At 34.1% G+C, this 57,671-nt stretch carries 57 protein-coding genes, 1 tRNA gene and 2 pseudogenes (1 of these 60 running past the window's edge); 25 read left to right on the plus strand and 35 right to left on the minus strand.

The window, feature by feature from the left end:
• The 3 genes from IGJ28_RS17300 to IGJ28_RS17310 form a co-directional block, all read left to right on the plus strand.
• A partial coding sequence (locus tag IGJ28_RS17300; RefSeq protein ID WP_438845553.1) for a dihydrodipicolinate synthase family protein occupies positions 1-465 on the plus strand: 465 nt, incomplete at its 5' end.
• A gap of 14 nt (positions 466-479) precedes the next feature.
• The gene (locus IGJ28_RS17305) at positions 480-1,385 is read left to right on the plus strand and encodes an ROK family protein (protein ID WP_252712467.1); all 906 of its coding nucleotides are present in this window, start codon (positions 480-482) and stop codon (positions 1,383-1,385) included.
• The gene (locus IGJ28_RS17310; protein ID WP_103301346.1) at positions 1,382-2,350 is read left to right on the plus strand and encodes an acetylxylan esterase; all 969 of its coding nucleotides are present in this window, start codon (positions 1,382-1,384) and stop codon (positions 2,348-2,350) included. The genes IGJ28_RS17305 and IGJ28_RS17310 overlap by 4 nt, the downstream gene beginning before the upstream one ends.
• A 382-nt stretch (positions 2,351-2,732) precedes the next feature.
• Here IGJ28_RS17310 and IGJ28_RS17315 read toward each other — a convergent pair whose 3' ends face one another.
• The 4 genes from IGJ28_RS17315 to IGJ28_RS17330 all read right to left on the minus strand — a co-directional run bounded on the left by IGJ28_RS17315 (position 2,733) and on the right by IGJ28_RS17330 (position 5,822).
• On the minus strand, positions 2,733-3,119 hold the full coding sequence (locus IGJ28_RS17315) for a type II toxin-antitoxin system death-on-curing family toxin (RefSeq protein WP_438845554.1): 387 nt from the start codon (positions 3,117-3,119) through the stop codon (positions 2,733-2,735).
• Entirely contained in the window at positions 3,116-3,352 is a 237-nt protein-coding gene (locus IGJ28_RS17320; protein WP_347083687.1) for an AbrB/MazE/SpoVT family DNA-binding domain-containing protein, read from the minus strand. Before IGJ28_RS17320 ends, IGJ28_RS17315 begins: the two co-directional genes overlap by 4 nt.
• A 231-nt stretch (positions 3,353-3,583) precedes the next feature.
• Positions 3,584-5,011 carry a HEPN domain-containing protein gene (locus tag IGJ28_RS17325; RefSeq protein ID WP_347083688.1) on the minus strand — a complete coding sequence of 476 codons (1,428 nt, stop codon included), beginning with the start codon at positions 5,009-5,011 and terminating at the stop codon, positions 3,584-3,586.
• 211 nt (positions 5,012-5,222) lie between these two features.
• On the minus strand, positions 5,223-5,822 hold the full coding sequence (locus IGJ28_RS17330) for a tyrosine-type recombinase/integrase (RefSeq protein ID WP_434223793.1): 600 nt from the start codon (positions 5,820-5,822) through the stop codon (positions 5,223-5,225).
• Positions 5,823-6,262: 440 nt separating this feature from the next.
• Here IGJ28_RS17330 and IGJ28_RS17335 point away from each other — a divergent pair, with 440 nt between their 5' ends.
• Complete coding sequence (locus IGJ28_RS17335; protein ID WP_350153665.1) at positions 6,263-6,400, plus strand: transposase; 138 nt, start codon at positions 6,263-6,265, stop codon at positions 6,398-6,400.
• 74 nt (positions 6,401-6,474) lie between these two features.
• Positions 6,475-6,627: pseudogene (locus IGJ28_RS17340) on the plus strand (transposase); the annotation flags it as partial.
• Between the two features lie 116 nt (positions 6,628-6,743).
• On the opposite strand, the gene IGJ28_RS17345 reads toward IGJ28_RS17340, so the two are convergent.
• Positions 6,744-7,019, minus strand: coding sequence for a hypothetical protein (locus IGJ28_RS17345; protein WP_103301352.1), 276 nt, complete (start codon positions 7,017-7,019; stop codon positions 6,744-6,746).
• Positions 7,020-7,532: 513 nt separating this feature from the next.
• On the opposite strand from IGJ28_RS17345, the pseudogene IGJ28_RS17350 reads away from it, so the two are divergent.
• The 3 genes and pseudogenes from IGJ28_RS17350 to IGJ28_RS17360 all read left to right on the plus strand — a co-directional run.
• A pseudogene (locus IGJ28_RS17350) lies at positions 7,533-8,214 on the plus strand (ISL3 family transposase); the annotation flags it as partial.
• A 742-nt stretch (positions 8,215-8,956) separates the two neighbouring features.
• A tRNA-Ile gene (locus tag IGJ28_RS17355) sits at positions 8,957-9,030 on the plus strand.
• A gap of 26 nt (positions 9,031-9,056) precedes the next feature.
• Positions 9,057-9,254 carry a CsbD family protein gene (locus IGJ28_RS17360; RefSeq protein WP_103301353.1) on the plus strand — a complete coding sequence of 66 codons (198 nt, stop codon included), beginning with the start codon at positions 9,057-9,059 and terminating at the stop codon, positions 9,252-9,254.
• 266 nt (positions 9,255-9,520) lie between these two features.
• Here IGJ28_RS17360 and IGJ28_RS17365 read toward each other — a convergent pair whose 3' ends face one another.
• From IGJ28_RS17365 to IGJ28_RS17410, 10 genes are all read right to left on the minus strand, one after another.
• Positions 9,521-9,793: a peptidoglycan amidohydrolase family protein gene (locus IGJ28_RS17365; RefSeq protein ID WP_252712464.1), complete on the minus strand. Its 273-nt coding sequence runs from the start codon at positions 9,791-9,793 to the stop codon at positions 9,521-9,523.
• Between the two features lie 62 nt (positions 9,794-9,855).
• Positions 9,856-10,056: a peptidoglycan amidohydrolase family protein gene (locus IGJ28_RS17370; protein ID WP_252712463.1), complete on the minus strand. Its 201-nt coding sequence runs from the start codon at positions 10,054-10,056 to the stop codon at positions 9,856-9,858.
• A gap of 7 nt (positions 10,057-10,063) precedes the next feature.
• Entirely contained in the window at positions 10,064-10,291 is a 228-nt protein-coding gene (locus IGJ28_RS17375; RefSeq protein ID WP_285604005.1) for a phage holin, read from the minus strand.
• 107 nt (positions 10,292-10,398) lie between these two features.
• Positions 10,399-11,118 (minus strand): class A sortase, encoded by a 720-nt coding sequence (locus tag IGJ28_RS17380; protein WP_170081492.1) that lies wholly within the window; start codon positions 11,116-11,118, stop codon positions 10,399-10,401.
• A 71-nt stretch (positions 11,119-11,189) separates the two neighbouring features.
• A complete protein-coding gene (locus IGJ28_RS17385) occupies positions 11,190-11,450 on the minus strand; it encodes a hypothetical protein (RefSeq protein ID WP_170081489.1) in 261 nt (86 codons plus the stop codon).
• Positions 11,451-12,109: 659 nt separating this feature from the next.
• The gene (locus tag IGJ28_RS17390) at positions 12,110-15,466 is read right to left on the minus strand and encodes a putative mucin/carbohydrate-binding domain-containing protein (RefSeq protein ID WP_438845555.1); all 3,357 of its coding nucleotides are present in this window, start codon (positions 15,464-15,466) and stop codon (positions 12,110-12,112) included.
• A 940-nt stretch (positions 15,467-16,406) separates the two neighbouring features.
• On the minus strand, positions 16,407-16,823 hold the full coding sequence (locus IGJ28_RS17395; RefSeq protein WP_438845556.1) for a group II intron maturase-specific domain-containing protein: 417 nt from the start codon (positions 16,821-16,823) through the stop codon (positions 16,407-16,409).
• 551 nt (positions 16,824-17,374) lie between these two features.
• Positions 17,375-18,541, minus strand: a complete 1,167-nt coding sequence (gene deoB / locus IGJ28_RS17400; RefSeq protein WP_438845557.1) for a phosphopentomutase — start codon at positions 18,539-18,541, stop codon at positions 17,375-17,377.
• 85 nt (positions 18,542-18,626) lie between these two features.
• Positions 18,627-19,364 (minus strand): nucleoside phosphorylase, encoded by a 738-nt coding sequence (locus tag IGJ28_RS17405; protein WP_438845558.1) that lies wholly within the window; start codon positions 19,362-19,364, stop codon positions 18,627-18,629.
• Positions 19,361-20,566 carry an MFS transporter gene (locus tag IGJ28_RS17410; protein ID WP_103301384.1) on the minus strand — a complete coding sequence of 402 codons (1,206 nt, stop codon included), beginning with the start codon at positions 20,564-20,566 and terminating at the stop codon, positions 19,361-19,363. The genes IGJ28_RS17405 and IGJ28_RS17410 overlap by 4 nt, the downstream gene beginning before the upstream one ends.
• Before the next feature lie 232 nt (positions 20,567-20,798).
• On the opposite strand from IGJ28_RS17410, the gene IGJ28_RS17415 reads away from it, so the two are divergent.
• The 5 genes from IGJ28_RS17415 (at position 20,799) to IGJ28_RS17435 (ending at position 25,764) form a co-directional block, all read left to right on the plus strand.
• Positions 20,799-22,001, plus strand: coding sequence for a PucR family transcriptional regulator (locus tag IGJ28_RS17415; protein ID WP_438845559.1), 1,203 nt, complete (start codon positions 20,799-20,801; stop codon positions 21,999-22,001).
• 481 nt (positions 22,002-22,482) lie between these two features.
• A complete protein-coding gene (locus IGJ28_RS17420) occupies positions 22,483-23,229 on the plus strand; it encodes an ABC transporter ATP-binding protein (protein WP_170081588.1) in 747 nt (248 codons plus the stop codon).
• A complete protein-coding gene (locus IGJ28_RS17425) occupies positions 23,226-23,999 on the plus strand; it encodes an ABC transporter permease (protein ID WP_228073920.1) in 774 nt (257 codons plus the stop codon). The genes IGJ28_RS17420 and IGJ28_RS17425 overlap by 4 nt, the downstream gene beginning before the upstream one ends.
• Positions 23,996-25,021 carry an ABC transporter substrate-binding protein gene (locus IGJ28_RS17430; RefSeq protein ID WP_438845560.1) on the plus strand — a complete coding sequence of 342 codons (1,026 nt, stop codon included), beginning with the start codon at positions 23,996-23,998 and terminating at the stop codon, positions 25,019-25,021. The genes IGJ28_RS17425 and IGJ28_RS17430 overlap by 4 nt, the downstream gene beginning before the upstream one ends.
• Positions 25,021-25,764 (plus strand): ABC transporter permease, encoded by a 744-nt coding sequence (locus IGJ28_RS17435; protein ID WP_438845561.1) that lies wholly within the window; start codon positions 25,021-25,023, stop codon positions 25,762-25,764. The genes IGJ28_RS17430 and IGJ28_RS17435 overlap by 1 nt, the downstream gene beginning before the upstream one ends.
• Positions 25,765-26,480: 716 nt before the next feature.
• On the opposite strand, the gene IGJ28_RS17440 is transcribed toward IGJ28_RS17435, so the two are convergent.
• The 3 genes from IGJ28_RS17440 to IGJ28_RS17450 form a co-directional block, all read right to left on the minus strand.
• Positions 26,481-27,872, minus strand: a complete 1,392-nt coding sequence (locus IGJ28_RS17440) for a Rib/alpha-like domain-containing protein (protein WP_438845562.1) — start codon at positions 27,870-27,872, stop codon at positions 26,481-26,483.
• A gap of 1,456 nt (positions 27,873-29,328) precedes the next feature.
• Positions 29,329-29,880, minus strand: a complete 552-nt coding sequence (locus IGJ28_RS17445; protein ID WP_438845563.1) for a phospholipase A2 family protein — start codon at positions 29,878-29,880, stop codon at positions 29,329-29,331.
• A 644-nt stretch (positions 29,881-30,524) separates the two neighbouring features.
• Positions 30,525-30,647, minus strand: coding sequence for a hypothetical protein (locus tag IGJ28_RS17450; protein ID WP_255200742.1), 123 nt, complete (start codon positions 30,645-30,647; stop codon positions 30,525-30,527).
• 516 nt (positions 30,648-31,163) lie between these two features.
• On the opposite strand from IGJ28_RS17450, the gene IGJ28_RS17455 reads away from it, so the two are divergent.
• Entirely contained in the window at positions 31,164-31,478 is a 315-nt protein-coding gene (locus IGJ28_RS17455; RefSeq protein WP_103301210.1) for a hypothetical protein, read from the plus strand.
• 125 nt (positions 31,479-31,603) lie between these two features.
• On the opposite strand, the gene IGJ28_RS17460 is transcribed toward IGJ28_RS17455, so the two are convergent.
• From IGJ28_RS17460 to IGJ28_RS17475, 4 genes are all read right to left on the minus strand, one after another.
• Positions 31,604-31,966 (minus strand): DUF805 domain-containing protein, encoded by a 363-nt coding sequence (locus IGJ28_RS17460; RefSeq protein ID WP_103301211.1) that lies wholly within the window; start codon positions 31,964-31,966, stop codon positions 31,604-31,606.
• Positions 31,967-32,436: 470 nt separating this feature from the next.
• Entirely contained in the window at positions 32,437-33,066 is a 630-nt protein-coding gene (locus IGJ28_RS17465; RefSeq protein ID WP_103301212.1) for a DUF2812 domain-containing protein, read from the minus strand.
• Between the two features lie 11 nt (positions 33,067-33,077).
• Positions 33,078-33,389 (minus strand): PadR family transcriptional regulator, encoded by a 312-nt coding sequence (locus IGJ28_RS17470; RefSeq protein WP_103301213.1) that lies wholly within the window; start codon positions 33,387-33,389, stop codon positions 33,078-33,080.
• 438 nt (positions 33,390-33,827) lie between these two features.
• Complete coding sequence (locus IGJ28_RS17475; RefSeq protein ID WP_438845564.1) at positions 33,828-34,466, minus strand: hypothetical protein; 639 nt, start codon at positions 34,464-34,466, stop codon at positions 33,828-33,830.
• Positions 34,467-35,386: 920 nt separating this feature from the next.
• Between IGJ28_RS17475 and IGJ28_RS17480 the strand changes: the two genes are divergently transcribed.
• The 11 genes from IGJ28_RS17480 (at position 35,387) to IGJ28_RS17530 (ending at position 42,016) form a co-directional block, all read left to right on the plus strand.
• Positions 35,387-35,758, plus strand: a complete 372-nt coding sequence (locus IGJ28_RS17480; RefSeq protein WP_438845565.1) for a hypothetical protein — start codon at positions 35,387-35,389, stop codon at positions 35,756-35,758.
• Between the two features lie 18 nt (positions 35,759-35,776).
• Positions 35,777-36,271, plus strand: a complete 495-nt coding sequence (locus IGJ28_RS17485) for a hypothetical protein (protein ID WP_103301217.1) — start codon at positions 35,777-35,779, stop codon at positions 36,269-36,271.
• Positions 36,272-36,287: 16 nt separating this feature from the next.
• The gene (locus IGJ28_RS17490) at positions 36,288-36,728 is read left to right on the plus strand and encodes a hypothetical protein (protein WP_103301268.1); all 441 of its coding nucleotides are present in this window, start codon (positions 36,288-36,290) and stop codon (positions 36,726-36,728) included.
• Positions 36,729-37,305: 577 nt separating this feature from the next.
• A complete protein-coding gene (locus IGJ28_RS17495) occupies positions 37,306-37,836 on the plus strand; it encodes a hypothetical protein (RefSeq protein WP_438845566.1) in 531 nt (176 codons plus the stop codon).
• A gap of 107 nt (positions 37,837-37,943) precedes the next feature.
• Positions 37,944-38,174, plus strand: a complete 231-nt coding sequence (gene mazE, locus IGJ28_RS17500; protein WP_438845567.1) for a type II toxin-antitoxin system PemI/MazE family antitoxin — start codon at positions 37,944-37,946, stop codon at positions 38,172-38,174.
• The gene (locus tag IGJ28_RS17505) at positions 38,164-38,529 is read left to right on the plus strand and encodes a type II toxin-antitoxin system PemK/MazF family toxin (RefSeq protein WP_138372245.1); all 366 of its coding nucleotides are present in this window, start codon (positions 38,164-38,166) and stop codon (positions 38,527-38,529) included. Before mazE ends, IGJ28_RS17505 begins: the two co-directional genes overlap by 11 nt.
• 569 nt (positions 38,530-39,098) lie before the next feature.
• Entirely contained in the window at positions 39,099-39,530 is a 432-nt protein-coding gene (locus IGJ28_RS17510) for a hypothetical protein (protein WP_217925392.1), read from the plus strand.
• Between the two features lie 35 nt (positions 39,531-39,565).
• A complete protein-coding gene (locus tag IGJ28_RS17515; RefSeq protein ID WP_438845568.1) occupies positions 39,566-39,871 on the plus strand; it encodes a hypothetical protein in 306 nt (101 codons plus the stop codon).
• 4 nt (positions 39,872-39,875) lie between these two features.
• Entirely contained in the window at positions 39,876-40,283 is a 408-nt protein-coding gene (locus IGJ28_RS17520) for a hypothetical protein (protein ID WP_438845569.1), read from the plus strand.
• Positions 40,284-40,853: 570 nt separating this feature from the next.
• Positions 40,854-41,510 (plus strand): N-6 DNA methylase, encoded by a 657-nt coding sequence (locus IGJ28_RS17525; protein ID WP_438845570.1) that lies wholly within the window; start codon positions 40,854-40,856, stop codon positions 41,508-41,510.
• Positions 41,511-41,569: 59 nt separating this feature from the next.
• Positions 41,570-42,016, plus strand: a complete 447-nt coding sequence (locus IGJ28_RS17530; RefSeq protein ID WP_438845571.1) for a hypothetical protein — start codon at positions 41,570-41,572, stop codon at positions 42,014-42,016.
• 411 nt (positions 42,017-42,427) lie between these two features.
• Here IGJ28_RS17530 and ssb read toward each other — a convergent pair whose 3' ends face one another.
• The 13 genes from ssb to IGJ28_RS17595 all read right to left on the minus strand — a co-directional run.
• Positions 42,428-42,895, minus strand: a complete 468-nt coding sequence (gene ssb / locus IGJ28_RS17535; protein WP_438845572.1) for a single-stranded DNA-binding protein — start codon at positions 42,893-42,895, stop codon at positions 42,428-42,430.
• 27 nt (positions 42,896-42,922) lie between these two features.
• Positions 42,923-45,061, minus strand: coding sequence for a DUF3991 domain-containing protein (locus IGJ28_RS17540; protein ID WP_438845573.1), 2,139 nt, complete (start codon positions 45,059-45,061; stop codon positions 42,923-42,925).
• Between the two features lie 29 nt (positions 45,062-45,090).
• Positions 45,091-46,338 carry a MobP2 family relaxase gene (mobP2, locus tag IGJ28_RS17545; protein ID WP_438845574.1) on the minus strand — a complete coding sequence of 416 codons (1,248 nt, stop codon included), beginning with the start codon at positions 46,336-46,338 and terminating at the stop codon, positions 45,091-45,093.
• Positions 46,335-46,805: a hypothetical protein gene (locus tag IGJ28_RS17550; RefSeq protein ID WP_438845575.1), complete on the minus strand. Its 471-nt coding sequence runs from the start codon at positions 46,803-46,805 to the stop codon at positions 46,335-46,337. Before IGJ28_RS17550 ends, mobP2 begins: the two co-directional genes overlap by 4 nt.
• A complete protein-coding gene (locus IGJ28_RS17555) occupies positions 46,792-47,082 on the minus strand; it encodes a hypothetical protein (protein WP_138372251.1) in 291 nt (96 codons plus the stop codon). Before IGJ28_RS17555 ends, IGJ28_RS17550 begins: the two co-directional genes overlap by 14 nt.
• A 256-nt stretch (positions 47,083-47,338) precedes the next feature.
• Entirely contained in the window at positions 47,339-48,214 is an 876-nt protein-coding gene (locus IGJ28_RS17560) for a hypothetical protein (protein WP_438845576.1), read from the minus strand.
• Between the two features lie 11 nt (positions 48,215-48,225).
• On the minus strand, positions 48,226-48,555 hold the full coding sequence (locus tag IGJ28_RS17565; RefSeq protein ID WP_438845599.1) for a thioredoxin family protein: 330 nt from the start codon (positions 48,553-48,555) through the stop codon (positions 48,226-48,228).
• 54 nt (positions 48,556-48,609) lie between these two features.
• The gene (locus IGJ28_RS17570) at positions 48,610-49,209 is read right to left on the minus strand and encodes a hypothetical protein (protein WP_438845577.1); all 600 of its coding nucleotides are present in this window, start codon (positions 49,207-49,209) and stop codon (positions 48,610-48,612) included.
• A 165-nt stretch (positions 49,210-49,374) separates the two neighbouring features.
• The gene (locus IGJ28_RS17575; RefSeq protein WP_438845578.1) at positions 49,375-50,670 is read right to left on the minus strand and encodes a CHAP domain-containing protein; all 1,296 of its coding nucleotides are present in this window, start codon (positions 50,668-50,670) and stop codon (positions 49,375-49,377) included.
• A complete protein-coding gene (locus IGJ28_RS17580; RefSeq protein WP_438845579.1) occupies positions 50,667-53,294 on the minus strand; it encodes a hypothetical protein in 2,628 nt (875 codons plus the stop codon). Before IGJ28_RS17580 ends, IGJ28_RS17575 begins: the two co-directional genes overlap by 4 nt.
• On the minus strand, positions 53,291-53,611 hold the full coding sequence (locus IGJ28_RS17585) for a DUF5592 family protein (RefSeq protein WP_103301233.1): 321 nt from the start codon (positions 53,609-53,611) through the stop codon (positions 53,291-53,293). The genes IGJ28_RS17580 and IGJ28_RS17585 overlap by 4 nt, the downstream gene beginning before the upstream one ends.
• A gap of 8 nt (positions 53,612-53,619) precedes the next feature.
• Entirely contained in the window at positions 53,620-56,079 is a 2,460-nt protein-coding gene (locus IGJ28_RS17590) for a pLS20_p028 family conjugation system transmembrane protein (RefSeq protein WP_438845580.1), read from the minus strand.
• Between the two features lie 9 nt (positions 56,080-56,088).
• A protein-coding gene (locus IGJ28_RS17595) for a VirD4-like conjugal transfer protein, CD1115 family (protein ID WP_103301235.1) crosses the window boundary here: on the minus strand, positions 56,089-57,671 show its 3' portion. It continues 964 nt past the right edge of the window; the window shows 1,583 of its 2,547 coding nt (coding positions 965-2,547); its start codon lies beyond the right edge, outside the window; its stop codon occupies positions 56,089-56,091.

A 57,671-nucleotide genomic window follows, 5' to 3' on the forward strand; every position in this document is an offset into this window, starting at 1 on the left:
CTTTATAGTGAAATGTTAAAAAATAAAAACATTATAGGAGTTAAAAACTCTTCAATGGCTGTACAAGATATTCAAATCTTTTCTGCTTTAGGTGGAAAAGACCATATTGTTTTTAATGGACCTGATGAACAATTTTTGGGTGGTCGTTTAATGGGAGCTAGAGCAGGAATCGGTGGAACTTATGCTGTTATGCCAGAATTATTTTTACAGTTAAATCAGTTTATCGAAGATAGAGAAATTGATTTAGCTAAGGAATTACAATATGTAATTAATGATATTATTGCTTTAATGGTGTCATGTTATGGAAATATGTATTCTGTAGCAAAAGAAATTTTACGAATTAATGAAGAAATGGATATTGGCTCAGTAAGAGCGCCTTTAACACCATTTATTGAAAGTGATTTCGAATCTATTCGGAGAGCTGCTTCATTAATTCAATTAACAAAAGAAAAATTTATTAAGTAATCGGAGATAAAACAATGAAAAAATATGTGGTGATTGATATAGGTGGCACCATGATAAAATATGGAATAGTTGACCACAATGGAAACCTGATAAGAAAAAATAAAATTCCTACAGAAGCAGAATTAGGTGGACCAGGTATTCTTTCAAAAGTAATTAAGATAATTGATGAATACCAAGATAAATACTTGCTTTCAGGCATTTGCTTATCTTCAGCAGGTATGGTTGATTCAGAGAAAGGAGAAATTTTTTATTCAGGACCTTCTATCCCTAATTATGCTGGAACAGAGTATAAAAAAATATTAGAAAAGCGTTATAGTATTCCATGTGAAATTGAAAATGATGTAAATTGTGCTGGGATGGCTGAAGTAATTTCAGGAAGTGCAAAAGGAAGTAGATCTACTCTCTGTTTAACTATCGGAACAGGAATTGGAGGGTGCTTCCTTATAGATTCTGAGGTTTTTCATGGTTATAGTAACAGTGCTTGTGAGATAGGGTATTTACCTATGGGACAAGCTAGTTTTCAGGAGTTAGCTTCTACAACAACACTAGTAAAAAATGTGGCTAAAGCTCATGGGGATAATTCAATAGAATGGGATGGATATCGTATTTTTGAGGAAGCAAAAGCAGGGAATCAAAAATGTATTGACGCTATTGATCAAATGTCAGATTATTTAGGTCAAGGGATAGCAACAATATGCTATGTAATAAACCCACAAACTGTTGTTTTAGGTGGAGGGATTATGGTTCAAGAAGTTTTTTTAAAGAATCGTATTGAAAGAGCTTTATATAAATATTTATTGCCAACTATAGCTGAAAAAATAAATTTAACTTTTGCTCATCATGGAAATGATGCAGGGATGTTAGGTGCGTTTTATCATTTCATGAATCGCCAGAGGTCATTAAAGGAGTGTAGAAGATGATTGAAACTATGTCTTTAGATGAAATGAGAAGGTATAAAGGTCGTCAAACGTTGCCTCCAGATATGGATGATTTTTGGAAAAATCAAATAAAGTCGGTTTCAGATATTCCGTCATATCAATTGAATTCGTGTGATTTCAATTTAGAATTTGTAGATTGTTATGAATTGATATTTAATGGAAATAATGGTTCTAGCATTTATTCTAAATGTTTATTTCCAAAAGGAGTAAGCAAAGCTCCAGTAGTATTCTATTTTCATGGTTATCAAGGACAAAGTCCTGATTGGACAGAAAATCTAAAATTTGTATGTGCTGGTTATGCAGTAGTGTGTATGGATGTAAGGGGACAAGCGGGTAAATCACAAGATTTAGGAAACTTCAATGGAATGACAGTAAAAGGGCAAGTTATTCGTGGGGCAATTGATGGACCAGAACATCTGTTTTATAAAGATATATATTTGGATACGTATCAATTAGTGGAGATAGTAGCTTCATTAGATTTTGTAGATGAAACCATGCTATTAACTTACGGTGCTTCACAAGGAGGTGCATTAGCTTTAGTATGTGCTGCTTTAAATAATCGAATTAGTAAAACAGTAGCAGTGTATCCTTTTCTTTCAGACTTTAAGCGTGTATTGGAATTGGGAAATAATTGCGAACCCTACGATGAATTGTTTCGATATTTTAAGTTTTCGGATCCATTGCATCAAACAGAAGAAAAATTTTTGAAACATCTTTCCTACATTGATGTGAAAAACTTAGCTCATATGATTCAATGCCCTATAATGATGATAACCGGATTAGAAGACAATGTCTGCCCACCATCTACTCAGTTTGCTATTTATAATCGTATTAATACAAAGAAAGAGATAATTATATTACCAGAATATAGTCACGAAGGAATGAATGTATTTATCAATGATTTAGTTTATGATTATCTATTTGGTTCAAAAATTTTAAAGAAATAGTAAATTGAAGATTAAGTTGCTAAAAAAGTTATTTAATATTTCTTTGTTAGTTTCCCCAAAATACTACTTGAAACTTTATTAACGAATAACACAAATTCTAATTTTTCAACCTTAGAAATACTACAGCAAATAGTTGAGACTTTTCTCTTATAGAAAAGTCTCTTAAAAGTGATAATAATTGATCCTTAATAATTAACAAAACCGATCGAATTTAGTTTACATAATTAAAAAACTATATGTGAAACCATTAATATAATAAATGTAAAAATAAATAACTTTGTATAATATATCTTATGTAAACTAAGATAAAAAGCAAACTAACTCTCCAGATTTAACTGAACTGCTAGTTTGCTTCTATTTTTTTGTATCAGTCTTTGTGGAATTATTTTTTTAGTATATCGGTTGTTGCCTCTTTTAAGTCATCAAACTCACCCTGATACGTAGCAATTCTAACTACAAATTCTACAACTTCCTGATTTTCCATTTTTAGTGAATAACCATTTAACTTGAGAAAAACATATGCAGCTAAAAATGCTGTACGTTTGTTAGCATTGTGAAATGGATGCTTTTTGATTAGATTTATTAAGAGAACTGCTGCTTTGCTGAACACATCAGGATAGAGATCTTTTCCAAAAATATGCTGTTTTGGTTGATTTACAGCCATACTCAAAGCATTTTTATCAATAACGCCAATTGTTTCCTTTGGTGAATATCTTTTTATTTGAATAACATTCAATTTTACAATGTCTTTTTCGCTCAAATAAATCATTGATCAACTAATTCCTTGAACGCCACATCATATTCAGATAGAGCTTGATTCACATACATATCAATTTCGAGATCTAAATTACTTTCTTCTTTCACGATTGCATCCATCATTTTGTCTTCATCAATAAAAATAGTATCTCCAGGTTTCAATCCTTTTTGTAATAAACTCTCTTTTGATAAAGTAACAACTATTGAGTTACCTACTTCCCTAATTTTCCTTTTTTTAATATTCATATAATCAGCCCCCTAAAGCAAGTATATACCGTATATCCTTATTAATCAATATCTTAACATTTGTATCACAATACTTAATATTTCTTTTACCGATATAGAACGAACTACTTAAAAAATTAATACTCTCAATGAGAATATTAATTTATGATTCTATAATATCTCCTAAACTTTTTTATTAAGAGAGTTAGTTCAAACTTTTGGAAAGAGTCAGTTGTATGAGAATTACATTTTTTAGTTCAATTTGTTCCCAGAAACTCCTTTGCGGTTCATATCTTCTAATATCTTTTCTTCAAGAATTTCCGGATCAATATTTATTTTTTCAAGTATAAAATATCTAATAATAATATTTAAAATTTTTGTTGCAATATATAGATTTTCTTTTTCAAATAAAGGTTGGTATTTACTTTTATCTTGACTGCCATGTGTTAAGAAATTTCTTGTATTCACGCACGCTCTCACAAATCTAGTTTTAGAATCGGATAATGACTTAGATCTGTATAAGATAGTTTCCTTTAGAATAGGGTTCGGAACAACTTTTAAGCTTTCTTTTATTCTTTTCGAGAGTGTTTCTTCTCCCGTATAATTTATTCTTTCAGAAAAGTATTTTCTGACGGGCTCTTCTGCCCCTGTTACAATTTCCATGAGTTTTTTTCTCATAAACACAATTTCAGGGGCTTCTATCTTTTCTTTCTCCAAATATATTCGATGAAAAATTTCTACATTTCTACAAGCATTGAGAAACTGTGTTTCTAAAAAGGATGTAAGTTGTAAGTCTCCTACATATGTCTGTATAATAGTCTCTAAATCTGCATAAAATGCGAACCAATTATTAATATATTTTGATAAATTATCGGCTATTGTGGCATAAGGAAATAGCTCATAAGGTCTAAGCTTTCTTGATTGAACTTTAGCATTCTGCCTGACATACATCCTATATTTTTTTCCAATAACTTTGTTACCTATATTTATCGATCCATATTCAAACTCTATAAATTTGACAGGGAGTTCAGAACCAAATAACACATAAAAAAATTGAACTACTTTATATATACATTCATATACTTCATCTAGATTCTTTCCATTATCAAAAATTAATGTATAAAAATTTTCAATACAAATACTGATATTGATATTTTCAATTGATTTTTGCTGGCTATATACATAATTTTCTTTTAGTGAGCCTTTTATTTCCTCAATTCTATATTCTCTCAACGGAAATTTTTTATGCCAAATCATATACACGTCTTTAGAATGGTCATAATCACTATTCCATATGGGAAGATTCATCCACTCATTTAATTTATAGAAACTAAATGAAACTTTTTTTATGCAACTCTCTTGGGGCTTCCCAAAAAAGTCAGGACCTATAACTATTTTTTCGCAAATTATGGTAGCGGAACCAAAAGCACCTATGTTTGAATTGATTACTCTATTATTTAATAATGTTATTCTTTCGGAATTACTAGCAATTCCATATATTACTGGGATTTCAGTTAATTTATATATTGATGTATCAGTTAACTTTAGATTAATTTCATAGTTATTAGAAGCAGAGTACGTTAATACACCAGCAGAATATTCTTCAAAGTTATCCGCTAAAGACCAAATACCAGATATATCAAAATTATCGAACATAGTTGAATTTGTTGTTTTTACCATATTTAAAATACCTTCCTAAAAAAATTCTATTAAACACCTTATTGGAAACACAAAAGATGAAAGCATGTGATAGTAATTTTCAAAACATAACTCTTTAAATCATCTAATCCAAATATTTTGAAAGTCCGATAGTAATGAACAAAAGACATATAATTACCTAATCATATTAAATTATGAATTTTTTCCTTCTATTATATAGGGACTTATTCTGTCATAAATCTAAACTTTTTACGGCGGTATCTTTGTCTTCCTGTGTGATCCCAATATAGCGTAGAGTCTCACGTTGTGAAGAATGGTTGAGCAGCGACTGAATGATCTCTGTTTTGGTCCCTTGTTTGTACAAAAAATAGCCGAAGGTCTTGCGCATCGAATGGGGACCAATTTCTTTCAGCCCAACCGCCATTCCTGCTTCATGAATGATTCGCCAAAGACTTTGTCGGGTCAAAGGCGTGTCTGCTCCTTTTCGACTTGGAAACAAATAATTACTGAAGTCATGTACTTGCAGCTGCTCAGGAAATTCCGATTGAACATAATCGAGAATCACTTTTCGCAATTTGTTCGAAATGAAGACCGAATTATGTTTGGCCGTTTTTTGTTCCTTCATGGCCAGACGTTCTTTGACAATCACCCGCCCACGGGAAATTTCTAACACATCACTTAATTTCAACTGTCTTAAATCGGAAATTCGATACGCTGTATTGATCCCGATCGAAAAAAGCACTAAATTTCGTTGCCCATATTTTCCGGAAGCCAAAATTGCTTTCATGGCATCGATCTTTTTTTTGTCGCGAATCGGTTCCACGCTCTTCATTTTTAGCCACCTCTCAAATGTTACTTAATACAATTATAACAGATAATAAGTCACATTTAAACAAGCTATAGAAAAAAGGCTCTAAAAGAAAAGTGATTTCCTCTTAGAGCCTCTAAGGATGGAGCAATTATAACGAATGTGACATAATCAGATTGTGTCTCATTCGTAAATAAGTGTTTGTTATAATATTTTTAAACCAATTAAATATATTATTAACAAAAAAATATTAATGTGAAATGAAAACTGAATACCAATTTAACACATATTTTAAACATCACATAATAATATATTGAAATTTTGTTAAAATAATTATAATAAAATAAAAATAGAATGTATGTTAAAAATATTATTTAATAATTAATTAAATAGTGTTAAATATGTTATGTAAGTTCTAATGGTAAAATGAATCTAGTTATAGAACCTTCCTGTCTAATGAAACCATTCAAGCCACTTTTCCAAAAACAGAAGTTCAAAAATGTATTATCCGTCAAAATAGAAACAACATGATATTTGTTGATTATAAGGGTTTAAAGACTACTACAGATAATTTAAAACCGATATATACAGTATCTACTTAAAAATAGGTGTTGGATTTTCAGAAAAAATGGGATATATTAAAAAAATATGTATAGATTATTAGCCCTTTTTCAAGTATCCTGAAGAATTACACTACATTATTACACAAGTGATTGAAAGATTTAACCGGCAGCTTTGCAGGCCAACAAAGTTAAAAAGTGTCTTTACATCGGATGAGTCACTGCTTAAATTACTGTATCTCATTACAATAGATGTTACAAAAAAATAGATCATGGCGGTTTAAAACTTGGGGCAGATTTTTTGAAAATCACGTGACTGATTATATTAAAGAAAAAATCTTACACAAAATTCTTTACATACCTATTTTTTAGTTCATAAAAAACGCTATCTTCTTTTGATAACACCATCTTGTAAAATTTTCCAAACCCTGCTTTGCTCTTCAGAAAAACGTACTACATCAAAAGCTAAAGCCAAATTAATCTTATTAGTAAACTCGGATAATATTATTGGTAAAGCAATCCCTTCTAGGTCATTACTTAGTATATCCTCTAGAATCAAATCTAATTCCTGAAGAACTTCCTGAATATTTTTTTGCTTTTTACTATTTTCTAAACTTGATCGAAACCTTTCTAATAATTGAACGGCTAACTCTTTATCCATTGTATTATCCTCTCACAACTTAAATTAGTATTTGTTTTCATACATGCTATTGAGCATAGTATCAGTCATATTACCTATAATACTATTTAGATACTATCCTAACTCCCCCAAACAAACTACATTATTAAAACTAAAGTTTTGGGAAATCTATATGTAAAATCTTTTTATATTCAATATTGGAATATCCCTATTACTATTAGGACTGAAGCTAATATTTAATTATATAAATTTCTTTATGCTAAAAATAAGCCAATTAATTAAAGATTATTATAATTTTTAATTAATTTTTATAAAAAACTGTTTTTATCTATATCCAGTAATGTTTGTAAGTCGTAAATTAAAAGCCTGCATATAATTAAAAAAATTATATACAGACCTTTTTTTATGGCTCTATAATATCTAGTGTTTGTGACGCCTTCTGTTGCCAATACTTTTTTTCTAATAAATGCAAACAGACACCTTGAAATCCTTTAGAATAAAGTCGACGAAAACCATTCAAAGGAATGTTTCAAGATGTCCTATTCAAAGTTTACCAAAGAGTTATTAGATATTCTAGATCTAAATCTTACCTTTCATGAAGATGCCTTTCGCAAAGAGCGAATCAATGACGAAACATGTTTTGTTTTTGATGGCACATTGACCTATCAACCAGAGGAATGCTTTCATTGTCACTATCAAAATAAGCAAACGATCATTAAATGGAGCTGGAAAAAAGTATCCATCTTATTGAATGCTGTCAGTAACTACAAGACCATTCTGCGAATTAACAAATAGCGCTTTAAATGTAAACACTGTGGAAAGACTTTTTTAGCAGAAGATTCAATTAGTGATCGTCTCTGCTCCATCGCTCGCAGAGACAAACAAGCCATTCTTGAACTATTAAGCGAACCTCTTTCTATGTCTTTGATCGCACATATGAAGCACATTTCTCCGACCACTGTCATTCGAATACTTCGCAGCATTCGGCCTAAAACCGTTTCTTTGAACCAGCCGTTACCAGAAGTGGTGTGTTTCGATGAATTCAAATCGATGAAAAACGTCTCGGAGCCATGAGCTTCTTCATGATGGACGGCAAGCCCCATCAACTGATTGATATTGTGGAAAATCGGCAACTCGATCCTTTACGCGACTATTTCGCTTGCGCTACCCTAGAAAAGTCCGTGAACAAGTGCGTCTAGTGGTTTCAGATTTCTATTATCTGTTATTCAAACCACCTACTAACTAAAAGAGTAATAGACCTTGCAAGCAATTATATATAAAATTTAGTTAGTATACGTTTAAAAAATCACGATTTAAAAGTAAATCACATAAAAGCACGAACACGTGTCAGAACATGTTTGAAATTTTTTTGGCACAAAATTTGGCACAATTTATCTATATAGCTTGTAGAGCTCAAATCTGCAACCAAACGATTATTAGTCATCTATTCTGAATAACTGCGCTAAAGACACCAAACAACCCACTCCGAAAAGTGGGTACTTTTGAAAGAAGAAAGTTAAATATAATCTATAAGCAAGTAGTACGATAAAACAGAATATTTTTCAATAGCTATTTTACATAAAAACACCCACCCTCGGGGGAGAGTGGATTCACAGAAATAAAATAAAAGGTTTTAGGTAAATAAAGTTTAACCGATTTTGGTTGATAATTCAATAGAGTATCTTGAATACCTATTGACGAAATTTCGTCACATACTTCTTTTTAATCACAAGTATGTTACAATAAAAAATAAAGTGAACCCCAAAAAGGATAAATTTGATTATTTTTTATAATATGTTATCTTAATTAATAGAAAAGAGTAGCGGATAGTAAATAAGAAGACTTCCCCAAAACTTCCCAGCTCCGTTACTCTTTCATTATAGAGATGATGTTAACATCTATCTATATTTTATAGTGCCTTTTTTTGTTTTTCAAGAATAACGTGTTCATTTTATGCAGGACCTTTAGCTCAGTTGGTTAGAGCAGACGGCTCATAACCGTCCGGTCGCAGGTTCGAGTCCTGCAAGGTCCATTATTCTTTTTGAGGAGGTGATTTAAATGACAGATAGAGGGAAAACAGATAAAATCAAAGGTAAAGCAAAAGAAGTTACCGGTGATGTGACAAATAGCAAAAAAACAAAAGCAGAAGGTCTTTTGGATCAAGCTGTCGGTAAAGTGAAAGAAGTTGCTTCTGATGTAAAAGAAAAAACAGAAGAAGTAGTCGAAGATGTAAAAGAAAAATTAGATAAAAAATAGTTTTTCAGCCCTATCTTTAATAGATAGTTTTTTAGTTAGATTTCTATCTATCAAACTCAATCCATCTAAAAAATAAAAAGCCGCCTTCGAAAAGACGACTTTCGCTAAAAGGTATTGCTTGACTTTATTTTAATAAAAACTTCCCCAGTAGTCAATCCATCTTCCATTTTTACTTCTACCGGTCGCCGTATAGCCATAACCATTCCCACGTTTCTGGCGAATCCATACATAACCATTTGTATATACTTTATAGGCATCATAGATAATCACAGATCCGACACCAATCGTCGCAATTTCTCCTGAATTTGTTGAAGGACTTTTTCGAAGCTTGATTGCTGTATTAATTTGAAATGACCATTTTCAGCCCTCCAGCTGCTGGATGTAGCCGGAGATGTATTCAATGAGTAAAAAGTACCTTTCAAACGGTAAACATACCAGTCCCTACTATAAGGACAAGTGGTTGCTTCATCATCAATCGTCACTCCATTTCTAGCATAATTACAATGAATGATTTGTGTACTGCTGATAAATAGTACCACATGCCCAGCGGCCCCACCTGAAGCCCCTTTTCATTATATCCCCTCTGTGGGCTTGCCACTCTCTATTCTGCGCAATTAATTGAAACCCATTCTGCCCCTAACCAGCTATGCATTGAATCTGTATTTAATACCCAACCAGCATTGCTGGCGCCAGCTTTTCTCAAACAAACATAGATAGCTCTTGAACAGTCCGCAGTCCCATCTGTTCCCGTACGCGAGCCAGACGTTGAATACCGCACACCCTGATTACGTAATTGCTCCATCTCAAGATTAATTCCTATCTGATTCACCTGATTTCTTTGGCTCTGTATATGTCATGGCTTGATCGCTATCACCGATCCCCGCAGTAGTTGGATCTGAAACAACTCCAAGAATAGCCAATAATGCAAAAACTGCATTAACAATTGCCGCAAACTGTTGATTTAAAACGATAAAATCCCATTTATATCCAAATGGCGCACCAATCGTTTGAATGAGTAAAATAGGGTGAGAAATCATTAGTATACGGATTTAAATTTCTATGAATAGAGATAAATTTCTACTATTTCGATAGTGAAATAGTATTTTCACCAGAGGATGGATAAACATCAACATTCTAACCAATATTAATAAGTTTTTTGTTCCATCTCAAACACTCCTAATACTTCTTGGCTTGCTTTATCCACTTCTATTTCATCAATTAATTCTCCTTGCACAATAATTCGGTTTGTTCCTGCTAATGTATCACAAGTAAGTAATGTAACTAATTTTTTATTAGGTACTTCATCTAAACATTGAACATCAGTCGGTGAAACTATCTCAATGTTAGTAATTCTATAGATATATATCTTATCTAAATTTGTTAAGTAAATTTTTTCATCAATCTTTACTTTAGTTAGTGGTGTAAATAATAAATCTTTTTTATCTGCGTGATGACTAGCTAATCCATAGTTTCCTTTCCCCATTACCTGTGTTTCGCTTACCGTTCCTGCCCCCCATAATAAGGCATCATTTGATAAACCTTTAAAAATAGGTAAATTTATTCCTACACTTGGAACAGCAACACCTCCAATAACAGGAAACCGCTTGTTGCTTAATTTAGCTTTCAAAACAGCTTCACTACTAATTGGAGCAACATCATCAAAATTAAAAGAAGCGTCCTTTTGCTGCTGATTTTTCTCAATCTCTTTCCTGTTAAAATTGTTAACAGTATATTTTTCAGTTGTTTGTTTTATTGTAAAATCCTTTATTTGCTTATTAAAGACTAAAGCAAATCCTACAAGGAATAAAAGTACTAGTAAAGAATTAATAAGAATTTTTTTCAAAAATTTCCATCTCCTTCTTATAGAGTTATAGTATCACAAATGAAAATATTTGAGATGGATTATAAGAAAAAGAGACTTTAGGTTAATTTATTTTATCCTAGTGCAAAATATAAGAAAGTAAAATAGGCCATAGGCAATAGATTAACTATTAATATAATGCAAGCAACTCTTCTATTCATTGTGTTTCTACTTTCAAAAAGTTCTAATATTGAAAGTATAATTCCACAAATACCTATAATAAGTACAGGAACAAGATTAGAAAATAACATCCAAAGCCAATCTGTGAAAATTACTATATTTACTAGTATTCCTATTAACATACCTATTATATTGATTAAATCAATTTTTTTCATTACCTATTTCTCCATTATTCAATTTGAATTACTTATACTATAACAATTCTAAACTATTTACCTCAAAAAGTGCAATAAATTATTTCTGAACAATAAAATGATAGTCAAAACAAAAAATTTATTGTTACTCGTTCAAAACCATCCACCATTTTTACAATTACATGTATTCATACAAACTATTTATGATACTATAAGAAAAGTACTCTAGTTATTTATAAATAATTAAAAAAACTAGTTGAAGAAATCCATCTATTATTTTTTATTTCCATTAAATACTATAAATATTTCCGCTAGATTAGCCAAAAAAATTTTTACTAGGAAGTATCTCTAAGATCTCTCTATCACTTTTTAACTAAATATACTATGTCATAGGCCTGACTTAAAATATATCGCAATGCTTTTCAAACAAGATAAACAATAAAACACTGTACAACCGCTAAAAGAAAGATTGTACAGCGCCTTATTCAAGATCAAAATACTGGTTTTTAAAATAAAGAAAACATTTTCCTCATATAATCTCATTCTAACAGCTTAAGAAATATGGTAAATAAAAGGACCACTAATAAAGATTTTTTACCTTGATTATATAATGTGAAATTAAAGAATATTGACATCAAATAAAATTTTTATAGATTATCATAATCTTTTCTTAACTATTTTTATTCTTTTGTATCAGTACTTGAGCCAATATCCTTAGATATAATTGGATAGTCTTTCAAAGATTCGTTCATACTTTTTATAGCCTCTTTATATTGATCACTATCCTTCGCTCCCGACAATAACGACAATTTATCATTCCACGCATGATAATTTAGTGGTTCTACCTTTAATGATTCATTCAAAAGTTTCAATTTATCAGAATTATTTGTCTTTATTGCTGATTCATATCTAAAATATTCAGATTTTCTATATTCATCTATATGAGAAGAGAAATAGTTATTGATCTGTATATAAGGAAGTGTAGAATTATAATTACCGCAACCCTTCCATCCACAAACATCGTATCCGAGTTGATAATTATGATCGCTGTTTAAATATATATATGCACAATGTCCTGGTTGCCCAACAGGAAAAGCTGGCACACCGTATGCTTGTGCTAAAACGCAACTAAGCTTGGACATAGCTCCACAAACTCCACCATATTTAATAACTTCTTTTATAGTTGGATTAGGGCCGTAAAAATTTCCACTCTGAACGCTTACTCCAGTTTCAGGATTTTTCATAACATATTTAATTAGAGTATAGCCTCTTGTAATTCCTGATCTAGTTAACATATCTGGTTTATTTTGCTTCATATAATTTCTTAACCAGTTCATATCATCATCAGTTATTTTAGCATTTACTACATTTCTTGTTTCCTGTACAGTTAAATTTGTAAAATCTTCAAAAAGAAATCCTTTTTGAAGAGCATCTTCATAATTCAAATATCTTTTGATTGGATCAATTTTCAAAGAAGAATTATACCAAGCACTTACTTCTTTGTTAAACTCCATAGCAACACTAATAGCAATTTTTAAATTAGTTCCCTGATGTGACTTATCAGATTTATTCCATATTTTAAACCATAATTCAAAAGCTTCTTTTTCATTTTCTAAATTATATGGATTTTTAAATTGGTATGAGGACATTCCCCCTTGATTAGATGTTGTTGCATAACCTGCATCTAAGTATAATTGCATAGCTTCAGAATTTCCATATAGCCAATTTAAAAATGCTTTGTGCCTATCATCTGCTTTTATAAAGCTATCCAAATATTCTTTCGTCAGTCTCGTTTCAATATTTTTTTGAAGTGTTCCATTCATTTTTTCATTGAATAAAAAAACTTTAGATAATCCTTGTTTCCCAATTCGGATCTCTACCATTTTCTCAGATAACTCAATTGGTTTTACTATATTATTATCGTCATAACTTTTTACTCTAGAACTATGCTCAGATCCAGTTAAGCGAATTTTATAGCCTATTTTAAAAGGAACTTTTTCTGTTTCAGCCTCTAATTGTTTATTCCCTATAAAATCCTTACTGTAAATTACTTTATCTTGCAAATCCAAAACTTCGATTTTCTCATAAGAGCTAGTAAAATACTGATGTGGCTTCACATTATTAGTAACCAGTGTCAAATTCATAGTATTGTAATCTACTTTTAGCGTCGCATACTCCGAGTTACCTAATCCTAAAAAATGTAAAATTCGATTTTTATCATCTATTCTTTCTAACTTCCCATTTCTCACCATATACATATATGGATTAGTTTCATTTTGCTTCAATTGATCGTTATGATTTGTTACAAATCGACTAGGTTCTGTTTTATTAATTACTAAATAATAACCTTCTTTTAGATCCAATGCCTCAGACTGTGCCTGCTGCAATTGATTTCCTATATATTTTTTACTATAAACTGTATTTTTCTTATTATCCATAACTGTAATTGTCGTATATTCTTTATCAATATAGGAATGCGGTTTCACTGCTTTAGTAATTAATTTACAGCTGTAGCTTTTATCAGCATAAAAATATAGTTGTGCAAACGTTGAATCCCCTAATCCTTTAAAAGTAAATTCCTGTAATAAATCCGTAGCTCGAGATAGCAATGTAAGTATTTCTTCTTTTTGAGAATCAGTTGAATTCCCTACTTTTTCTTTTAATTTATCAATCTTTTCTTGAGTCACATCTTCTGATAGTTTTGTACATTCAGAATCAGAAAATAAGGTCATTATCTCTGACTCTAAATCAGAACCATATTTTGATTTCATAACCTCAAGATTATCTGATTGGATTTTAAGTGTTGCTTGATCTTTGGGCAAATCCATAGCAACTTCATCATTATATTCATCGTAATTTTTCACTCTAGAGCTATGCTCAGATCCAGTTAAACGAATTTTATAGCCTATTTTAAAAGGAACTTTTTCTGTTTCAGCCTCTAATTGTTTATTCCCTATAAAATCCTTACTGTAAATTACTTTATCTTGCAAATCCAAAACTTCGATTTTCTCATAAGAGCTAGTAAAATACTGATGTGGCTTCACATTATTAGTAACCAGTGTCAAATTCATAGTATTGTAATCTACTTTTAGCGTCGCATACTCCGAGTTACCTAATCCTAAAAAATGTAAAATTCGATTTTTATCATCTATTCTTTCTAACTTCCCATTTCTCACCATATACATATATGGATTAGTTTCATTTTGCTTCAATTGATCGTTATGATTTGTTACAAATCGACTAGGTTCTGTTTTATTAATTACTAAATAATAACCTTCTTTTAGATCCAATGCCTCAGACTGTGCCTGCTGCAATTGATTTCCTATATATTTTTTACTATAAACTGTATTTTTCTTATTATCCATAACTGTAATTGTCGTATATTCTTTATCAATATAGGAATGCGGTTTCACTGCTTTAGTAATTAATTTACAGCTGTAGCTTTTATCGGCATAAAAATATAGTTGTGCAAACGTTGAATCCCCTAATCCTTTAAAAGTAAATTCCTGTAATAAATCCGTAGCTCGAGATAGCAATGTAAGTATTTCTTCTTTTTGAGAATCAGTTGAATTCCCTACTCTTTCTTTTAATTTATCAATCTTTTCTTGAGTCACATCTTCTGATAATTTTGTACATTGCTCATCTGAAAATAAAGATGTAACATCGATTTTTAATTGATCTAATTGAGAAATATTTAGAGAAACATCTGAATCATTATCAGACTTATATTCTTTTGAATTTTTAGAATTATTTTTTTCTTCACTATCACTTGATTCAAGTGTCGCTGAACTATCTATCTCTGTAGATGAGGAATTAGTGATAGATTCTTGAACAATATCTTTACTAAACATAGATTCACTGCTAGAAACTGATTTTTCCGAGGAATTCTCAGTAGATGATGAAGAATATACTATACTACTATTTTTTTCTGATACTTCTTTATTACTATCATCATCTGCATGGGAAATTGTAGAAATTGCACTAATTCCGAAGAATATTCCCATACATGTATATACAATAATTTTTTTTGATTTCATAAAAAATCCTTTCCTATCTTATAAGATATAATCAATATTAAATGGTGCTTATTATCGTTTTCAATCAAATTGATTGTCGTAATAAATAGATACCTGCTCAATTGAAAGAAAAAATAACTTTTAAGATAATTAAGTCATAATCAGAAGGCAAAAAACTAATTTAATAAGAAAAGAGAAGTACATTTGTACCATAGATATTCTTTAAAATTGTTTATTTATTCAAAACCCTCAAACTTAGACTGAAATTAAAAATGAAACGAATATAAATTATATTTGTTATTAAAAGCGATCGATATTCAACTTGTAACTAATTAATCAATTTTGTAATAATCTATCTATTTTGCTTAATATATCAATAAAATTCCTCCTTTATTTAATAATAAATAGTTATTATATTCCCTCCTTTTATTTTCTATAAAATAAGTAATGAAGCATAATATTAACACTATAGTTTTCTATATTTATACTTCGAAAAGAATTATAATACTAATAAAAACTCAAAATCAATACATTTTTGTCAAATAATTTATATATATTATGGTGCTTAAATTGAACACAATAATCACTAAAATAAACTAATTCATCTATGGAAAAATCATTTATTTAAAATGGACTGCTTAATACATTGTTTTTATCTGCATTTTTTAAATCAATAAAAAATAATAATTCGAAACAAATATAAAGAACACGTAATCTTTATATTTGTTTTTTAAACACCATTAAAAAACAAAATAATTGATTGGTTGTATTGGAAAGACTTAAATCATTCTAATTACTTTTAGAAAACGGATTGCTTTTTAGCCTCTCTAGATGGGCTTAATCACTTGATAGTACTTTAAAAGGGATTTTTTAGTATCAGCAACAGCTCATAACCTTATCTTTTTTTAATCATTTAATAAATAGCCCAAACTAGAAATACTAATTTTGTGTGATATTCTCACTAACAATTAAATATGGTCAAGTATGATGTAGCTTCAATGATTTTAACATCTTTCATCTCATACAATTTTTTAGTATCTGACTGATATTTACTCTTAACCATCTTATCGGTACCAGATTCATATAATTGATTTTCTTTCCTACTTGCTTCACTCTTATTAAATTTCATGAAATAGTTGACCCATCCTTGAATAATGGGATTCAGAATATTCAACAAACGAATGTGCGAAAATAAAGCCGATGAAATAAACACCCAATCGATTTCCAAAGGAATAACCCCAAAACTTAAAACTACTTTCTTCATTTGACTGATTATTCTACAATAAACAATTTTGCTTTTTTCTGGATAATTTTCAAGAAAATATTCTTTTATTCTCTTTGCCAATTCTTTCCTAAGATGAATCACTTGTTTCTTCATTGCACAATGAATCAAGTCATCATCTGCATATCTCATCCATAGATTTTTTGGAAATATCATTCTCATCTATAAATCAAATACATAGTGTATATACATTAGTTAAGATGGGACTTATCCCCCTCCTTGAGATGTTCCAGAATCCATTCTTCACTTTCATTCAGCTCTATAACACACACATCTAACACTTTTTCTTATTGCCTTTTCTATAATATACGCTCAATACTGCAATTTTTGATTATAACACTTATAAATGGGTTATAGCATATACTTACATACCGACTATAGAAACCTACTTTCATTCTTTGAAAAAATTATTTTTAAAATACCTTTTCCCTCTCAATTTCCTCGCATTTAGGACACCCTATGTGCTAAACTTTTATCTTTATTAAACAAAAAACTAGGCTAGAATGAGGTTCATTCTGACCTAGTTTTAATTTTACACATCCCAAAAGTAAAAAATCATTAAAATATGATAGTCTTGCTTCAATAGAAATATAGTCAAAATCCTATTTTTCTATCTAATAAACAAAAACATTTAAAAGTGTTAATTATCATTTTAAAAAATTTAAAAAACTTGTTCCATTTTCTGTTGCCGGTACCGCAAAGTTTTCTGCAATTGTTGCTGAAATATCGGCATAATGGCCTTGGGGTAGTTGGCCTTGTCCTTTAAATTGTTTGCTGTAAACCAATAATGGTACATATTCTCTTGTATGATCAGTCCCAGTAAAGGTTGGATCATTTCCGTGATCGGCTGTGATCATTAATAAATCATCGTCAGCCATGGCATCCAGAATCTCTGGGATTCTTAAATCGAAATCTTCAATGGCATGAGCATAACCGACAACATCCCGGCGATGGCCGTAAAGCGCATCGAAATCAACTAAATTAGTAAAACTTAGACCGGTAAAGTCTTGCTTCATCACATTCAATAGCTGATCCACACCATCCATATTGCTCTTTGTTCTTACTGAATCAGTGATTCCTTGACCATTGAAGATGTCATTGATCTTTCCGACAGCGATGACGTCTTTGCCAACATTTTTCAACGAATCCAACACTGTGTGTCCAAAAGGATCCAGTGCATAGTCATGCCGGTTGCTTGTCCGGGTGAAGTTTCCTGGTTCACCAACATAAGGGCGAGCAATGATGCGGCCGATCATATATGGTTCATCTTTGGTAATATCACGCACATATTGGCAAATGCGGTACAATTCTTCCAACGGAATGATTTCTTCATGAGCTGCAATTTGCAAGACTGGATCGGCAGACGTATAAACGATCAAATCGCCTGTTTTCATTTGGTGTTCACCGTAATCATCAATGACTGCTGTACCGGAATAAGGTTTGTTGCAGACGATTTTACGTCCAGAAAATTCTTCGATTTGTTGCAGCAATTCTTGAGGAAATCCGTCAGGAAACACACGAAACGGTTTTTGAATATTCAAACCCATGATTTCCCAGTGTCCAGTCATGGTATCTTTTCCGACAGAGATTTCTTCTAGTTTCGTTGCATAGCCGTCATGGTCTGCTACATTTTTGACACCATCCAGCGGTCGGATCGTACCAAGACCTAACTGTTCCAAATGAGGAATCGTCAATCCAGCTTCTTTGGCGATATGTCCTAATGTATCAGAACCAACGTCACCAAATTTTTCTGCATCGGGCGCTTCACCGATACCTACAGAATCCATTACGATCAAATGTACACGTTTAAACATCTCAATTTCTCCTAACTTACACACAAATATAAACTAATTTTATCTAGAAATAACTATCCGTTAAGATATCCTTCTTTAAAAAATATCATTCGACAAGACAGGATAATACAATCTCTGATGCAGCTTTATGAATACGTTGGTAATCTTCATCATTTGCCCATCTTTCATTTTTTCTACTCACATGAACAACAAGACAATTCGCAACAGGGATGTTATATAGACTTCCTAAAAGGAATAGTACTGCCGTTTCCATCTCACAATTTAGAATATTTCTATCTGTCCAGTAGTCCATATACTCTTTTTTTACACTTAAAGCAGTAGAAATATTAGGTGTTCTACCCTGCCCAAAGTAATAAGTTTCTGAAGTCAGTCCAATCCCGGTATGTGTCTTAAAACCTGCTTGTTCGGCTTTATTAATAATTGCAAAAGTTAAAAGAGGATTTGCTACAGCAGGATAGTTATCAGAAACATAGGCACCTAACATTCCTGTTGTTCTTGCCATACCATTATTAATAATTAGATCACCAGGTGCAATTCCATCTACCCAAGCACCACATCCTCCGCAACGAACAATTTTTTTTGCTCCATTTTCAATTAATTCAGTTACTGCAATTTCAGTGGATCCTGAACCAATTCCTGTGGAACAAATTGATACCAAATGGTTTTTCCACAAACCAGAAACAACAACAAATTCTCTGCTATCAACTAATTTCTTTTTGTCACGCCAATCTTGAGAAATTAACTCAACTCTTCCAGGATCCCCCACAATTATGGTTGCTTCTCCAAGGTCCCCATATTTAAGACCTTTCAAATGTATACTCATTGATTTTCTCCCTTCTTCATTTTTAATGATAATACAGACAGTAATGACACAATATATAGAACTGACAAAAATAGCATGGCAATAGTCAAAGAATAGTTATCTAAGAAGAAACCAATGAAAACTGATGAGAATCCACCCACCGCTCTTCCAATGTTAAAAATAATATTATTTGCGGTTGCTCTAATATGGGATGGATAAAGGTTTCCGACTATTGCACCATATCCTGCATTCATACCATTGCAGAAGAATCCCACTGCAGCTCCACCTATTAAAATTGCCGTACCTGAGTCAGCAAAAGAATAGATAAAGACAGCAATTGCTGAAGCAATCAAAAACAAAGAGTAAGCGAATTTTGCTCCAACTTTATCCATAATTTGACCAAAAAAAAGCATGCCAACAGACATTCCAACAATTGTAACAATCATCCAATAAGATGATCCCGATACAGTTAACCCTACTTTATTCTGTAAAATAGAAGGCAACCAGTTCATTAATCCAAAGTAACCCGCTACTTGTGCGATAGCCATAATTGTTAGACGGATGGTCACAGAGGCTCTTCCTTCTATAAACAGATCTTTAATTGAGGGCTTGACTTGTGTTTCCAGCACCTCTTTTTTCCATTCTTCTGGTTCTTCTAGTTTAAAATGCGCGTAGATTGCTAAAAAAATCGGTAAAGTACCAAAAACAAAGAGTGCACGCCAACCAAATGCTGGGATAATAATAGCTGCAGCAATTGCTGCTACAATACTTCCTATTTGACCAGAGATTGTTACATAAGAGTTGATACGACCTCGTTTATCACTTGAAAAGCTGTCAGCGATCATAGACATAATAACTCCATATTCTCCACCACCTCCAACGCCAACTAAAAATCGAAATAAGTAGACAAGATAAATATTATTAGCAAAAGCCATTGCTCCTGTAGCTATTGAAAAGATAGCTACAGTAATTACAAAAACTCTCACGCGCCCCCTTCTATCAGCTAAGGTGCCAAATATAATTCCTCCTACAAGCATTCCAATATTAGTGATTGTTGAAATAAATCCTCCGGCCGCTCCATTTATTCCAAAATCAGAAATCATAGTTGCTAGCACAAAAGACAACAACATTGTACTCATGCTTTGCAAACCTAAACCACTCATAGAACTAAAAAGAACTTTTTTCTGCTCTTTAGTTATTTTTGAATCATTTGAGAATTCCATAAAAAACCTCCATAATACTTAGTTTAGATGAAGCGCTATCAACGCTAACAGTGTATCATCTTTTTTTTATTAATTATATTGGACTTAATACTAAAAAAATAAGCACTTTTTTGTATAAAAGTCCAAAAAAAAATATCTTTTAAACGATACCATTGCATGTATCCACATATAGTATATAATGGGTCTTGATTTATTACTGAAGAACTCAATTATTTTGTATGAGGTGGATAAAGTGATTACATTAAATCAACTAATGAGCCAAGTAAAATTGCCTATCCAGATAATCAATGCTCCTGTGGAATTTAATAATGCAATCAAATCTATCACAATCATGGAATCACCTGAAGTGAAAAAATGGCTTCAAGGTGGTGAATTCATTCTAACTAGCTCTAAAACATTTACAACTGATTTTGAAACACAAGTACAGTTATTAAAAGATTTAGTTACACTAAAAGCAGTCGGATTAGCAGTAAAAATATCTAATAATCATTTCTATTTTTCTGAAACAGCTTTAGCCTATGCTAAAAAAGAAAACTTCCCTATATTTACAATTCCTGACAATGTAACATATCTAACAATCATGGATCAAGTCAATTACATTTTATTTACAGAAAGAGAAAACACTTTTTTAAAAGAAAATTTGGCAAAATACCTATTAACTACCCAAATCAAATCGGCTTCTTTAAAACAACTTGAACATTTAGCAAAATTGAGTGATCATACAAAAGTAACCGTTTTACATGTGGGTCCTAATATTGATTGGTTTCAGACATCACCAATGATTTCTCAGAAACCAAATTATTGGAAAAATATACAACAATTATTATTATTATTAATTCAACGACTAGATAATTTAGTCGAGAAAAATCAATTAACAGATTATCTTTATACAAATGATATTAATTCAATTAGCATTATTCTCATTTCTGAAAATAAGACAGATAAAAAAGAATTACTCTCTGCAGTAGAGAATGTAAATCAGAATTATCTTTCAGCAATAAAAGATGATTTAATTGTCTATTATGGATTAAGCGATAACGTTTCTGTATATAATATTGTTGAAGGATATAGACAAGCTATATTTGCCCATAAAATAAATCAATTTATTTGTGCAGATTCTCCTATCCTAATATACTCCACTGTGGAGTTTTATGATGTGATGAATAGCCTTTCAGATACAGAAATTGCAAACCATCTGATGAATCACCTGAAACCGATTGCTGATAACAAGCTGCTTATGGCAACACTGCAAACATTTTTTAGAAATAATGAACAGTTAATGAAAACAAGTGAAGAATTATTTATCCACATAAATACGTTGAGATATCGTTTGAAAAAAATTAAAGTATTGACAGGTTTAGATTATAATAACACAAGTGATAAATTGAAAATGTTTTTAGGAATCGTACATTTTGAATTAAATAAAATGAAATAAAAAGCCTTCCTATGTAGATCACCAAACTTGCATTATAATTCTTTAAATGCTTTCATATTAAGTCTTATTTATACCTGACATGGTTAAAATATTCATTTTAAAGCTACATACTACACACGCTCTGTTGTTTTAGGATTATAAAACTACTTCCAGTCTTCAGAAGAAAACTTTTGCCAATATCAATACCTAATTTTTATTACAAGCCATTTTCTTTTCAAATCGGAAAGACGCACCAGCTTATATTAGACACAAATTCGTTTAAAGAATTGCAACATACGACTTATAAATAATCAAATTCATCAGGAAAAACACTATTTCAAATACAATATAAACTTCAACAAGAAATAGTAAAGTTTACCGCTCTACTAAAAATGGTTATAGGAAAATGATTAATACCAAATAAAAATAACAATGATTTATAGAGTTAACTAATAAAAAACAGAAAATTATCATTTAACTCTATTAATAATAAGGAGAAAAAATGCAAAATCTATTAATAAACGTTAAAAACCTAGAAAAAACATTTATCACAAATGCTAATGAAAGGATAACAGCTTTAAAAAACATAAATTTAACAGTAAGTGAAGGGGAATTTATTTCCTTAATAGGGCCAAGTGGCTGTGGGAAATCAACACTTCTTCGTATTATTAGTGGATTAGAGACATATGATTCTGGAGAATTAACATTTACTTTGGAAAACAAAAATAATGGTTTCGTTTTTCAAGATTCTGTTTTATTTCCATGGAAAACAGTTTATCAAAACGTTATTTTCCCTTTGGAAATAAAAAAACAAAAAAATGCTAGAAGCTTAGCTCAGGTTGATGATTTAATCAAAATGGTTGGTTTAGAAAAGTTTCGTAATGCTTTACCAAAAGAACTTTCTGGGGGAATGAAACAAAGAGCTTCTATTGCGCGCTCTCTCTCATATGATCCAACAGTGCTAATGATGGATGAGCCTTTTGGTGCTTTAGATGCTATGACACGTGATACATTAAACCTCGAACTATCACGAATTTGGAGTGAATCTGGAAAAACTATACTATTTGTTACACATGATATAGATGAGGCAGTTTTTCTATCAACTAAGGTTGTTATAATGAGTGCTCGACCTGGAACAATTAAAGAAGTTATTCCAATCGACTTGGATAAGCAACGTGATTTAAAAATTCGAGGTTCAGATCAATTTATTAAATATAGCAATTATTTAAGAGGGGAGTTAGAACATTGAAGCCCAAAAAAAATACTCATATATCTGATCCTTTGATATCCATTTTATTGCTGATGATCGTTTGGCAGTTATATATTAGTAAAGAAGATGTTCCAGCGTTTATACTCCCATCTCCCCTAGATGTTTTGAAAGAGATTATGAATCAGGTAATCAGTGGAAATATTTGGTTTCATATATTTGTAACAGGATTCGAGACAATCATTGGGTTTCTAATGGCTTCATTATTTGGGCTAATTGTAGGATACTTTATTTATAAAAACGAAACCATTAGATTAATGCTGATGCCTTTCTTAATATTTTTCCAAGCAGCTCCTAAAATTGCTCTAGTCCCCATATTTATCATTTGGTTTGGCTTAGGATTATTTTCTAAGCTATTTGTTGTCTTTTCAATGGTGTTTTTCCCGATTGTTATTGGAATGATCGATGGTATGAATGCTATCCCAAAAGACATGTATAATTTGATGAAAATATTAAATGCTGATCGTTCGCAAGTGCTCAAAAGCCTAGAAATTCCATATGCTCTTCCTTCCATTTTTGCTGCTTTGAAAGTAGGAATCGTCCAAGCAATTATTGGTGCTACAGTTGCTGAATGGATGTCTGGTCAAAACGGATTAGGATACATCCAAACGTATGCATCTTCAACTTTTAATACTCCCTTATTAATTGCGGGAATTTTCTTTACAATAATTTTAGGTCTACTTTTCTATGCTATTATCGAACACTTTGAAGCTTATTTCTTATCCTGGAATAAATCGGGGGATCAAAAATGAAAAAAAATTTATTAATAATTTTTTGGGGGCTATGTTTATTATTTAGTTTAAGTAGCTGTAAAAATAAAGAAGTATCTATTGAACATACAAGCACTGGTTTGGCTAAAGTTTCCATTCAAATTGATGGTGCTGCAACCCCATATTATGCTCCATTGTACTTAGCTAAAGAAAAAGGTTGGTTTGAAGAAGAAGGTTTAGACGTAGAATTCTATTATGCCTCTGCTTCGGAAATTGTGAAAAATGTTGCTGCTAACAACGTAGAATTTGGTTTTCCAAACTCTGATCCCGTTGTCATTGGACGATCAAATGGAGTTCCAGTTAAAATTATTCATACTACTTATCAAGAAGGTCTCGGATCCATTATTTACAAAAAGAATTCTACTATTCGTAAGCCTGAAGATTTACAAGGGAAAACAATTGGTATTACCTCCTATGGAAGTCCTAACTTTATTCAGTTGCAAGTCATATTAGAGCAGGTAGGACTATCATTAGACGATGTTTCTATCAAAATAATTGGTACAGGAGCTATCGTAAATTCTCTTGTTTCCGACCAAGTAGATGCCATTAGTTTTTCAATGTTAAGAGCTTACGATTTACAAGAACAAGGCCTAACTGTTGGAGAGTTTCGCTCTGAAAACTACATGCCTACACAAGGAAATGTCGTAATCACAAGTGATAAATTCCTGAAAAAAAATTTAGATCTATGTCAAAAATTCGTGAAGGCATTGAATCGATCACTAGCTTTTCTCGTAGATGGGCACTTAAGTACTGGTATTGAAACCGCGATCGCTGACTACGCTCCTTCTGCGAAAGGGTCTGAAAAAAAAATAAAAAAAGTTATGGAGAATGAATTTGTCCCAAAACTCTGGCAAAGTAAAAATACATTCAGTTATGGTTTCGGGTATTCTGATATTTCTCGATATAACAACTATATCGACTTATTGTGCGAATATAATTTAATCTCAGATAAATATGACGCAAAGCAATTAGTCGTGAATCTTGATGAGGGAGAGAAAAAGTAATGAAATCAAAAAATATTATATACCCTTCTTTACTCTTTACTCTTATTATTATTATTTGGGAATTATCTGTGAGAATTAGCAATGTTCCGAACTACATTTTGCCATCACCCACAAAATTAACTAGTTTTTTTCTAACCTATATATCTGGTGAATTACTAATAAATGCATGGGTTACTCTACAAGAAATTTTTATTGGAACATTTTTTGGAATTATTTTAGGTGTTTTTTTAGGATACTTAATTGTTAAAATAAAGTTAATTGAACGGCTGCTGATGCCCTTAATTTTAATTATCCAAATAGCACCTAAAATTTCTTTAGCTCCTTTATTCATATTGTGGTTCGGACTAGGTATCCAATCTAAGATTGCTTTAGTTATTTTAGTTGTTTCATTTCCAATTATGGTCAACCAATACACAGCTTTTAAACAAATTGATATTCGTTATATCGAATTATTAAAAATATTAAAAGCAAGTAAGTTTCAAAAATTTATTAGTTTGGAATTACCATTTGCTTTTTCTGCAATTATATCGGGAATTAAAGTCTCCGTGACACAAGCCATTACTGCTGCGGTTATAGGCGAAATGATGGGGGCCAAGTCAGGCTTAGGTTACCTTTTAACATATGGAAATGAAATGTATGATATAAACATTATACTTTCATCAGTTATTACTTTATCAATTATAGGGTTGGTCCTTTACTATATGGCTACTTATATAGAGAAAAAAGTTTTATATTGGAGATAGATGATTAATACTATTATCAAAATAAAATATCAAATACACTTAATAAAAATTTTTAAGACAGCTTATCTTTATCTGAAACTCTATACTCCAAATAGTGAAAAAATAAGTGAATTATATGAACGATTTCAATTATAATAAATTCTATTTTTTATTTAAACTAATCCTTTAGACCAAAATCTTTTATTTCCATACCTATATTTAAAATCCGCACATTTTTCATGGATTAAAGTTGTGATTCAGCTTTTAAATAGTTCATAAAACTGGAAACACTTATTTTTGAATTCTCACTAAATATAGATGTAATCAAGCATAACGTGTGCTTCTATAATTTCGACATCTTTCATTTCGTACAATTTTCTTACTATCTAGCCAATACTTACTCTTGGATTTCCATAAATCACTTTTCACAGATGCTTTGAAACAAAAATTATGTGATACTTATAATCCTATTTAGTTAAACATAAAAAACTCCTATCGATCTAATATGCAGTTTGTAACTACTTATCAGTAATTAGTATATCGAAAGGAGTTTTTTTCGCTAAAGCTACTTCATCCTCTAGTAGAAACTCGCGTTTTTTCATACACTACGCGAACAAAACTGATTAAAATCATTAAACTAAAATTAATGTTGATGAAAAATTAAATTCCATTTTCCATCAACATTAATTAATTTGACTATATAAAAATATTATATATTTGTTATCAATGTAATCTACTTATAAATACTTATTTTTAAATATTAAACCTATAAAAGATAGCAATAGAAGAAAGCTACCACCTAACATTAAAACATATTGTTCAGATTCTCCTGTTTTTGGTAACTTTTTGTTCTCCTGTTTATCTTCAGATATTTTTTGAACTGCTTTAGTCACTCTAGGAGTAACATCAGTCTTTTGTTCTAGTTGTCTTTCATCTTTTTTATCCATTAGTTTTGAAGTATCCCCAATGTTTCCATTTAATGGCTCTTTATGAATTCCAGTACTATTAGAATTTTCAGGCTCTTTTTGTGGTATTACGGTTAATGCTGCTGAAACAATATCAGTTGAACCATCTGGATACGTAAAAGTAATACTAATTGGTGCTTTGTCGTATTCAACATCTGTCATTGGTTTTCCATAAGTCCACTTAACGGTTGTCCCTTGTGGTAATTGATCGATTGCTTCGGCATTCTGAATAAAATCTAAGGGCTGAATCGGATCACCAATTGATACTGTCACTTCTTTCCCTTTCGGATTATATTGTTGCGCTTGAGAAGTAGACTTCATTAATGTATTTTGTGCAATAATTAATTCTTTTTTCATTGCCTCTACTTCTTTAAACATTTCTAATAGATTATTGAATAATACATTTCCTAATGACATTTTTTTTGCCTTATCTAATAATGATTGAGCCCGATCTTTTACTTCTTCATAGGTTGAAATACTTGTTGGTGCTTTATCACTTGTTTTTACAGCTGTTTTAAGTGCAGTTTCTAGTTGTGATAAAAGAGTATTATATCTGTTTACTTCTTCAGCTGTAGCTTGTCGTTCAACAAACCCCTCCTTTGCAGAAATAATTGCAGTTTTTTGTGTTTCAACGTCAGCCAGTGCCTTTTTAATCTCCTCTAATGTAGCATTAGAACTATTTACAATCGCTTTTCCTTCTTTATATGGTTCATAAGCATTTGATACAGCATTCGCATACACTGTTTTTGATTCTTCTGTATAAGGAAAAGTATTTGGATTTTCTTGGATTAATATAAGCAAGTCATTTAAAGCAACTGTCAATTTTTGTTTTTCTGTGACTAGTTCAGATTCCTGCTCTTTTCCAGTAGTCGCATTATTAGGTGTTACCACAGAAACAGTGACTTCTGTAATACTACCATCCGGATACTGAACTTGAACAGGAAAATTATAGTCTCCATCATTTTTAATCATCAAAGGAAGTCTTTGTTCATATTCTTTAAGAACAGATTTAATAACAGGTACTTGACCAAATGCTGTTGTCTGAACAGCATTTAAGATCTCGAACTTATTAACTGATTCTCCCTTATTTTTTGTAATCTTTGTGGTAGTCACTTGATAAAGATCTTTTTGTTGTTGTGTCTCTTGTGCAAATACAATGTTCATGTGTGTAGTAGGCAATATAATTCCAGCAGATAAACATGTAACGCATAAAAGACATGTACTTACTCTTCTAAATACATTTTTCATAAACTATTTTCCTTTCCAAATAAAAAATAAAGATAAAAATTTTGCACTTTGTTTCTAGCTAAAGAACAGCGTTTTCATCTCGATAATAAGATACAAATTTATGTATTATTTGTAAATACTTTTATAAAAAATTTCTTACAATATTATTCTCATGAATATGCGCATAAAAAATAACTCGATTCCTGCAAAAACTGTTGAAAACATTGAACCTATCAAAATTATTTTGTCTACTTCAGACGTTAAATTGTGAATCATATCAGATATATTTGATCACCATTATTCGTACCTTGAAAAAGTTTAAAAGCTATTTACTAAAAAGGTCTCTATAAGGATTCTTCTAAAAATATTAATAGTTGACAAACTTCTTCCGTACACTTCCATAGTACGTGAAATGGGCTTTACTTGTGCAGATGACAAAACACGTGGATTAATTGAGAGCTTTCTAAAAATAAATTACCTCGATAAACTAAAGCATACGTTACATTCAATTCAATTTTTGAATATCTAGAAAATTAGAAGAATAAATTGTCTGCGATTCCCTCATTTACGATTAATCCCTTGATATAAATATATTTTACCGTGTTTCCATTTTTTGTAGGTGTGTTAGAAGAACATTCTTCCTGATTAATTTTAAGAATATTTTCTTTCGTTTTTTTCAATATTTTACAATCAAGTCTCTTTATTAATCTTGACAAACGAATGTAAAGAATCGTTACGAATATCCAAAAAGAAAATTTATCAGTAAATATCCACCCGTTTTCACGGGTGGATATTTACTGATTGCTTAAAATGATAATAAAACAACTTCTTTCACTACTTTTTTCTCGCTTGAAGTGTTAAGCCTGATAATTGCTTTTGCATTGTTGGTCTTAGCTATCAAAGATGACAAGCATAAAAAATAAACCATCTTTCGCTTTGACCAGCAAGATGGTTTAAGTAAAACTATTAATCTGCCACCGTCTTTTTAACGGTTCTACACTGGACGTGTTTACAACACGTCCTTTCTCTATGTCTATTATAACATATTTCATTTTTGTTGCCCGCCTAAACGGCGGTGGCGGTTGGAGTGTGGCGGGTAACAAAAACTTTTCATCTACTCTCTCATGGCTTACTTGCTAATTTCCATAATATAAACGGGTACAAAAAACTGATAGCTAATACAAAATTAACTAGAACAAAAACTAACCTTACATGCTTATTCTCTAAATAACAGCTGGCTAGAATGCCTACAATCCCTACAGGAAAACTAAATAATAGTATTGTAACATCAATATTTGCCATAGTAAAAAATAAAGTATTGAGAATAATATTGACAATAATAGTCCCTATAGCTGTATACTTCAATAGTTTCATATGCTTCACAACCTATTCATTAAGAGAAATACAAAATAGCAGCGTTAGCTACTGTTTTTGCCCAAGTTCCTTTTATTGTCCCATTACGTAAACCTGTTTTAAGATTTGCAACAAACTCTTTATCACATTGCTTATTTCCCCATCCTCTTGCCCCATAACACACATCATGATACATGCAATACTTATCTAGTTGATCTTTTGGATTTCCTGCATTGTTAAAATCTGTACCTGGACCACAATAATTCCCGTATATCGGAATACTGATAGCCCGTACAACTCTTTGTTTTCCTTGTGTAGTATTATCATCAAGTTTTGCTAATAAATTATAGGTGTTTCCTATTTCCAAAATAAATCCTGATTCTCCATATTGTTCAGCTTTGCTAACATCAAAATAAGTATTTTCATTTTCGTTATATAAATATTTTTGTAAGCTCTCAATATTGACTTCTGTTTCTACAAGATTTTCATCAGCATAGCCTTTTATAGCACTTCCCAAAAATATACTTAACATCACTATTAACCCTATTACTAAACAAAAACTCTTTGAACCCCTTGGTACTCGTACTTCCATACTATCGCCAACTTTCTATATTATATTTATTGTTATATTTTACTATCAACAAGAATAATTGATCCCATTTAAAAATAGTCTCAGACTATAGACAAAGTCCATTTTATGGATGATGTCTACATTCTGAAATCTAACTCTTTATTGGTTTAGTTTTTTCTTTATCTGTTCTGTCAGTAAATAACCGTTAGAACAAATAGCAAACAATATTATCCAATATACAATATTGGATAATTGGAATTGCGTAAGAACAATCAATATAAGTATTAAAAATATATTCGTTAATTGTGTAAAAAATAGGACTTTTTTCTCAAAAGAATTCATGACATTCACCTCGTATCATTCTGTTGCTAACATTGTAAAAATATTAGCTGAAACTTATCTATCATCTAGTAAAAGCATACTTTATACTATTTAAGATAATTGTTTGTTTACATAATACCATGGGCAATTTTAATGAATTTACTTATGATGGAATATTTTCCATTCTTATATCAGTTTTTGACATGAAAAAAAAGGAAAAATGCTATCGTTATGTAGCTTTTCCTACGAATTTAACTATTCTGTAAAATACGTGCCATTTATCTGTGAAAAATTATGACATTTAAATAGAAAAATGACACCTTGTCAATCGAAAAAAATACTCTTTAGTGTTTCTGATCGTTTTTCTTTTTTATTTGTTCCTTCATCCAATTACCTTCCACGACTGTTCCCCACGCTGCTAAACCTATCAAAATAAGCACAAATGAGATTACTAAGATATCTTTCATGGTTTTGCCTACTTTCTTATGTCTTCCGTTATTGTGATTTCTCTTTTGTTAACGACAAGCTTCATATTCCTTTTTTATTTCTACATTTAGTAATAACCAAATAAGTACTGGCGAACAACAATAAGATTCCACCTACGTAAAGCATAAAGGTACCCAAAGGGTAATTGATAGCAACATCAAGTTGTATTTTTTTATCTCTTCTTTAGTTAATGTATTAAAATCTTGAATGGGAATTAAAATAGTTTGTAAAAATATCCTATTACAACTATTGGAAAACTACTCAACAACAAACCTTTTGCGATTTTCTTTTTCATGCTAATCCTCATTTCAATTTAATTTATATATAATTTGATACTTTTATTATAAACTGTTGCTCAAACGGATGAGTCAAATGAAAATTTGTCAATTATTCAATAAAGAACCTCCTTATAATCTCTAAAAAGTTCATTTTGAACAATTTATTTAAATATTGTATAATTAAATTATTAAAATAAGCCTTTATAAGGAGTGTTTCATATGAAAAAAATTTTCAGCGTTGCTTTGTTGTGTTTTTCATTATCGGCTGTTGCTTTATCTTCAGTATCAACAAGTCTGCCATTAGGAACTGCTGTTGTATATGCTCAAGATGATGGACTAGGTACATGGGCAGAATTTGCTTTTAATCAAATACCAAACGCAAAAATTAGAAAGCAAGCCCGAACAAAATATTACTCTTTACAACGAACACACAATCAATGTGTAGCTAGAGCCTTTTTAAGTGGAGTAGCATTTCAAGGCCTTTCAATTCAAGCTGCTATACAAGGAGCTTACAATTCCTTATCTTGTAAGTAATTTTCATAATACATGTGTTATAAAAAACACTAGTGGGAGCGGTGAACGTTCTCACTGGTGTTTTAAATAAAATATTATATATAAATAACTATCCGTTCAGTCTATTTATCTATGAAATTATGGTTCTAATTAGACTTCCCTTTTTTTAACATCAGAAGAGTCATTATTGTCGGACCGACTATAGGGATTAAATTAATTAGAACAATCCATCTAGATAATTTTAAGTCATTTAATCTTCTGATTTGAAATACCCACAACATAAGGTTAAGTAAAGTAAATAATGAAAATAAAATCAAGTGTAGTAAACTTGTATATTTAAAATAGAAACTTTGTTGGATCAATGATATACCAGTCGTTAGCCTTGATATTACTTCTAGAGTAAAGCCAATAACAAATGCCACTAAAAATATTTGCCAATATTTCGCTCTAGAAGTTGTTCCTTTCCATTTTGTAATATTTGATATTATATAATTAAAAATAGATATCATATCCTCACTCCATATCAGATTTAATTGTATAATTATTGTAACATAGATATACTAATTTTTGGTGTTTGTTATTTTCTATTCATTTGTTATTACTTTTTAATTGGATTTCATAATCCACATTGGAGTAATTAATATATAGAAGAATAATATCCAAGAACTGTTCTACTACTTCATAAACCTGTTTTTTAATAAACAATGATTTATTTGTGAATTTATGGATATAAAGAGACAATAATACACTTCAATTATGATTATAAAAAGGGTGTTCAGAAAATGATCATTTTCTGAACACTTTTTTTAACAATTTCATTATGCACATTCTATTTTTTTGAAATCTAATTTGCTCAACATATCTGGCCGTCAAGAAACGTTTATATAATTAAATCGGCAAATAGACCAACAAGGTATACTCTGGTGTCCCACAATAAATAAAGGAAGTGCCCTTGTTCAAAAGGCTACTTCCTTTATTTTTATTTTGCTTTAAATTTCGAGTCATCATTTATAAGCGAACGTAAGAGATAATAGACACCTAGAAATAGAAAGAAAAATAAAGGTAATACACGGAGTAAAACAAATGGAGTTTCAAAAATAAATGCTTTCCAAAACCACATACCCTTCATTTCCCATAAACCTTGAGTGAAATACCATGATTTAATGTTTAAAATATTATTTAAACTCCATGAATTACTGCTAGAAAAAATATAAAAATACAATAAAAATATAGATCCATATGTGTAACCATATTTCACATATCTTTTCTTTACACTTTCTTGAGAATCAGTATCAGAAAATATCTCTCTTGTTACATCTGGATGTTCTTGCTGAAAGTACTGAGCGCCACCGGAACGACTGCCCTTTATTAATTTCCAACCACTATCAGAAAACAGTGTTACGTAATCTTCATAATTTGTTTTCCTCATACTTTTTTCTCTAAAATCAATGCGTACATACGGAATGAACATTTCTTTACTAGCCATTTTTTCAAAAGTATACATGGGCACCAGAGAATTAACAGAAACTAACCTATATCCCTCTTCCTGTATAGAATTGATCCATTCTTCTTCTTTTTTCAAGGATAAGAAAATTCTATATTTTTTCATGTTGTCCCCTCCTAATATCCAAATTCAGAAGATAGTTTAATCAGGCTTCTTAGACGTTCTATTTCTAGTTTTAAAACTTCTTCTCCTATATCAGTAATTTTGTAAACTCTTCTTCTTTTTTCTCTACTTGGAATTTCTTCTATCCAATTAAGCTTAAGTAAATTTTCAATCGCTCCGTACATAGTTCCAGCCGCTACCTTAACTGAGCCCTCACTTAACTTATCAATTTCTTGAATAATAGCATATCCATGAGCGGGTGTAGTTAAAACTAAAAGAATATAAAATGTTGTTTCGGTTAAAGGTAAATATGGATTTCGAGTCATATAAAGACACTCCTTATCTTACTATAGTCGAACTATATAAAGTTTTACTATATAAATCTTAACTGTATATAAAAAGAATGTCAAGAGTTAGAAAAAGGTCTTCAGGATATTTTCTGTTGTAGTCTATTTTTTATATTTAACAGATCCTAACTAGCTGAGCTGCTGAAGGAGCCATGAAACGAGCAAACAAAAAAGGATCAAAAACTTTTAAGTTTCTGACCACAATAAAATTGCTTCCGATTCTCCCTAATTTTATTGGGTAATTAGATACTAAAAAGAGGAATACCTAACAGCATTCCTCTTTCCCATAATAGAGATAATTATATATTAGTAATTCAATTTTACAATCTATTAATCGACAAAATAAGCCGTTGTTTACGATCAATTTTTTCCGAATTCTATTTAATTAAATAAAGCATATTTCTTCTTAACAATATATTACCACATTCTTTTTTCTTTCGTTACTCGTTTAACTAATTTAGTTCGAGCTTTATTTGAATAAAAGAAACTATCATATTTATAGAATTGATATCCTTTTGTATGATATTGGTTTACTTTAACGTAAAGTGTTGGGGCATTTAAATTGCGAGCAGTCTGTATGATACCAGCTATTGTTGCAACTGTTCCAACGTATGGCATTAAAGAAAACAGCCCTAACGCGATAGATTGTAAATTACCTTGTGTGGTCGTATCATAATATGTTGTCTGAAAGTAGATCCATTTGCTTGCTGCTCTTTTTTGAATACTAGGAACTGTAGAATCGACACTTTCAACTGGTGAGGGAATTTCTAATTTATTGTCTACATAAATATTGCCTGCCTCATCTCTAGATACTTCCTTAGTCTCTCCGTCATTCATCTTCAGCGAAGCGCTATCATCATTATTAATAATTAAAGTAACTTTTTCTCCTGTCACATTATCACTTAATAGTAAGTTCCCTTTGTCATCTTCTAATATTTTGATATTGTCAATCGCATATTCATTTAAAGTACTCGCTGTCTCTGCATTTACCAAAGTTATTGGAGCAATAATTCCCATAACTAAAACAGACAATATAAAAGCGACAATTTTTTTCATTATTTCTCCTCTTTCCTTTTTTTATTTATGAGTCTATAAAATAAAATCCAGTTGAAAATGACCCCAATAATTAACAAAATACCTGGTATCCAAATATTTTCACCAACATTTATCTTCAAATAATATAAATACAAAATGATAGCTAAAAGACAAATATTCAATATATGCAAAGCGTTTTTCATTTCTACTCCCCCCATTCGATACAATATTATAGTTTATACATTTTTTACTTATAACAATATTTTACCACACTTTAAATATAAATAAATGTTTATTTTATTTAATAAATTAAGCTGTGTCACTCTAGTTTTAATATTATAACTCATACTTTATCTTGCTTACTTCTCACAACCATTTCTTCAAATTAAAAAAATAAAAATTTACTTTTCAATCAATCCACTCTTGGATACAAATTGCTGAAGCAATTTGTTATGAATTTGTCAATATACAGTCGTTCGCTTCGTATCATCTTCGACTACGCTCTCTTCCTTTAACGCTACGCTATATGGACAAATTCAGTCAGCTGTACCACAGCTGACACTTTATCAAATGGAACGCGGGCCACGCCCGCTTTTCCCCCACCGATCGACGATCGCTGGGTCCCCCTGCGTGTGCTACGCACACTTCTCGGCCGTCTCCAACGGCCTCTTTCCTTTCGAATGAGTCGCCTCTTCCTGAAAACTTTTCCTTTGGTTGAAACGGCAACTCTGTTGCCTGCTATCGCAGGTATTTCGCTTAAACAAGGATAAATGGCACGAGAGCTGCATCGTACTGAAGTTCGTGCAGCTCTTCGTCCTTGTTTGCGCTCCCACCTGCGATTTCTCCAACTCATCAAAGGAAAAGACATCATTCAGATAGAGACATCCTCTTTCTAAAGGAAGCCATCCTTTGAAATCAACTATTTTACAGGAGGAATAGTTATGGGATTAGATATGTGGTTACTGAAGAAGAAAGGAAATGAGTTTGAAGCAATCGGTTACTGGCGAAAAGCAAATCAAGTGCGAGAATACTTTGCTAAATTCGTTCCTGAACAGTCACATGAAAATATTGCAGAGTTAACTGTCTCTTTAGAAATGTTGGACGTCTTAGAATTAAAGATAAAAAAATGTTTAAAAAATAGAGACATTACTGTATGCCAAAATTTATTGCCAACATCGTCTGGTTTCTTTTTTGGGAGTACCGAATACGACACTTTTTATTTTGAGGATTTAGAAAATACTTTATCCATCATTCAAGAAGCCCGAAAAGAAATCAATAAAGGAAACCATGTAATCTACCACGAGTGGTGGTAAATAAAGGAGGATACAGTTATGGGATACCACACAGACTTTATCGGAACTTTTCAAATTGATCGTCCCGTCACTAAAGAAGTCGCAGACCTAATGAAAGGCTTAGCAACCACTAGAAGAATGAAAAGAAACAACACCCTGCTAATTGAAGCAGGGTACGGTGATTGTGGCATAGACGGTGAGTTTTTCTGCATCGACGACGGTCACTACGGGCAAGAAATATTCCTGGAGTCAGTAATTGACTACAACCGACCACCCGCAACTCAACCGAGTCTTTGGTGTCAATGGCTCTTAGCTGACGACAATCAAACCATTGAATGGGATATGAACGAAAAGTTTTATAGTTACGTTGAGTGGATACAATATTTGATTGACAAAATTCTTGCGCCAAACGGTTACTATGTTAATGGACAAGTAGCTTATCGTGGCGAAGAATTCACCGATTTTGGTGTCATAGAAGTCAATAACAACAAAGTTACAGACCATTATCAAAGGTTTGGTGATTTCTTTGGCTAATGATTGCGACTTCCATATGAAAATCGAAGGAGACCAACAATCCATCAAAACATTTTTGTCTCTACTGCATGTTTCTGATACTGAACTGAATAATGGATCAGTTATCGAGATTGGAGAAAACTTTTATAGAACCTATGAAGCCTGGATATATTTTTCAGACAAAACAACGCTATGGATCGAAGGCTATTGTGCGTGGAGCGTTCAAACATGTCTCATCGACGAGCACTTCGACACGAATATAAACCTTGTTACAGTATCACAAGATTTGAACCTTCAAATTACTATCAAATCAAGAGAAATTGGTTTGTGCTTCTCAGAACACTATCTCATAAAAAATGGTGAGATCATTGTCGATCAGTGCGAAGCTTATGATTACTTTTACTTCTATGACGAAGAGGGAGAGTTCATAGAAGAAGAGCGAGAAATAGAATTTGAAGCCCTTCTAAACATTGATTAAGCGAGTAAGAAGTGAGTCACTCAGAGACTCACTTCTTACTCACTTTTTGGATACAAATTGCTAGCGCAATTTGTTGTGAATTTGTCCATACACAGTCGTTCGCTACGTAACGTCTTCGACTGCGCTCTCTTCCTTCGACGCTACGCTATATGGATAAATTCAGCCAGCTGTTGCCACAGCTGACCTTTATTAAAGAGGAACGCGGGCTATGCCCGCTTTTCCCCCACCGATCGACGATCGTCGGGTCCCCCTGGCGTGTGCTGCGCACACTTTCCGGCCGTTTCCAACGGCCTCTCAGGCTATCGCCTTCGCTTTAGCGCTCCTACGTCGCGCACCGACCTTCCAGGTCTCCACCTTTCATCGATTCAATTTTTCTTTGAGAAGAACGGCGGTTCCACCGCCTTATATCATACCTTCCATTCAACCGACAAGGGTAAATGCACAACGCCTGGATCCAGCTGAAGCTGGTCCATCTGTAAGCCCTTGTCGCTCATTACAGATATGATCCATCTTCTGCATCAAAGAAAAATAAATCAAATCATTGAAAGGCAAAAACCTTTCTGAAGAAGGCGTTCTCATGCGAGACAATAAAATTCAAGGATACTTAGAACTTTCCATGCAGGCAGACACTTACTTAAGAAGCTTATCCATCAATTATTATTTAGATTTACCACTGTATAAAATGTCTCTTGTCATATCTGGCGCTCAACTAATTGATTTACTAACAAAACGGGGCTTGATTATTTCTCCAAACTGGCTTTACCAAGTTCCCTTCCACTCTTCATTTGAAGAAATTATTGAAGAAAGAATGGCTCATGACAACTACAATTCTAGCACGCATTGGTTAGACTATCTGCTTACAAAATATCTACAAGACAAAGAATCTTTTGACTCTCCCTTTACAATCGATTCCCATGAAACGTGCTTAAATTCCTTGTTGAAATTCTATACTATCGGAAAGCCAAATAGTAAGAACCTTGACGAAACCCCGTTAATCGTACTTTTTACAGCACTAAGAGCGATTATTGCCAAACGATTAATCAAAGAGAATATCAACGATATTCGACACTCTAGAAGTCCACTAAATGATATTGAAGCCTACTTTTAGAAGGGATACATGCCCTCAACGCCTATTTCAAGTGAAACACGATAACCTTTCAGATTGTATTACCATGTAATTACATGGTATACTTTCTGTATAAGGAGGAATGCTTTATGGCTTCTACAAAAACCAGAAAACAAGGAAATTCCCTTGTCATCACGATTCCTGCTAAGCTAGGACTCAAAGAAGGCGAAGAATTTCTAATCGTCAAAAAGGAAAATGGAACGGTCGCTCTCATTCCCAAAATTGAAGATTTTTTTGAATCTGCCAAAGAAGGCGAGTTTTCTCTTCCTGAATTAGTAATCGAGTATACGCCCCAGGGAGGCGAACTGAATGAACTATAAACCACGACAGCGAGACATTGTCATTCTTGATTTTGAGCCCTCAAAAGGCTATGAAGTTAGGAAACGACGTCCTGCCTTAGTTTTGAGTAAAGATACCTATAATTCTGCAACGAATCTAATCATTGTTTGCCCAATCACTACAAGTGACAAAGAACGTCCATTTCTTGTCCCTATTCACAGTGACAAGCTCAAATCAAACGATTCGAAGCCTAGCAAGGTAAACACACTTCAAGTATTCTCACTTGATTACACCCAGGCAGCCAACCGAAACGTCAAGTATGTGGATACCCTTGACGAAGAAGTATTTTTTGACATTGCACAGAGATTTCTAAAAAACTTTTCCTTTCCTATTTAACCTTTCCATTGATTGGAAAGGTTATTTTTTTGCCCGCTTTTTGGATACAAATTGCTAGCGCAATTTGTTGTGAATTTGTCCATATACAGTCGTTCGCTTCGTACCGTCTTCGACTGCGCTCTCTTCCTTTGACGCTACGCTATATGGACAAATTCAGCCAGCTGTTGCCACAGCTGACCTTTATTAAATGGAACGCAGGCTACGCCTGCTTTTCCCCCACCGATCGACGATCGCCGGGTCCCCCTGGCGTGTGCTGTGCACACTTTCCGGCCGTTTCCAACGGCCTCTCAGGCTAACGCCTTCACTTTAGCGCTCCTCCGTCGCGCCTAACCAACAGAACAGGATCTCTGCCTTCCATTTATTTTTTTCTTTTGAAAAGAACGGCGGCTCCACCGCCTTCTATCACACCTTCCATTCAACCAACAAGGATAAATGCACAACAGCTGGATCCAGCTGAAGCTGGTCCATCTGTAAGCCCTTGTTGCTCACTCCAGGTATGATCCATCTTTTCTATCAAAAGAAAAAAAAGAAAAAAAGAAAGGCAAACCCTTTCTGTAGGAGGTAAAGCTATGCCACAAATCTATTATGACGAATTTTCTCGATTGCCTAAAGACAAAATGGCACAAAAAATGGAGGATATGACATTTGCGTATAACGAAACTCGAGTGCCAAAAAAACACTATAAAAAGCTGTTGGATATGGCACAGGAAGAAATCATTGAAAGCAGTGTCGAATTAAATTTAATTGATACCTATTATCGAACAATAGAACAACTCCAAAAGGCTAACCCAAAATGGCTGTTTCAAGCTCTACTTTGTATCGATCAAGGAATCAAGCCTAATACAATAAAACCTGCCGAATATCAAGCCTTAGAGTTAACGTGGCACAAATTCAACGACGATAAAAAAGCAAAATCTCTTGATAAACAATGGTTGGACTACTTCGAATCAATAAAAGTAAACGGCGCTTTCTATTCATTCACCGAAAGAGAGGACGACTAAAAATGAACTTGAATGACTGTTTCATCCTAGAAATCATGGATAATGAACTACTTTATTCCTTAACAGATTCTCCCAATCTTGAAAAATACGAAACCGGTCATGACATTCTTGAGGTCGAAAATGAAGAATTTGCTCTCCAAGTTTGGGTAAACAAAATGTACGGTCAGGCTGAAGTCGAATGCAACTTCGGTAAAAAAGTGAATGTTAACACTCAAACCGGCGAGTATGAATTTGATATTTTGGATAGTGCAGATTTTACAAATGCTTGTAAAGAAGCCCCACCTATACCAGTTGCTTTAGGGTTCTTTCTTGCATTTTTAACACAATACGAAGGAGCATGAGGTTATGAATACAGAACAAAAACAACACTACAAAAAAGAAGCTATCAAGCGCATGAAAGAACTCGGAATTATTGACGATACGATTCAACAATTTAAACAAGGCGACTTAGTTTCCTATTCTTTACGAGGTGGAAACTACTGGTTAGACAGCGCCTTTAAGCAATTAGTGACAGAGTTTGAAGAAAAGCACGACTACCTCGTTTACTACGCTATTTTAAGCTACACAAGCATGGGCAGAATGCTTTCTCTACTCTATATTTCTAACCGAGAGGAAGAATGGTCCGGGGATTGGAAAGAACTCAAACAAGGCTTTCAAATGTCTTATGTTTTTAATTTGGATATTCCGGAATACTCAGAATTTGGGCTCATTGGTTTCCGCCCACTTTTTGGTGAACTGGTACGAACAGCATAAAAGCAAACAAGAATAGGTTTCCCTATTCTTGCCCGCTTTTTGGATACAAATTGCTGGCGCAATTTGTTGTGAATTTGTCCATATACAGTCGTTCGCTTCGTATCGTCTTCGACTGCGCTCTCTTCCTTTGACGCTGCGCTATATGGACAAATTCAGCCAGCTGTTGCCACAGCTGACCTTTATTAAATGGAACGCAGGCTACGCCTGCTTTTCCCCCCAGCGATCGACGATCGCCGGGTCCCCCTGGCGTGTGCTGCGCACACTTTCCGGCCGTTTCCAACGGCCTCTCAGGCTGACGCCTTCACTTTAGCGCTCCTACGTCGCGCACCGACCTTCCAGGTCTCCGCCTTTCATTGATTTCATTTTTCTTTGAGAAGAACGGCGGTTCCACCGCCTTTTATCATACCTTCCATTCAACAAACAAGGGTAAATGCACAACAGCTGGATCCAGCTGAAGCTGGTCCATCTATAAGCCCTTGTTGCTCACTCCAGGTATGAATCATCTTCTACGTCAAAGAAAAATAAATCAAATCTATGAAAGGCAAAAACCTTTCTGAAGGAGGTCATTTTATGAACACAAAGAGAGAAATCATGAAAAAGCTGCAATCGATCACAGGAAAGTATTCTATAAATACGGTATTCATCGATTGGATCCATCTTATGGCCTACACTTGTTCTAACACACTGGATCAGCTTCATTTTGAAGAACGTGAGGCACTATATCTGACTATCATCAAGAAATACTCAAAGGACCAGGTAACGACTTTTTGTGAGTGTTTTGCGCTGCTTACAATCGCATTTGAGGAAAATTCTATTGACTGGTTAGGTGAAATTTACATGGAACTGAATTTGGCTAATAGTTCTTTGGGTCAATGCTTCACACCAAATCATGTCGCAAAACTCATGGCTGAGCTAACCTTTGTATCCGGACAAACCGAAGTGTTAGAGAGTGGTCGAATGAATTACTATGAACCCTGTTGTGGATCCGGAAACATGATCATTGGTCTAATTTCAGTCATGCAAAAAAAAGGTTATAATGCCCAAACACAACTTATCGTTCATTGCGAAGATCTTGACGAGAACTGTTTGTTAATGACTTATGTACAGCTATCCCTATTGGGGATTAGCGCCATCTGTCAGGTGAAAAATTCACTTACAAATGAAGTTTTTTCAACCTGGTACACACCTTTTCTTCTCAAAAATAGCTTTAATCCTAACAAACACTAAGTTATACTAAAAAAAACGATTGCACTGAAAACAGACATCGATAACGAGGGAGAAAAACTATGGATACAAACTACACATGCAAATACTGCGGGACGACCCTTACCGAACATCTATCTTGTGATTTTTGTCAGATTGGTTTTTCTCTTTCAGACGTCTGTCAAAACCATCATCGCCAGACACAAATTCCCGAAGAAATTCCAATGCTAGAAGACGAAAATGAAGTCCTGGGAAAAACCACGATTGATTTTCTTCAGGAAAAAACGTTAACTCTTTACTACCTTTTAAAAATTGCTCGCAAGGCAAAAGACAAAGCTTTTCGCGCAAATGAAGACGAGAAATATCAGGTATTGATTAAAAAAATTTATGTACTTGAAAACTTAATTTATGAACGGGAAGGCGTTTTTCCAAAATCTATGCAAGACTCTATCCTAAAGAAAAAGCGAAACGAAATCATAGAGTTTGAAAAGTATTTAAACGAAAAAGGAAAATTTACCATGAATGGCTGATCAAAAGCTTATTCCTTATCTAAAAAAAGAGAAGACCAATTCCTTAATTTCAAGGGATTTGGTCTTCTTTCTGTGATACAATACTAGCTGGTAGTAAAGTTTATGCGGTGGCTAATCCCTAAAGAAATGGGGTGACGCCTATGTTGTTTTTCGGCCTTATCCCTGGAAAGGAATAAGCTTGTCTGTATATGAAGCACTAATGTTTGCGTTAGCTTTCGCGACTTTAGTACTTGCAATCAGCAATAACAAAAACGACAAAAAATAACCGTAACATAAACTTTGGCGAGTTTGACGGTTATTCTTTGTAACTGATTCAACTAAGCCACCGACTTAAACGGTGCTATCCCTAAGAGGAGTTGTTAGCGCAACTCCTCTTTTCGTGTTTAGTATACCATACTCGTTTAAGATAAGCTAGAAGGGCAAATCATCATCAAAAGGTGGGTAATTTGTGTCTAGATCCTCGTTTCTATCTGAGGATCCCGGCAAATCATTTGTAGGCATTTGTCTAAAATCTCTTGAAGGAGTATCTGAGTCACCCGACTCTCTTTGTTCTGTTTGACGACGAGACTCTAACAGTTGGAAATTGTCCGATACAACTTCAGTCACATAAACCTTTTGACCTTGTGTGTTATCATAAGTCCTTGTCTGAATACGACCGGTTACACCTAATAAAGTTCCTTTTTTTGCGTATTGAGCGACTGTTTCAGCTGGTTTTCTCCAGATCACACAATTTATAAAGTCGGCCTCACGTTGACCACTTTGACTAGTATAATTACGATTGACTGCTAAAGTAAATTTTGCAATTGCTGTACCATTTGCAGTATATCGTAGTTCGGGATCTTTGGTTAATCGACCCACTAACGCTACAGTATTAATCATGAATTCTCTCTCCTTTATTGCTTATATTTATCGACTGATACTCAGTTGTTGCTCTACCTGCTGCTGTACCGTTGGACCGCCTTGAAAGCGACTAAGCTCCTTCACCCGTTCTTTCTTTAATTGAACTTCGTCTTGCCAATTAATCCCTAAGATTGGCCGAACAGATTTAATGGGGATCTGTTTTCCTTTATCCGTCGTCAATGTCCGTTCTTTTCGATCAAAGGCTTCTAATTTCGTGATTTCATCGATCAAAGCCAGTCCTGCTTTATCCTTGTTGATACAAATGTTTACCTGCTTGAAAGAAACGCCCTGCTCCAGTTTTTCATTCAATAGATTGATCATGGATCTTGGAGAATCATCGGATAAAGCAAACAAAATCGAATGATCAATTGTGTTTTTGTGCAACGTCCAGTAACTTAGTAGATCTTCGGGACTCTGAAAAAAATAAATTTCGTCAGGTGTACCAAGTGTCACATTAAATCCATATCCTGGACGAGAAGCATCAAGAATCTTTTGTTCAATTTTACTGCGTCCATACGATTTATCTTCAATCGTTCCGGTTACTTGCCCCCCAGATACATTTTCGCCATCTTTCCACAAATAAACGATTCGCTGATTATCATCTTCTCGAATCAGTCTTTTCTTGATCAAAGCATCAACGATCATAGGATCTGCTTGATACTTATTTATCAAAGTTGTTCTTACAACATCATTTGTTTTAGAATCCTGAAGATAGTAGGTAAATGATTCGGGAATCGACGAACGTATACGATCCGTTGATAGAAAGTTCGAGTTTAACGGCTGCTTTTCTGTTATTAATCCTTCGGAGCGTTGCTCCTTCAGGTAATCATTCCAGTCCTTGCTTACGCCATAAACAACGTCAATATTTTCTTGATCGTACATCATGTAAAGTTCACTGGCACGATCCTTAAGCAATTTTTCCTCCAGAAGAGTGAGATCATTTTGCCGGTACAAGTCGGCAATTGTGTCTATTGTGACTTGTTTTTCTTTGATTGCTTGACAAACCTTTTCTAACGACTCATCTAACTGAATTTCTTGTGCTTTGGCATGCTCATTAGGTGAGTCTGCAAAAAATCCATACGCCTTCCAACCGTTTGAAATTTTATTTGTCATCGTTAGATTGTTCTCTATTTTTTGGATCGTCAACAACAGATTCTTGTCGACTCCATGTGTAGTTGCTGCTTGTAGTGCCTGATCGTAGATTTCTTTTTGAATTTGGTTATTGTAGGGGATCAATGATTGATTAGTAATAAGTTCTTCTTTTCCAGCCTCTTTTCGAAAGTTGTAGTTCTTATCACATGAGTCAAAGAAGTGGTGCCCCGCAGGATCATTATCAACACCATAATAGATTCCTTCGCTTGGAAGCATACCAAATTTCTGATACGTTTCTTGAATCGTTTTGATAATTGTTTTATCCTTTAGCCCTTCCAAACAAATAAGCCGGCAATCATTTAAATCTTTGTTCAGCGACCAATAACTCAACAAATCAATGCTGGCTTCAAAAAAATAGACAGCCTTTGGCTGCCCTAAAGTAATATTAAATCCGTAGTGCTTCTCAGAATTTTTTGCGATATATTTGCTTGGAGAATCCGAGATAGATTTTTTAGTGACTATGCTTGTCGCACCGATAATCTCTTCTTCAGGAAGGCCAAATTTTTTCCAATTCAACACGGCATTCTTATATCTTTTATCCTGGATCAGGTAGTCATTCTCTACCAGATATGAAACAATCTCTTGATCGATTCCTCGTACTTGAATTAAGTAATTAGCCGCTTGAGTCGTTGTCTCATCTTTGATATACGAATACGTAAATTCAAGATCTTCTTCCGTTTCAATGTATGGCGTATGCTGTTCAAGTTCCTCACCAAGTAACAAGGCTACAGCTTGCGGAAAAGAGTATCCTTCATAATCAGTCAATAAGCGAATAACGTTATCACCCTTATGCTGGCCGTTATGATAGAAGTAATTATGCTTTCGATCGATCACTAGTGACCCATGTCCATTAATATAATATTTAGGATATCGGCCACCTCCTCTCAAGGTTCCTTTTCCATGGCTATTGATAAAATCAATAATATCGGTTTGCGCTGCTTTTTTAATTTCTGCTTTCGTAAACGTCCGGATTCTTTTTCTTTCTTTTTCCATTCAATTCCCTCCAAAAAATAAAAAAGAGACTAATAAAAGTCTCTTTCCTGCTCGATTTTCTGTTTCCATTCCTTTTCTCGTTGGCCCCGCTCATAACTGACCCGGTTCAAAAAATCTTGATAGCTTTCTCCAACAAAACTCTTGATATTTGATAAAGCTTTCTTCTCAATCTTCCACTGCACACTATTTCTTTTCCTCTGCTGCATCCTGACTCTTTTTCTTTCCATTACTTTAAGTCGCGCTGAGTTTTCTCTCAACTCATCTTCTCTCATCGCATTGAGCAACGCATTACCAACAGTTTCTCTCAGCTCCTTTCGCTTATTGTCTTGATACGTCTTACCTAAATTTCCTTCCTTTGCATTTTCTCCATAGACTCGGACGTAAAAATCGGATTGTTCCTTCAGCAATCTTTCAAATTCCTTTAGTGATTCTCCGTGGTACTCCGATAAAATTTTTTGCGTCAAATGATCAATTTTCGGTCGGAGTTCTGCCATTTCAGATCGCTTATATCGCCACGTCCTGGTGTCTTCAGGTAAATCATTCCTCAGTTGATTCAGCTGATACAACATTGCTGCATCCTTTGCCCATTCCTTATCGTAGATTCCAGCTTTCAATTCCTTTCGTAACAACTGACTGATACGAATCAAGGCAGGTTCTCGATTTTCAATAGCATTGGCAAACGTCGACTTCATCCCGCGCTGTGTGACGGGTGGTATCTTTCCTCTGTATACGGATTGGTTTTTATAAACCATTTTTTCAAGCACATCCTCTGGCTCTTTCACTACCATCATCGTATGAATATGGATATTATCTGTATTGAAATGAATTGCTCCTGCCCACTCTACGGTATCGCCAAGCTTCATATCATCGATCATTTTGTTCATCGCGACTCGAGCAGCATTTCGCAAGGCATCCTCATTCAAAAATCCATTTTCTCCTTCAGAATAAAGTCCCACTTCTTTCAGATATTCATTGTCAAAAGAGAATATTGTCTGCCACATCGGAGATTCATTTTGTTTGGCTACTTCAAAGCCACGCTTCAGCTGATTCTTTTCTTTGGAGTTAAGATAAGATTTGTTTCTCGTGAACAAAGGTGTCAAACGTCCTTCATCGTTTTTTATGTTTAACGCTCCATCGTCAGCAAACGCGTGATAACTTTCTACAACGTGATTTCGTTGTGCTGCGTCTCTTGAAATATAATCAATGGCTTTATTGTATCGTTTATCTGAAGGAGAAATGAATTTTGACTTGGTCACTATTCCAGCTTTATAGGTCATTTACTTTCAGCTCCAGAAGTTGGTGCTTGCCGCTGTTCTCTTTTTGTTGCCGCCTGTTGAGCAAAATGATCTAGCTGCTCTTTGATCCGTTTTTCTGCAGCACTCAACGTATTTGTCTTTGCTTTATTCGTTAATACCACTTGTTCTTCGATCCGATCGATCTGCAACGTATTGATCATGTGATTCAACATTTCTGTGATTACTTTTGTTTGTCGATCTGAGTAGCCCGTACGTCGTCGGAGAATATCGATAGGCTCCTTCAACTCTTTTATGACTCGGTCGGCTATCTCTTCCGAAAGGATCTCACCAAGGAGTTTATTTGCATCTGCTGTTTCTAGTTGGTATAAAATCTTTTCAATCACTGCGCCATAGCTTCGCGTTCCCGGATCCCGCATTTGATGCAATTTATCTTTAGCCTCCTGGGAAATATAAGTTTCTAACCTAGCCAATTTTTTATTGTCGTTCATCAAGTTCTCCTCCCGTAATTACTTGAATGATTTGATTCATTTCATTCATCGTTTGCGTATTTTTTTCAATAACCCTTGCCATCATTTCCACAAGCTCAGAGTATTTAGTCTCTGCTTCCACTATCTCATGGCGCTCGGCAAGACGATTAACGTATTCAAGTAAGAATTGATTCAACGATTTATGTTGCACATCAGCTAGCTGCATCAAACGAGCTTTTTTGTCTATATCAACACCACGGATTTTGATCTCATCAAAATCAGAAATCTGTTTCCCCATCCGTTCAACCTCCTTTCGAATTTGAGAAGTGGCGTTTTCTAAATCGCCTCTCGACAGACGCGAAGCGTCGAAGAGAGGGGTTTTAGAAAAGAGCATAAGGGAAATCTGTACCCAGACTTTGTCTGGTCCCCGCAGTGCGGGGGATTTCAATGGGTACACAAAGGGCGCAAATACCGTTGGATTTCCGTTATCATACCGTTACGTTAACGTTGGTCTACCGTTGGATTTCCGTTACGTACCGTTACTTTTCCGTTAATCATTCCACCACCTTTTTTAATCCATTTTTTTGGTCTTTCATTTTTTCATCTAGCATTTTGATTTGTTCCTGTAGTTCTTCATTTTGTTTTTCTGTCGAATAGTTTGTGGCTTCTAATTGTCGATTTTGTTCGTCTAATTGGTTGATCGAACTTTGGGTTTCTGTCTTTTGCGCTTCTGTTTGATACACCATGTCTGCCTCAAGCAGCTGCACTTTTTCCTTATTCTTTTCGATCTGTTCTTCATTATTCTTGATTACTTTTTCATTAGTTGTGATCGCATCTTTTCTTTGATCAATCGCATAATCAATCGACAGAATCTGTACGTCAGTTTCCCCTTTAAAAGCAACATTCTTCGTCTGAACATCACTACTTCCAACCACAATATAGTCCTGTTGTTCTTCTTGCTGCACATCTGATTTTGTCGTAAGTTCGACACGTAGCGCCGCCCATTCAGAAGCTAACCCTTCCACTTGAATATACGTGAAGCCGTTCTCACCTTGATAAATTTTAGTTTCAATATTTCCATCACCGGAACCATCTTGATACTCAACAGCAACTTTCCAGGTACGGTCTTCATAAACAGAATCTAATTCTTTTTTCCCTAGCAAGAAGGTTGCACTTCGTTGTTGCTGGCTCACTTCTCGATCAACTAAAACGTAGGTCGTGTTCCCAAAAGTCAGTTCCGATTGCAATTTTGTAGAAACAATGTTGATATCGTCTGAGATAAAAATATTGAGTCCAATCATCAGACTGTAAGCAAGTACAACAAAAGAAAACCAAGCGAAATACAACAATGACTGGTATCTTCTTGAAGCGATAGATAGATCCTCTACTCGATCACGCAGAAGATCCAAACGACTTTTTTTATTTTCCATAGCTCCTCCTTTTAATCTTTTTGTTGAAGCAGTGAGTGTATTTTTTCTAGACTAACTCCACTATAGAAATCACCTTTACTAACAAACGTAGGTACCGATTCAAGTGAATACTGATCAATATATTTTCGGTTTGACTCGGTGTTCATATTCACAAATAGCAAGTCGTTAAACACGAGCTTTCTAGCATATAAGAAAGGGAATACCTTCTGACAGTCTGGACAATCGTCTCGATAAAATACAATCACTCTTGATTCTTTTTCAGAAATCTCGACAGGTTGTTTCTGATCCTCAAAGTTCTTCATGCTAATGAAAAAAATTGATCCAAATAATACTAGGAACATAGCAAAAGAGAGTAGGAATTTCTTTTTCACATACGATCTCCTTTCTCATTTCCATTAATTAAACTCACCTATATTTTCAATAGAATTGATTTTTTTTAGTTCATTGTTATAGGTAACTTTATACATATAATGACCAGTTAAATTATTGCTCCCGGCGATAGACACTTCGTAATCAACAACAACAAGTGCTTGAAGTTGACGACTGTCTGAAGACATAAGATAGACTTCAGGATCCTTTGTCTGGCGTGATACGGAGTCTACCGTAGTCGTCGTTTTTGAAGAGTCTTCTGGAAACAAATACTCAACGACTTTATCTGTTGCTCCTTCTTTTGCTTTGTCTTTTCGAACAATGATATCGCCATCTGCTTTGGACGTATCATAGTCATAAATTGAAGCAAATAATATTTTTACGGCCATAATCAACTCTTTATTTGCTGTCCCGTTTTTTTCTTTATACAACTCGTCATACTTATTGGAGAGCGTTTCAATATCTTGTTTTAAATTGGCTTCGCTCTGCTGCAAAAGCTGTGTGTCTGCTTGATATTCTTTAACTTGTCCTCGCAAACTGACATTTTGAAACAATAGAAAAAGGCACGTCCCCAATAATAAAATGAGTGTCGTACCTCCAATAGCTCGTATTCGATTGGCTTTCAATTTGACTCCGACCTCCTTGATTCATTTTTAATTCTAGACTGCTTTTTATTTATGAAAGACCGATCTTTGTTGTCAAAAAAACATTCGATTAATCTTCCTCCTTGAGTCACAGTCTTCAATTCCAATAGATTATATTCGCCCATAGAGATTCGTTTCTTCTCCATTCTAATGCTTTCCTCCTTGAATAAATTCAACTTGATCAACTGTTCCTTTACTGATCACTCGCCAAGAACGAGTTCCTGAACCAGGATTGATTACATTCGTTTCACTGATCAGAATACTGCCGTCTTCATTCACGTATTCTACGACTGCAATATGGCCGTATGGCGGTGTTGATCCTGCGACTCCTCCAGGAAAACTAACTGCCCAACCAACTTGTGGTTTACCTTTTACGACAGTGTATCCTCTGGCTTCTGCAGACGCTGCCCACGATCCGCCATTACCACCGTCACCTGAAAACCATTCAATTGGTTTTCCGATTTGCGCCATTCGATTATAGGCACCCCAGGTACATTGTCCGTAAGGATAATTGTTTCCTGAATAATTGTGATTGTCTGGATCCGGTAAAGTTAACTTTCCTTGATACTCAGCCGGAACTTCTAAAATAGGGGCTGAGTTTTGACCTACGATCTGATCGCTTGTATCTGCGGAAGATACCGGACAGCCATCTTCTGAAGTCGTCGATTCATCTTTCGAGAAATCAATATCTAAACCTGGAGAAAGATTTTTCTTTTCATACGGTGCTGGTCCATATTTACTAATAGCTTCTTGATCTAACCATTGAAACTTAGTCCCTAAATTTTTATAGGCACTCTGCAATTTCATTAAATACGTAGGATCAGTCGCCCAACCGCCATTATAAATTGCAGTAAGCGTACTAATTCCATCGGTATTATTGATCGCACTAGTATATAGGGTTTGGTGTGCCATGAACTCTGCCTTGCCAACAATACCCGCATCATAATTTTTAAACCAGGTATATGCCCCTCCTGTATTATCTCCAACATTTGTTCCAGGTTTCGTGCCAGTAATATCCACCGAATCTTTTCCAAAGGTAGCCAATGTAATTGGAAAGTCACTCAGTTTAGACGTTTTCACACCACCCATATTGTGTGCTTGCCAAAACGAAGTTCCTGCAGGATTTGTAAAGTTAAACCCATTTTCGACCATAGTTTGAGCAATACTAGCCGAAGGCAAAAAGCCTCCGGCTTTCCATGAAAGCATATACGCTTCCGCATGACCTCTTACAAACTCTTCAATAGAGCTTGGAACTGCTGAATCATTCCCTTCAGATACATCGATCGTGTTCGAAATACAATTTGACTGACTATCATTAACGGTAGAAACAACACCAACAATAAGTGCTGTGACAATAACTAAAGAGCCGATTAGGAAAATGTTCGAAGCAACAAATACAAGTACCCACTTGATTAATCGCTTCTTGATTTTTTTAGTAATCATATGTCTCCGCCTTTGCGTCCACCTCCATCGTAAAGATCCAATTCTTCCTCTGAAGCGTAGACAAATAACTCATAAGCATCTGATTTTCCAATTCGAAGCAACGCCTGTCCTGGAATAAATTTATTTAATCTTGTTGCTTGCTCAGCTGTTAAGACACCACCATTTTCTTCACTCAGATTCTCGCTTTCTCCGTCACCAGGTTGGAAGAAAAAGCGATAGTTCATAAAATCGTAGATGTCTTTTGCTTCATCATCGTTAGTGCTAGTGCTATCTTTGGTAGTGGATACAAGTGAGCGTACACTTTGCGTATCTAGACATAATCCAGCATATCGCTTTCTCGCTTCTCTAGCATAGGTGTTAAAGAATGAAACCATTCGAGGATTGTTTTGATTAATCAGATTGTGGGACTCAGCCATAAAGAACATTCCCCTGCGAATCTCTTCAAAAGAAATCTCACCTCTTTGATATCTTCTGTGTTCCCTTCGGCCATTATTAAAGAGTGTTGCACTAAATAGATTAAACGCGTTAAATAATTGAGCATTAACAAAGCGCTGCTCAAAGTTTGACAGACCGTCAATATTAAAAAAGAGGACCTGTTGATCGGAAATGTCCGGAATCGTCGTTGGTCCATCAAAAAGCGTATTTGTTTTTTGCAATAGCGTTGTCAGTGTAGATTGAATATTATAAAGGTGATTTCTTTCCTGTTCATATTTCGAATTTTTGTATCGATCATCAATCACACTGATCACATCGGAAAGAATAGGGTAGCGCTCAGAAGGTAACCCTGTAATCTTGGTTACATGACCATCCTTATCTGATAATCCGGCTTTTCTATATAGCTCAATAATAATCGAGTCAAACATATCTAGTTCTTCGATTGGCGCACTCGGTTTCAAAATTGAATACCAGGTACCTAATTTAGACAGGTGCATCATAAATGAGGATTGTTCGCTTACTTCTAGCGTCTCATCATTCACTGCTAATGCAATCACTTCTAAAATGTTGATACGGCCATCTTGACCATCAAGACGGATAATTTCACCCTTTCTCTTCCTGATCAAGCGAGTAAATTCACCAGATTTATCAAATCCCCGAACCAGATAACCTCGACCGATATTGTCGTCCATTATTTTCTTCATTAGGGTTGTTTTCCCATTCCCCATAAGACCAGTAATTAAAATATTGTAGAAGGTACGGTTCTGATCCATTAAGTACTCCCATACATCAAGAAAGATATGACCACCGGTATTTGAAACACCAATGTATTGACCACGAGCATCCGATAAATAAACTTGATTGGCTGGATAACTCGCACCAAACTCGTTTGTTGCTATATCTAATCCAGAACGTTGATTAGGCAGCATTGTTTGAGAGAAATAATCCAGAAAAAGAGACTGCCATTCGTATTCTTGTTCTAAAGTAAAACAAGCAAATCCGAATTCTTCTTTCTCAAGCTTTTTCTGCGTTTCTTTCACACGTTTTTCCAGCTCTTTTTGTGTATCCGCGTAAAGATACAAACGGATTGACACATATTTCATGATTTCCCTCTTTTTCCGAATGTCTTTGGAAAGGCTGATCAAACGTGTATATTCTTCTTGAATCATTTCTTTTTCTGTGTCATCATTTGTTTTTTGATACGTCCCTTTTAGGTGGACAAGTGTTTTTTGAATATCTTGCCGCAAAGAATCATCCGATTGTGTGGCGACGTCAACCATCAAAATCTTGTCCTTTATCTTAGTTAAAGGCGACATCCAAAGATAATCTGGCTCTGGTTGAAGTTTAAAAGCGTGTAGGCATGCTTGCCAACACTGATCCGTACGCATGGCTGTTTCAGTGAATTTGGAATTTCCTAATGGTTGAATTCGATACAATAGTTCCGGATCGATCCCCGAATCTAATACTCGTTTATCTGTAATTTCTAAATTTTTAATTGGTGCTGGTGCCAATTTTTTTGTAGGATTGTTCATTCGAAAAAGTAATTGAACTTTTTCTTCTCGGTTCAGCTTTTCCAACTGAAGAACACCTGCGCATTTATAGAAGTCTTCTAAATTTTCCCGTAGAGTCTTTTCATCATAGCCAAAGATAAAAATAAAGTAATCTTCCATTTGACGGTACTTTGCGATTGAAGCAAGTTCCTCATATTTTGTCTGAAGAATATCTTTTTGAAAATTCTCAGACGCTCTTTGAAATGTTCGTCGAAAATACCCTTGCTGCATAGAAGTATCCACTGGAGAATGGATCGAGATCAATTTAAAAGGGGGCTCATATAGACTGGAGAGGGCAGCATAAGATTCCATAATCTTAAAAAACTGTTCTTCTTTCATCCCAAATAAATTGTGACCTCTCATCTTTACTACTTCAAAATAACCTCTGGTGTAACGAATAAAATTTTCTGTCGGTTCAGATCCCCATCCTCTTATCGGATGGATCTCTGTCATCTTCCGTAACATTTTTTTCCGTTTGCCGATATCTTTTAGCTCATCTTGACTCAGCTCCTGCTGCAATACTTGTTTAGACGCTTGATTTTTCTTCTTGGGGATCTGAAACTGAAAAGTTGCCCTCGATTTTTTTTTCAACTTTTTATGTTTATTTGCTGGTTCCACTTTAGTTGTATCAAATTTCATTCATTTCTCCTCTTTCCATACTCATATAGATCAATGGACCGAATAGGGGCATTAGATTTCCTAAACACTCTTAATACACTTAAGAGCATGACATTAACATGCTTTTTCCTCGGATTAGATTTTGGTTCTTTCAAAAGAAAAATGCAATTGGCGGCAGTAAAGCCAACAAAAACATACTCAAAGGGATCATATACGATCCCTCTGATTAGATATGCCATTCCAGTCACTAAAAAAATAAGCAATAGATCAACAATTGAGTAACTAAAAAATAGTTCTTTCTTAGGACGAATGCTTTCAACGTTTCTCAATTCTCTCATTCTCTCACCTACTCTTTCTTACGTTTAGAAGAACGAAACAAGCGTCGTAGAGAACTGCTTTCTTTCTCTTTTCGCAGCATTTCTCCAGTATTTTTCCCTAGTTGTTTAGTGACTACATATGGTGTTTGTTTTTCAGCTTTTTTAATTTGTCGATCGACAATCTTGTCTGAAACAACTTCCTGAAGCGTTTTGTCCGTTATTGGTTTACTATATTTTTCAATATCTTGTTTTAAGGCTTGTACAGGAGCACTTTGCGTGATAGTCAATGGTACTTGAACACACGGACGTGTAGCAGGTCTTACACCTAAAATATGACCAGCAAGAGCTTGACGGCTTGCGGACGGTCTCTGTAATTGTGAACTAGCCATGGCCGCTTTTCCAAGCGTCTGTTTTGCTGCAATTGCTTGGGGTTGTACTGCTTTGAGCTGTCTTTGTTCTTGGCCAGAAAGTAGAACCGATCTTGCTTCTTTTCCTACAGTATCTGAAGATCTCACATTAGAGCCTGGAATAAAGTCTTTTGGTATTGTCTGGGAAAGAACATTTCCAGCTTGTTGCTCCATTTTGAGTTGGTTTTTCGCTTGCATAACAGAATTCGGTAAAGATATAGAAGAAGCTCCTTTTGACTGTCCGACGCTGGATCGGGTCGGATCACTAGAAAGAGTTTCCTTAAGCGATTGAGAAGGCAATTCTGGCTTCACTTGTCCGGTTAGCTTACCGTGGTTACCTTGTTTCAACACGTTTGCGAACGATTCATTTGCGTTTTCAGTTGCTTGTACACGATCTTTCAGTGATACAGAATTTCCTTTCGGTTTACTATTATCTGTATCTTCGATCGGTCTTTGTGCCATAATCGACTTCAATTCATCCGGAATCTCCGTCTCATTACCTGCTGGTCGAACAATATCTGCTTTTGCTTTTGGTATTTCTTCTTTTGCTGGATCTTCTGATTTAGCTTTTTCAAGTGGTGAATTCGAGTCTTTCTCTAATTCTGTTTTGTCTCCATTTTTAATTGCCAAATCAGGTGTATCATTTGTCATCGAACTGTTAGGAACTCCAGTTGTTTCCTCATCTTTTGAATGATTCAATGGATCTTGAAGTTGTGTTTTGTCCTTATCTGATTGTGTGTCTTTTTGATTTCCCTTAATTTCTTTCGCAAACGCTTCTTTTTCTTCTTCAGAAAGAGTCGGAATATCTGGGCTTGCTTGTTTTTCAGTAGGCTTCGTATCTTTTAGCTGCATTTTTTTCTTTAGGCCTTCTACGTCTGTAACCCCATCCGCCAAGCCAGCCAAAAACTTAGACGCATGTTTTACTTTTCCACCTGCATCTTTCGCTTTGTTAGCCAAAGCCTTTGCTCCTTTGCCTCCATAGAATAAAGCACCTCCTAATGCCAATGCTTGCCCTACAGAAGACTTAATTCCTCCATCAATTCCTGTAAGCTCTTGAATGATCCAGGGGCCTTCAAATAAGAAAACAGTTAGGACTAACTGAAACACTAACTTCGAAACATTATCGATAGACGCTTCAGATATATAACCAATAAATAGCCGATAAACTTTCAAAGAGACGGAAAAAAGAAGTACGTTGACCCAAATATTCAACGTACTCATCATAATCTTTTGTATTTTGCTGCCACTTGTAAAATCACTACCTGCAAAAAATGGCATGATCACTCCGTTATAGCCTATATTGTATAGAGATTGCAAATACTTAAATGCCGTAAACAGCGTGACAGCTATCGTCATTACTAATGTGAAGAAAATGGTCCAGAAGTTCCAGGAATAGCGGTAATAGTATTCTTTTTCAATAGTAAACATACCGGTATCCAGCTTTACAAGTTTGTATTTCCCTTGACTATCAAAATCGATTCGATTGGATAGAATATCCTTTGATTTATCAGATGAAAACTCAAACTTTCCGGGATCAATCGTTTTAGTGATATCAAAAAACGTATATTGAGACGATTTATAGGATACATGCCGAACCTTTTCTACCCCATTCCAATCATTCGCATCGATTGAAGTTATATCATAGATATTTTCATTTAGAATTGTTGCAGCTGCCGTAGTATTTTCTTGATTGATTGCTTTAGCCACCCCAAACACTTTGTTTGTGATTGTTGAGGTCAAACTAAGACATAATATAATCACCCCTACAAAGAGTAATAGATTATTGAATAGACTCTTCATAGAAGAATTCTTATTACTCATATAGCGTAAAAAGAAAACAATTAAGCAGACTGTTCCAATCGCATAAGCTAAGAAAATATTGTCATTGACAAACTTCTTTACACCATCATAGGAAAGGAAATCCACTAGCTTAAACACATTGCTCGAGATTTTTTCAAGCCCTTCTAACAACACCTTGAACAGGAAAATAATTCCCCAACCTATCCATCGAAAAATATTCCAAAGAAAACTCGAGACCTTGAGATATTTCTCATAGTCCAATAAATAGTCAATTGTTTCCATAAGATACCTCTACTCTGTTTCTTTCTTTGTAAACAGTCCAAGGCCCAATCCTTGAATTCTTAACAGGCAGGCTTCATGTTCTTTTTTGAAGAGGAACTTTTCATAGTCCTCGTAATATTCCAGTTGATCAATTTCTTCTGTCAACTCAGGATATGACGCGATCATTTGATCATAAATAATAGTCGTGTTTTCTGGTCCATAGACCTCTATCAATGTCTTACGCTCACCTTCTACATAAGCCCCCTGGATCTCATTCAGATTCGCTGCTACTCCAGCTTTTTCTACATCCTTATATTCATTGTCTAATACTGCTTCTGGTTTAGCCATAAGCTGTCTCAACTCCTCTTCTTTTCTGCTTTCTATACTCATTTGTTCTTGTTTGGCAAGCGGATTTTTAATTCGTGCAACAAACTCTTTCGAATACGTTTCTAAAGGTAAATTTGGTACAAATGGTAAATCTAAGTAATCAATACTTTCCTGCGGATCAAACTGATCCTTCAAGTAAGTGTGCGCATAAAGTAAAGAGCCGTCCTCACCTCTATTGAAAATGGGGTATGGTCGAACCTTATTTCCATTTAAATCCTGTCGGTGTATCGAACGTTCCACAATGACTTCTCCTTCTTGAAGACGTCCTAATTCATCTGGAGATACCAACGGTCTCGTTTGAACACTTTCCGTAATTTGTTTATTCAAATCAAAAACGCCTCCTGAGCGGCTTTTTACGGTCACCTCCTGATTACCCAAAATAGAAGAAAAATCTTCTCTTGCTTTCTTTGAACCACTCAAAAGATAAAATTTGTTCATGGCCTCATCTTGTATGAATTCTCCAACTTTTTCGTTGTATCGAGTCGTCAGCTGATTCGGGTGCTGTACATAAAAATCAAACAGAATCCCACGTCCAGCCCCGACTGACAGCATCGAACCAATATTAGAAAAACCTGGTAGATTTCCAAACTCGTCCAAAGGAACTCGAATTCGTTTTAACAATTTCCCGGATAATAACGAAGAGGCAAAGTCACTAGCGACATGATACATTTGCGAAATCCATGTACTAGCGATAATGTAATTGGTTTGAATATAGTCAGGTAAAACTAAGAAAACCGCTTGTGGTTTGTATCTATAAATACATGTAACACCTGCTCTTGGATCGAAATTTGCACCTGGCGGCATTTCAATATGTTCCACTCCAGAAAAATAGGGATCCTCATTAGGCAAAGACTGGTATACAAGTCCTTTCCCAACTTTAACCATTCTCTCTACGTGGACTTTTTCATCAAAATCATTCGTGATCTCATATGTTAACGTGTATTCCCCTTCAGTCTGAGTATCCACATAGCCCCGAACAATGATTTTTTTCGTCATATCAATTGGAGACTCATCTTTGGTCAACTTACGAAAATCAAAAGTAGATCGTGCCATCAATTTTGCCACTTGTGGCGCTGTAAATTGTCGAAGTTTTGCCTGTGTTGAAGCGAAAATAGAAGCGCGCATTTGTCCTTTTGCATACAATACAGTGGAGTATTCAAGTTTCGCGGGATTCCCAGCTGGTAAGTTGGCAAAATATTTATCCAATAATGTATCGCCATTTTCAT

This window comes from Enterococcus sp. AZ091, assembly GCF_051714805.1.
Taxonomy (GTDB): Bacteria; Bacillota; Bacilli; order Lactobacillales; family Enterococcaceae; genus Enterococcus_D; species Enterococcus_D gallinarum.

Coding starts and splice junctions, on each gene's coding strand:
- IGJ28_RS17435 (WP_438845561.1), top strand. CDS start 25,021: ATGAAATCAAAAAATATTATATACCCTTCTTTACTCTTTACTCTTATT.
- IGJ28_RS17325 (WP_347083688.1), bottom strand. CDS start 5,011: ATGGTAAAAACAACAAATTCAACTATGTTCGATAATTTTGATATATCT.
- IGJ28_RS17590 (WP_438845580.1), bottom strand. CDS start 56,079: ATGGAAACAATTGACTATTTATTGGACTATGAGAAATATCTCAAGGTC.
- IGJ28_RS17460 (WP_103301211.1), bottom strand. CDS start 31,966: ATGATATCTATTTTTAATTATATAATATCAAATATTACAAAATGGAAA.
- IGJ28_RS17405 (WP_438845558.1), bottom strand. CDS start 19,364: ATGAGTATACATTTGAAAGGTCTTAAATATGGGGACCTTGGAGAAGCA.
- mazE (WP_438845567.1), top strand. CDS start 37,944: ATGGCTTCTACAAAAACCAGAAAACAAGGAAATTCCCTTGTCATCACG.
- IGJ28_RS17480 (WP_438845565.1), top strand. CDS start 35,387: ATGGGATTAGATATGTGGTTACTGAAGAAGAAAGGAAATGAGTTTGAA.
- IGJ28_RS17370 (WP_252712463.1), bottom strand. CDS start 10,056: ATGGAGCAATTACGTAATCAGGGTGTGCGGTATTCAACGTCTGGCTCG.
- IGJ28_RS17430 (WP_438845560.1), top strand. CDS start 23,996: ATGAAAAAAAATTTATTAATAATTTTTTGGGGGCTATGTTTATTATTT.
- IGJ28_RS17305 (WP_252712467.1), top strand. CDS start 480: ATGAAAAAATATGTGGTGATTGATATAGGTGGCACCATGATAAAATAT.
- IGJ28_RS17575 (WP_438845578.1), bottom strand. CDS start 50,670: ATGATTACTAAAAAAATCAAGAAGCGATTAATCAAGTGGGTACTTGTA.
- deoB (WP_438845557.1), bottom strand. CDS start 18,541: ATGTTTAAACGTGTACATTTGATCGTAATGGATTCTGTAGGTATCGGT.
- ssb (WP_438845572.1), bottom strand. CDS start 42,895: ATGATTAATACTGTAGCGTTAGTGGGTCGATTAACCAAAGATCCCGAA.
- IGJ28_RS17410 (WP_103301384.1), bottom strand. CDS start 20,566: ATGGAATTCTCAAATGATTCAAAAATAACTAAAGAGCAGAAAAAAGTT.
- IGJ28_RS17520 (WP_438845569.1), top strand. CDS start 39,876: ATGAATACAGAACAAAAACAACACTACAAAAAAGAAGCTATCAAGCGC.
- mobP2 (WP_438845574.1), bottom strand. CDS start 46,338: ATGACCTATAAAGCTGGAATAGTGACCAAGTCAAAATTCATTTCTCCT.
- IGJ28_RS17360 (WP_103301353.1), top strand. CDS start 9,057: ATGACAGATAGAGGGAAAACAGATAAAATCAAAGGTAAAGCAAAAGAA.
- IGJ28_RS17390 (WP_438845555.1), bottom strand. CDS start 15,466: ATGAAATCAAAAAAAATTATTGTATATACATGTATGGGAATATTCTTC.
- IGJ28_RS17510 (WP_217925392.1), top strand. CDS start 39,099: ATGCCACAAATCTATTATGACGAATTTTCTCGATTGCCTAAAGACAAA.
- IGJ28_RS17550 (WP_438845575.1), bottom strand. CDS start 46,805: ATGAACGACAATAAAAAATTGGCTAGGTTAGAAACTTATATTTCCCAG.
- IGJ28_RS17495 (WP_438845566.1), top strand. CDS start 37,306: ATGCGAGACAATAAAATTCAAGGATACTTAGAACTTTCCATGCAGGCA.
- IGJ28_RS17395 (WP_438845556.1), bottom strand. CDS start 16,823: ATGAAGAAACAAGTGATTCATCTTAGGAAAGAATTGGCAAAGAGAATA.
- IGJ28_RS17505 (WP_138372245.1), top strand. CDS start 38,164: ATGAACTATAAACCACGACAGCGAGACATTGTCATTCTTGATTTTGAG.
- IGJ28_RS17320 (WP_347083687.1), bottom strand. CDS start 3,352: ATGAATATTAAAAAAAGGAAAATTAGGGAAGTAGGTAACTCAATAGTT.
- IGJ28_RS17375 (WP_285604005.1), bottom strand. CDS start 10,291: ATGATTTCTCACCCTATTTTACTCATTCAAACGATTGGTGCGCCATTT.
- IGJ28_RS17490 (WP_103301268.1), top strand. CDS start 36,288: ATGAAAATCGAAGGAGACCAACAATCCATCAAAACATTTTTGTCTCTA.
- IGJ28_RS17560 (WP_438845576.1), bottom strand. CDS start 48,214: ATGGAAAATAAAAAAAGTCGTTTGGATCTTCTGCGTGATCGAGTAGAG.
- IGJ28_RS17450 (WP_255200742.1), bottom strand. CDS start 30,647: ATGAAAGATATCTTAGTAATCTCATTTGTGCTTATTTTGATAGGTTTA.
- IGJ28_RS17530 (WP_438845571.1), top strand. CDS start 41,570: ATGGATACAAACTACACATGCAAATACTGCGGGACGACCCTTACCGAA.
- IGJ28_RS17440 (WP_438845562.1), bottom strand. CDS start 27,872: ATGAACATTGTATTTGCACAAGAGACACAACAACAAAAAGATCTTTAT.
- IGJ28_RS17515 (WP_438845568.1), top strand. CDS start 39,566: ATGGATAATGAACTACTTTATTCCTTAACAGATTCTCCCAATCTTGAA.
- IGJ28_RS17385 (WP_170081489.1), bottom strand. CDS start 11,450: ATGAAAAAAATTGATTTAATCAATATAATAGGTATGTTAATAGGAATA.
- IGJ28_RS17485 (WP_103301217.1), top strand. CDS start 35,777: ATGGGATACCACACAGACTTTATCGGAACTTTTCAAATTGATCGTCCC.
- IGJ28_RS17580 (WP_438845579.1), bottom strand. CDS start 53,294: ATGAAATTTGATACAACTAAAGTGGAACCAGCAAATAAACATAAAAAG.
- IGJ28_RS17540 (WP_438845573.1), bottom strand. CDS start 45,061: ATGGAAAAAGAAAGAAAAAGAATCCGGACGTTTACGAAAGCAGAAATT.
- IGJ28_RS17470 (WP_103301213.1), bottom strand. CDS start 33,389: ATGACTCGAAATCCATATTTACCTTTAACCGAAACAACATTTTATATT.
- IGJ28_RS17465 (WP_103301212.1), bottom strand. CDS start 33,066: ATGAAAAAATATAGAATTTTCTTATCCTTGAAAAAAGAAGAAGAATGG.
- IGJ28_RS17330 (WP_434223793.1), bottom strand. CDS start 5,822: ATGAAGAGCGTGGAACCGATTCGCGACAAAAAAAAGATCGATGCCATG.
- IGJ28_RS17585 (WP_103301233.1), bottom strand. CDS start 53,611: ATGAGAGAATTGAGAAACGTTGAAAGCATTCGTCCTAAGAAAGAACTA.
- IGJ28_RS17345 (WP_103301352.1), bottom strand. CDS start 7,019: ATGGATAAAGAGTTAGCCGTTCAATTATTAGAAAGGTTTCGATCAAGT.
- IGJ28_RS17555 (WP_138372251.1), bottom strand. CDS start 47,082: ATGGGGAAACAGATTTCTGATTTTGATGAGATCAAAATCCGTGGTGTT.
- IGJ28_RS17565 (WP_438845599.1), bottom strand. CDS start 48,555: ATGTTCCTAGTATTATTTGGATCAATTTTTTTCATTAGCATGAAGAAC.
- IGJ28_RS17315 (WP_438845554.1), bottom strand. CDS start 3,119: ATGATTTATTTGAGCGAAAAAGACATTGTAAAATTGAATGTTATTCAA.
- IGJ28_RS17310 (WP_103301346.1), top strand. CDS start 1,382: ATGATTGAAACTATGTCTTTAGATGAAATGAGAAGGTATAAAGGTCGT.
- IGJ28_RS17420 (WP_170081588.1), top strand. CDS start 22,483: ATGCAAAATCTATTAATAAACGTTAAAAACCTAGAAAAAACATTTATC.
- IGJ28_RS17455 (WP_103301210.1), top strand. CDS start 31,164: ATGAAAAAAATTTTCAGCGTTGCTTTGTTGTGTTTTTCATTATCGGCT.
- IGJ28_RS17445 (WP_438845563.1), bottom strand. CDS start 29,880: ATGGAAGTACGAGTACCAAGGGGTTCAAAGAGTTTTTGTTTAGTAATA.
- IGJ28_RS17525 (WP_438845570.1), top strand. CDS start 40,854: ATGAACACAAAGAGAGAAATCATGAAAAAGCTGCAATCGATCACAGGA.
- IGJ28_RS17475 (WP_438845564.1), bottom strand. CDS start 34,466: ATGAAAAAAATTGTCGCTTTTATATTGTCTGTTTTAGTTATGGGAATT.